The following is a 49,994-nucleotide window of genomic DNA, read 5'->3' as shown; positions in this document are numbered from 1 at the left end:
AGTACGTCCAGTACGAGGGCTTCCGGCCGGCACTCCCTCAAGCTCTTCGAGCAGGGGGGACCCCCAGAGCACGCTCCCCCACTCTCGGCTTCTCCCCCACTCTCGACTCCGCTCGAGCGGGGGGACCCCCAGAGCGGGAGGTGCCCCCACGACGCCGCTCCTTAACGGGCAAACGTTGCCTGCCGCTAGTGCTCCACCGTCACAGCCAGCCGTTGCGCTTCAGCGTGCGGTGGATGCCCAGACAGATGGCCGCCGTGATGCCCAGGATCACCGGGTAGCCGTACGTCCACTGCAGCTCTGGCATGTGCTTGAAGTTCATGCCGTACACCCCGCACACCATCGTCGGCACGGCGATGATCGCCGCCCATGCCGTGATCTTGCGCATGTCCTCGTTCTGCGCGACGGACGCCTGCGCCAGGTTGGCCTGGAGGATCGAGTTCAGCAGCTCGTCGAAGCCCACCACCTGCTCGTGCACCCGGGCGACGTGGTCGGCGACATCGCGGAAGTACTTCTGGATGTCCGGGTCGATCAGCCGCATCGGCCGCTCGCTCAGCAGCTGCATCGGCCGCAGCAGCGGCGCCACCGCTCGCTTGAACTCCAGTACCTCGCGCTTGAGTTGGTAGATACGGCCGGCGTCCGTACCCCGGGGCGTCCCCTTCCGGCCGGGCGAGAACACCTCCGTCTCCACCTCGTCGATGTCGTCCTGCACCGCGTCCGCCACCGCGATGTACCCGTCGACGACGTGGTCGGCGATGGCGTGCAGCACGGCCGACGGGCCCTTGGCCAGCAGCTCGGGGTCGTCCTGCAGCCGGTGCCGCAGCGCGCGCAGCGAGCCCTGTCCGCCGTGCCGGACGGTGATGAAGAAGTTCCGTCCGGTGAAGCACATGACCTCGCCGGTCTCGACGAGCTCGCTGTTGGCGGTCAGCTCGTCGTGGTCGACGTAGTGGATGGTCTTGAAGACGGTGAAGAGCGACTCGTCGTACCGTTCCAGCTTCGGACGCTGGTGCGCCTGCACCGCGTCCTCGACCGCCAGCGGGTGCAGTCCGAACTCGCTTGCGATACCGGCGAATTCGGCCTCGGTCGGCTCGTGCAGGCCTATCCACACGAAGTCCCCGTCGCGGCGCACCTGTCGCATCGCCTCGTGCGGGGACAGCGGCTGGGGCGACTCGACGCGGACGCCGTCGCGGTAGACGGCGCAGTCGACGATGGCAGACACCGTCCCGGGGCCGCGCGTGGTCTCGTAGGTGTGGTCGTTGTTGCGCGGCGTGGGGCGGGACGGGCGGACCACGGCGGCGCGCAGGTCACGAATCATCGACATGGCGGGCTCCTTCGCAACGAGCAGCGAGAGGCGCCGAGGACGGTTGGAACTGACCGGAATGAGGACGTCCTGAACGCGGATGTTTGGCACGTCCACAAAGCGGGGAGCACCGCACCGTCGCGGTGGCGGGTTTCGCTGCTGAGTCAGATCAGGCAGAACGGAACGAAACGCTCTTCCGTGGTGGTGCGCATGCGAGAGGTGGCAGCCAGCTAGAGCCAGAGCAGCTACATCAGCGACCGGAAGAGCGGGTGGTACTGCACGGTCGACTTCGGTCCATCGCAGTCCCACCTCCTCCGGCCGGTCCCCTGTGGGGAGTCTCATCGGCGTCGGGACCCGAACGCGACGCTTCTGCGTGCTGCCCGAACACCCGGGCAAGAGTATCAGCCGACTGAAGTGTCAAGGTGCCGCTTTGCCTGGTGCTGACGAGTTCTATGCTCACCGCATGGCTGATGTTCTTCCTCTGGTCGAGGCCCGGTTGCGCACCGCACTGGGCGAGCCGGACGCGCGTGCCGCGGTCACCTTCCTGGGCACGGACCGTATCGAGGTGCTGCGCTTCCACGAGGGGGACGTCGTCCGTTACGCCACGCTCGGCATGTCCGCCCAGCCCATGACGGACCCCACGGCGATGCTCGCCGACCCGGTCAAGGGCCCGCGCGCCGAGCTGATCCTCTCCGTTCGCGGCGGTCTGGCCGACACCGACAAGGCACTTCGGCCGCTTGCCGTGCTCGCCGCCTTTCCGCAGGTCGAAGGCGTGGTCGTGGCTCCCGGCGCCTCGCTCGACGTCGGCGGCCCGCTGTGGCCCGGTGCCCCCTTCACCTCGGTCCTGGTCGCCGAGCCGGGCGGCTTGGTGGAAGACCTCGAACTCGACGGGCCCCTCGACCCCGTACGGTTCCTGCCGCTGCTTCCCATGACCCCCAACGAGTCCGCCTGGAAACGGGTGCACGGTGCGCAGGCCCTCCAGGAGCGCTGGCTCACGAACGGCACGGACCTACGGGATCCGTCCCGCAGGTCCGTCCCTCTGGAGTGACCGATCTCACCGTCGGCGGATGTCAGCCGGCGAAGGCCGAGACTCCGTCCTCCGTGGCGTGCCGCGCCCGAAGCTCTTCCGCCTCCCCGTTCAGCGCCTTGCGCCGTACGGCGACCACGACCGCGCCGGCCAGCGCCGTGAACGCCGCGACCACGAACGGCATATGGATGTCGCTCCACTCCGCGAGCTTCGGGGCGAGGTAGGGCGCCGCCGCGGCGGCGAACCAGCGCACGAAGTTGTAGCCCGCGCTCGCCACCGGGCGCGGCGCGTCCGAGACCCCCAGCGCCAGTTCGGTGTACACGGTGTTGTTCACGCCGATGAAGACGCCGGACAGGATCGTGCAGACGACGGCGGTGGAGTGGTCGCCGTAGCCGAGCACGAGGACGTCGGCTGCGAGCAGCACCAGCGAGCCACCCAGCACCTTCAGCGAGCCGAATCGTTCCTGCATGCGTGGCGCCACGAGCACCGAGGAGATGGCGAGCAGCACACCCCAGGCGAAGAACACGGCCCCCGACTTGTACGGGGTCATGTTCAGCACGAACGGGGTGAAGGCCAGCACGGTGAAGAACGTGTAGTTGTAGAAGAACGCCGAGGCCGCCGCGGAGGCCAGTCCGCCGTGGCCGAGCGCCTTGATCGGGTCCAGCAGTGACGTCTTGCGTGCGGGCTTGGGCTGCTCCTTCAGGAACGCCGTGATGCACAGGAATCCGACCGCCATCAGGAACGCGGTGCCGAAGAACGGGTAGCGCCAGCTTGCGTTGCCGAGCAGCGCACCCAGCAGCGGACCACACGCCATACCGAGGCCGAGCGCCGACTCGTACAGCAGGATCGCCGCGGCACTGCCCCCGGCCGCCGCTCCGACGATGACGGCGAGGGCCGTGGAGACGAACAGCGCATTGCCGAGTCCCCAGCCGGCCCGGAAGCCGACGAGCTGGTCGACCGAGTTCGAGGTGCCCGCGAGACCGGCGAAGACCACGACGAACGCGAGGCCGAGTAGAAGCGTCTTGCGGCCGCCGATGCGGCTGGAGACGAAGCCGGTGACCAGCATCGCGACGGCGGTGATGAGGAAGTACGAGGTGAAGAGCAGGGAGACCTGGCTGGGCGTGGCGTTCAGGCCCTTGGCGATGGAGGGCAGGATCGGGTCGACGAGCCCGATGCCCATGAAGGCGACGACGGACGCTCCCGCGGTCGCCCAGACGGCCTTCGGCTGACGCAGAATGCCGCCGCCTCCAGCGTCGAACGCGTCCGTCCGGCCTGTCTCGGCCGCTGAACCTGTGGCGGCTCCCCCTGTACTGCTGCTCATGTGTGTCCTTGCATCTTTCCGACGAGATCGTTGACTTATACACATATTAAGTTAGGAGACCTAATGGATGCAACATGCATCTAATTTTGGCTGGTGAGACGGCCGTGGGGCGCCTACGTCGGACGGGTGATCGTCCTTGACGCGGCGCTGGACGGGGAGGACCGTGGGGCCCTATGAGGGGCGAACCCAGTTGCCCGAAGTGCGGTGGCCGGGTCAGGGCTCCCGGACTCTTTTCCGACTCCTGGCAGTGCGATGTGCACGGGACCGTGTATCCGCTGCAGCCTGTGATCCCGCCCAGCGTCGAGGCCCTCGGTGTGGTGGTGCACCGCGCCAAGGTGCCGGTCTGGATGCCGTGGCCGCTGCCGGTCGGCTGGCTGTTCACGGGTGTGGCCTGTGCGGGCGACGACCGCAGCGGGGGCCGTGCCACGGCCGTGGCGTGCTCCGGTCCCGGCCCGCTGGGCGGTGTGGGAGAGCTGATCCTCGTCGCCGAGGAACTGGGGGTCGGCCTCGGCGCCAGATACGCGGGCATCGACGGCCCGGACCCCGGCCCGTACCTCGATGTCGAGAAACCGCCCCAGGCGAAGGTGCTGGCCGCGGGTCGTCCCACTCCGCTGTGGCACCTCTCGGGCACCCCTGACGACCGCGCGGTCTTCGCGGGCGAGGCGCGTGGGCTGTGGCTGTGGGCGGTGGTCTGGCCGGAGCAGACGGGGATGCTGATGTACGACGAGCTGGTGCTGACGGATCTGCGGGACGCGGGGGCCGAGATGGACCTGCTGCCGTGCGGGGCGCTGTCACCGCGCCTGCTGGAGCCGTGACCGGGCGTGGCCGGGGTTGCGGCGGCGCCCTCTCCCGGGCGGCCTCCTGGGCGGAACACGCTCCTGCGTGTGTAGGGGGCGTATCCGCACTGCGGGTGTAACAAGAGGGCTGGAACTCCCGTTATCCTTGAGCGTCCCCCTTTTGTCCCGTCACCGCTTGGAGTCTGTGTCGTGCGCATCGATCTGCACACCCACTCCACCGCCTCCGACGGTACGGACACCCCGGCCGAGCTGGTGCAGGGCGCCGCGGCCGCCGGACTGGACATCGTCGCCCTCACCGATCACGACACCACCCGCGGCCACGAGGAAGCGATCGTCGCGCTGCCCGTGGGGCTGACCCTCGTCACCGGTGCCGAACTTTCCTGCCGGCTGAACGGCGTCAGCGTGCACATGCTGGCCTATCTCTTCGATCCCGAGGAGCCCGGGCTGCTCGCCGAGCGCGAGCTGGTGCGCGACGACCGGGTGCCGCGGGCCCACGCCATGATCGCCAAGCTGCGGGAGCTGGGCGTGCCGATCACCTGGGAGCAGGTGGCACGCATCGCCGGTGGCGGCTCCGTCGGGCGGCCGCACATCGCCTCCGCGCTGGTCGGCCTCGGTGTCGTGGACAGCGTCTCGGACGCGTTCACGCCCGAGTGGCTGGCCGACGGCGGACGCGCGTACGTCGAGAAGCACGAGAGTGACCCCTTCGAGGTGATCCGGCTGGTCAAGGCCGCGGGCGGGGTCACCGTCTTCGCGCACCCGGCCGCCGCGAAGCGCGGGCGGACGGTGCCGGAGTCCGCCATCGCGGACCTCGCCGCAGCCGGACTCGACGGCATCGAGGTCGACCACATGGACCACGACCCGGCGACCCGTGCGCGGCTGCACGGCCTTGCGGACGAGCTGGGGCTCCTCGCCACCGGCTCCTCCGACTATCACGGCAGTCACAAGACGTGCGCGCTCGGGGAGTTCACCACCGACCCCGAGGTGTACGGGGAGATCATCCGCCGAGCCACCGGGGCGTTCCCGGTGCCGGGCGCCGGTGGACGCCGGGGCGCCTGACCCTGGCGTAGTCCGTTCCCTCCGCTTTCGAGGCACCGGCTCCCGCCGCGGTGCCCCACCGTCGCGCGCCTTCGGCCGCGATCACTGTCCCAGTCCCAGCGGCAGTGGCCTGCCCGCCGCCGCATGCTCGTCCGTATCTCTTCATCTCTTCGCAAGGCCTCCATGTTCGACGTCGCAGTCTTCGGTTCCCTCTTCTTCACTCTCTTTGTGATCATGGATCCCCCGGGGATCATCCCGATCTTTCTCGCGCTCACCGCCGGGCGCGCCACCAAGGTGCAGAAGCGGATGGCCTTCCAGGCCGTCTGCGTGGCCGGCGGTGTCATCACCGTGTTCGGCGTGCTCGGCCATCAGATCCTCAACTACCTGCATGTCTCCGTGCCCGCGCTGATGATCGCCGGCGGGCTGCTGCTCCTGCTGATCGCCCTCGACCTGCTGACCGGCAAGACCGACGAGCCGCAGCAGACCAAGGACGTCAATGTCGCTCTCGTGCCCCTTGGCATGCCGCTGCTGGCCGGGCCGGGTGCGATCGTGTCCGTGATCCTGGCTGTGCAGAAGGCCGACACCGTGGGGAGCCAGGTGTCCGTGTGGACGGCCATCCTCGCGATCCACATCGTGCTGTGGCTGGTCATGCGCTACTCGCTGCTGATCATTCGCGTGATCAAGGACGGCGGCGTGGTCCTGGTGACCCGGCTGGCGGGCATGATGCTCTCCGCGATCGCCGTGCAGCAGATCATCAACGGGATCACCCAGATCATCCGCGGAGGCTGACGCCGCCTGCGCCCCCTCAGTACACGAAGCCCCGTACGGCATCTGCCGTACGGGGCTTCGAAGTCTGACGTCGCCGGGCGAGCGATTACGAGGCGGACGTGTCGGCCGGGCGGATCCACAGTCGCTGCCCGATGGCCGCGGCATGCTGAACGATCTGCTTGACGGAGGCGGCGTCCACGACGGTGGTGTCCACGGGCGTACCGTCGACGTCGTCGAGTCGCATGATTTCGAAGCGCATAGGGGCTTCTCCCTTCGTCTGGTCATCCTCCTGAGGAGAACTACTGGTGAGCGGGCCCAGGGCGGCGTTGCCCCCGTCCCAGTACGAGTCAACGAGACACCCGCTCAAAAGATTCCCTACGCTAAGGAAATTTTTCGAATCCCTAATCATCGGCCGGTGAGGAGCCGAAGCGGACGTCTATGGCGTCGGTGGTGATCCACTCATCGGGGCCGGTTGTGTTCGCAGCGTGACCGCCGGGACAATGGAGGCATATGAACGACGACCTGGCGGCGCTCGGCGCCCGCATCGACCGTACGAACGAGTTGCTCCAGCGCATGCTCGCCGAGGTGGCGAAGACACCCTCGACCCATGCGATCTTCGTCGACGCCGGCTATCTGTATGCGGCCGCGGGACGACTCGTCGCCGGTACCGAGGACCGCCGGGCCTTCGACGTCGACGCCGAGGGGTTGATCGAGGCGCTCATCGACATGGCGCGCACGATCTTCGCGGACAGCCGACTCCTGCGCGTGTACTGGTACGACGGTGCGCGACGCCGCATCCACACGGCGGAACAGCAGTCCATCGCCGAACTCCCGGACGTGAAGGTACGGCTCGGCAACCTCAACGCCAACAACCAGCAGAAGGGCGTCGACTCCCTCATCCGGTCCGACCTGGAGTCACTGGCCCGGCATCGCGCCATCAGCGACGCGGCGCTCATCGGGGGCGACGAGGACCTGGTGTCGGCGGTCGAGGCGGCACAGGGGTACGGCGCGCGGGTGCACCTGTGGGGCATCGAGGCGCCCGAGGGCCGCAACCAGGCGGACCCGCTGCTGTGGGAGGTCGACAGCCAGCGCACCCTCGAACTCGATTTCTTCAAGCCGTACGTGGCGCGGCGGACGGCCGTGACGTACGACGTGCCGACGGTGGCCCGCCCCACGCGCGAGGACGTCCGTTTCGTGGGCGCCCGGATCGCGGCGAAGTGGCTGGCCGAGCGGGGCCGGGAGGCGCTGGCGGAGCTGCTGCCCGGACATCCGTATCTGCCTGGATCCGTCGACCAGGACCTGCTGGTGGAGGCGGAGGGCCTGCTGCAGTACTCGCTGCGCGGCCAGTCGGATCTGCGACGCACGCTGCGGGACGGCTTCTGGGAGCATCTGCAGGCGCAGTACTGATGCCCCAACACGCGCGGCGCTCAAGGCACTCGGCGGGACCAGGGGCTGACAGGAGCTGGGACTAACGGGAGAGCCGGTCCCAGAAGGCGGCGAGGGCGCCGGCCGTCTGGTCGGGCCGGTCGGTGTTGGGAGAGTGCTCCGCACGCGGTACGACGGTGCGGCGGGCTCCGAGCCGGGTGGCCATGTCGTCCAGGAGCGGGAGGGACCAGGCGTCGTCGCGGTCCCCGGACAGCACGTGTACGGGCAGGCCGGCGGCGGCCAGTTCGGCCACCCGGTCGGGTTCCTCGCACAGCTGCCGGCCCGTGGCCAGGAGCTGTGCGGGGCTGTTGCGGAGCCAGCGGCGGCGCAGGTCGTCACCGTCGGAGAGCCCCTCGTCGACGTCGCCGGCGTCGGCCTGCTGTGCCGGCTCCATGGCCTGAATGGCCTCCCAGACCTCGGCCATGCCCATGACGGCAAGGGCGTCGCGCAGCAGCTTGACTCGCTGCTGTTGGGGGACGGAGATCTGGGCAGGGCCGGAGGACATGAGGGTGAGCGAGGCGAACGGGGAGGCGTCGAGGAGGACGGCGGCACGGGCGATCTGACCGCCCAGCGAGTGCCCGAGGAGATGCACGGGCGCCCCGACGGCGTGTACCTGCGCGATGACGTCCCGTGCCAACTCGCCTTGAGCGTACGGTGCTTCGTCGTCCCGGGGGCCGGGGGACTCGTACTGCCCCCGCCCGTCGACGGCGATGGTCCGGTACCCGGCCGTCGCGAGCAGCGGCTGCAGGAGGATGAAGTCCTCCTTGCTCCCGGTGAACCCCGGCAGCAGGAGAGCGGTCCCCTTGACCCGTGTCGTCGCCGCGCCGGCCTCCAGCACGGCGAACTCCCCCCGCTCCGTGGCCAGCTGGTACGCCCGGACACCGGGCGGCGGGGTGAAAGTCGGGGGACGGCTCATGGGGCTGAGGTTACCGGGCGGTTGGGGCGTGGCGGGGCGGGGTGACACGCGCTGTATGCGGCCACCGCAACGCCGATGGCCCGCCCCCACAAGGTGTGGGAACGGGCCATCGGGCAGCTGTCGCGTCAGCTCTCCGCGGGCTCCGCGGCCTTGCGGGTACGCCGGCGCGGCTTCGCGGGAACCTCGTCTGCCTGCGCCGGAATCTCCGCCTCGGCGGCCACCGCCTTGCGTGTACGGCGCCGCGGCTTCGCCGGAACCTCGTCCGCCTGCGCGGGGATCACCGTCTCGGCTTCAGCGGCCGCGGTCTTGCGGGTGCGTCGCGGCTTGGCCGGGGTTTCCGTTTCCGCCGTGGTGCCTTCTGCCGTGTCGGCGGTGGTTTCCGCGGCCGTGGCCTTGCGGGTGCGTCGGCGCGGCTTGGCGGGGGTTTCGGCTTCGGTGGTCGCCTCGGTTTCGGCGGCGGCCGCGGTCTTGCGGGTGCGTCGCGGCTTGGCCGGGGTTTCCGTTTCCGCCGTGGTGCCTTCTGCCGTGTCGGCGGTGGCTTCCGCGGCCGTGGCCTTGCGGGTGCGTCGGCGCGGCTTGGCGGGGGTCTCGGCTTCGGTGGTCGCCTCGGCCTCGGCGGCGGCCGCGGTCTTGCGGGTGCGTCGCGGCTTGGTCTCCACCACCTCGACGGTGGCCACCGCGTCCTCGGCGGCAGCGGGGGCCGTCTCCGCGGCCTTGCGGGTACGCCGTCGGGGCTTGGCTTCTGCGGCCTCTGCGGTGTCCGCGATGGCCTCGGCCACAGCCGGAGCCGCCTCCGGGGCAGCGGCCACAGCCGTCTCCACCGTCTTGCGGGTCCGACGACGGCGCGGCTTCGCAGGCTCGGCACCCTCCGCCGTCTCGACGGCCGTCTGCGCCGCCTCCGGCTGGGCCGCCTCCGGCTGGGCCGCCTCCGGCTGGGCCGCCTCCGGCTGGGCCGCCTCCGGCTGGGCCGCCTCCGGCTGGGCCGCCTCCGTCTCCGCCTGCGTCACCGTCGCGGCGGAGACCAGCTCCGCCGACACCCCACCGCGCGTACGGCGGCGTCGGCGCGGCATGTGCGGCTCCACGGCCTCGGCCGTCTCCGCGGTGTCCGTGGGGGTGGCGGCCGGAGTCTCCACCGGCGCCCCGCCCCGCGTACGACGCCGGCGCCGCGGCGTACGCGCCGGACGCTCGCGTTCGGCGGGCTCAGCGGAGGAACGGCGCCCGCGCGGCCCCCGGCCGCCCGTCTCGCCCAGGTCCTCCAGTTCCTCCGCCGCGAGCCCGGCGCGCGTGCGCTCCGAGCGCGGCAGGACACCCTTCGTGCCCTCGGGGATGCTGAGGTCGGCGAAGAGGTGCGGGGAAGTGGAGTACGTCTCCACGGGGTCGTTGAAGTCCAGCTCCAGCGCCTTGTTGATCAGCTGCCAGCGCGGGATGTCGTCCCAGTCGACGAACGTGATCGCCGTACCCGACGCGCCCGCGCGACCCGTACGGCCGATGCGGTGCAGGTACGTCTTCTCGTCCTCGGGGGACTGGTAGTTGATGACGTGTGTCACGCCCTCGACGTCGATGCCGCGCGCGGCCACGTCGGTGCAGACGAGCACGTCCACCTTGCCGTTGCGGAAGGCGCGCAGAGCCTGCTCGCGCGCGCCCTGGCCCAGGTCGCCGTGGACCGCGCCCGACGCGAAGCCGCGCCGCTGGAGCTGCTCGGCGATGTCGGCCGCCGTCCGCTTCGTACGGCAGAAGATCATCGCCAGCCCGCGGCCCTCGGCCTGCAGTATGCGCGCGACCATCTCCGGCTTGTCCATGGAGTGCGCGCGGTAGACGAACTGCGCGATGTTCGCGACGGTCGCGCCCTCGTCGTCCGGCGCGGTGGCGCGGATGTGCGTGGGCTGCGACATGTAGCGGCGGGCCAGGCCGATGACCGCACCCGGCATGGTCGCCGAGAACAGCATGGTCTGGCGCTTCGTCGGCAGCATGTCGATGATCTTCTCGACGTCGGGCAGGAAGCCCAGGTCGAGCATCTCGTCGGCCTCGTCGAGGACCAGGCACTTGACGTGCTTCAGGTTCAGCTTCTTCTGACCGGCGAGGTCCAGCAGACGGCCCGGGGTGCCGACGACCACGTCGACGCCGTTCTTCAGGGCCTCCACCTGGGGTTCGTAGGCCCGGCCGCCGTAGATCGCGAGGACGCGTACGTTGCGCACCTTGCCCGCGGTCAGCAGGTCGTTGGTGACCTGCGTGCACAGCTCGCGTGTGGGGACGACGACGAGCGCCTGCGGGGTGTCGGTGAGGGCCTCGGGCTTCGCGCGGCCCGCCTCGACGTCGGCGGGGACGGTGACGCGCTCGAGGAGCGGGAGGCCGAAGCCCAGCGTCTTGCCCGTGCCGGTCTTGGCCTGGCCGATGATGTCGGTGCCGGAGAGCGCTACGGGGAGCGTCATCTCCTGGATGGGGAAGGGGTGGGTGATGCCGACGGCTTCCAGGGCCTCGGCCGTCTCGGGAAGGATTCCGAGTTCTCGAAAGGTGGTAGTCAGGGTGCTGCCTCTTCTGTGAGCGCGGTGCGAGGCGAGCGCGGGGGTCGTGACCGTGCCGGATGGCGTCGGCCTGCTTGGGGGACGGGCCTGTGGCACGGGACCACGCCGACGCTCCAGCGCTCGTACCGCTGAGGGTCCCTCCGGATGCTGTACGCACGGTGCCTACTGGCAGGGAGGGCTGTCGGGTCGGAGCCGATCGGGCCACCGACCGGGCATCCTCATACGTGCGGCCCGTCGAATACTCGGCAGGCGCATTACCACCATACCCCGGAATCGCGCACATACGGTGGCCGGTTCCGTCACGTAGCCGTCGTCACACTGACTGACCAGGAACTTCCATGGGGCGGTAGGGCGGCTATTGTGCGCTTCATGACGACGCCTGACAACGCTCCCGACGCATCCGCCGAACCCACCTCGGTCGCAGCCCAGGACTGGGCGAAGGCCTCCGTCGACCCCCAGTACCGTGCCGCTGTCGTGGACCTGCTCGGCGCGCTCGCGTACGGGGAGCTGGCGGCGTTCGAGCGGCTCGCGGAGGACGCGAAGCTCGCGCCGACGCTCACGGACAAGGCGGAGCTGGCGAAGATGGCGTCCGCCGAGTTCCACCACTTCGAGCGGCTCAGGGACAGGCTCGCCGAGATCGGCACGGAGCCGACGGAGGCGATGGAGCCGTTCGTCGCGGCGTACGACAGCTTCCACCGGCAGACCGCGCCCTCGGACTGGCTGGAGGGGCTGGTCAAGGCGTACGTGGGCGACTCCATCGCCAGCGACTTCTACCGCGAGGTCGCATCCCGGCTTGACGCCGACACGCGCGGGCTCGTGCTCGCCGTGCTCGACGACACGGGGCACGCCAGCTTCGCCGTCGAGAAGGTGCGCGCCGCGATCGACGCCGACCCGCGCGTGGGCGGGCGGCTCGCGCTGTGGGCGCGGCGGCTGATGGGCGAGGCCCTCTCGCAGTCGCAGCGCGTGGTCGCCGAGCGGGACGCGCTCTCGACGATGCTCGTCGGCGGCGTCGCTGACGGTTTCGATCTCGCCGAGGTCGGCAAGATGTTCACGCGGATCACCGAGGCGCACACCAAGCGGATGGCGGCACTGGGCCTGGCCGCCTGATCATCATGGCCTGATGTGAGTCACGGGGGTGCTCGCCCGACTCCGCTCGGGCGGGCCGCCGCGGCCGCGTGTGGTGCCCGCGGCGGTCGCGCGGCAGCGTCACCGTGCGCGTCACTGCGGCCGACGCCCAAGCCATCCTGTCGGTCGTCCGGGCCGCCATCGCCGCCGGGCCCGGCGGACGGCCTCAGGCCGTCGCCGACCGGCGGCGAAATCTTTCCGCGGGCCGCAGCAGCAGCGACAGTGAGGCCGCGGAGAGGGCCAGTGCCCCGACGAGGATCACCAGAAGACGGGCCGAGCCCAGCGCGCTGTGGGTGACGAACGCACCGAACAGAGCACCCGCCACACCGGTCGACAGCACCAGTGCACGGGCCGGCAGCCGGTGCGGCAGCCGGTGCGCGGCCGCCCAGGCCAGGGCGAGTCCGAGGACGGCGGAGCCGAGCGTTTCCAAGAGCATGACGAACTTCCCTCCCACACGGCTGCTGCCAGGGCACAACGGTCGTAGCCGGTCTTACCCGTGGCGTTCGGGACGCAATCCTCTGTGCGGATCATGTGCTCCATCGGTGTAAGCCACCTCGCGGGCCATGCCGGGACAGGGCAGGCAAAGCAGAAGGGGCCCGGTGGCACAAGCCACCGGGCCCCTCGCGCTCTGTCGGGAACTACAGCGCGCCGAAGCCCACCTTGCGCGGGGCCTGCTCGCCGATCTCGACGTACGCGAGACGGTCGGCCGGCACCAGGAGCTTGCGGCCGTGCTCGTCCACGAGGCTCAGCAGCTGCGACTTGCCGGCAAGCGCGTCGGCCACGACGCGCTCGACCTCTTCGGCGCTCTGACCGCTCTCCAGAACGATCTCGCGGGGCGCGTGCTGCACGCCGATCTTGACCTCCACGGCTTTGTCCCTCCGACGGTCAGTGATGTGCGCGGCCGTCCGCGCCGTACCCGCACACATTAGCCCGGTGAGGGGACGCGCACGCTCCGCCCCGGCACGCCAGGAGCGAACAGCCGACGGGAACAAAACCGCCGTACGGTCCACAGGGCGTTCGCTCAGTGGTGCTGGTCGGTGCCGTGCAGCGGGAATCCCGCGATACCCCGCCAGGCCAGCGAGGCGAGCAGCTGGACCGCCTGGTCACGCGGCACGCTGCGGTCGCTGTGCAGCCAGGAGCGTGCCACGACCTGGGCGAGGCCGCCCAGACCCGAGGCCAGCAGCATCGACTCGGCCCGCGAGAGGCCGGTGTCCTCGGCGATGACGTCGCAGATCGCTTCCGCGCACTCGGTCGTCACCTTGTCGACGCGCTCGCGCACGGCGGGCTCGTTCGTCAGGTCGGACTCGAACACCAGGCGGAAGGCACCGCCGTCGTCCTCCACGTACGCGAAGTACGCGTCCATCGTGGCCCGTACGCGCTGCTTGTTGTCGGTCGTCGACGCGAGCGCGGTCCGTACGGCCTGCAGCAGGGCTTCACAGTGCTGGTCCAGCAGGGCCAGGTACAGATCGAGCTTGCCCGGGAAGTGCTGGTAGAGCACCGGCTTGCTGACGCCGGCGCGCTCGGCGATGTCGTCCATGGCGGCCGCGTGGTAGCCCTGCGCCACGAAGACTTCCTGCGCGGCGCCCAGCAACTGGTTCCGTCGGGCACGGCGCGGCAGGCGCGTGCCTCGCGGGCGTGCCGCCTCTGTCTGCTCGATGGCTGTCACGCCGCCTCCCAAAATCGTCCACATGCGGTGTGCGCCGCCCGGCCATCGTACTTTTCGGTAACCGTGGTGTGCGCGGTGCGGGCGCAGAATTTCACGGACCGGACAGCGGCGAAAGCCGCGCGGAGCCCTTCAAACAGGGGCAGGGCGGGCGGACAGGCGCACGCGGCCTTGGATTGCGCGGTCGCCCTCTTGCCTGACGTGATCGTCCTCGTACCTCACCGATCCTCACCGGTAGTCGTCCTCGTCGAGTTTGATGACGCGTTTCTGCTCCACGAGGTCCGCCTCGTTGGCGCGCAGGGTCTCCTCTTCGGTCAGGGGTTCGTCCTGCTCCGCGGTGATCTCCGCGAACCGCTCCGCGGCAGTGTGCTCCGGGGCCTCCACGCCGAGTTCGACGGTGTCGGTCCCCTGTTCCTCGAAGATCTCGGGATCAGTGGGGTCAACGGCCATGGTGGGCTCCCTTCCCTGAACTACTGGAACGTTCCTGAAAGAGGCGGGGGCCACATGCGGGTACCCAGCTACGAGCCTAGGAGACACCCGATCGGGACGCTATGTATCAGGACGCTATGTGTGGGGCGGGGGTGCTGTGCGGGGTCGCTCGGGCGACGGTGGGTGCCGAGCCGGCTGCGTGTGATAGCGAACACACGATCCACTGTGTGATCGTCTCGTAACATTGCCGCATGTCTTCGACCGAGCTGCCGCCCGTCCCGGCCACCAACGTGCTCCCGAAGGTGTCGCCCGTCAGGGGCGAGGACGGCGAGCGGCTCAGGTCGGTGAGGCTCTCGGGGGTCACACTGGCGGTGCGGTCCAGGCCGTCGGGGCGCGAGGGTCTGCCGCCCGCGCTGTACGTGCACGGACTCGGCGGTTCCTCCCAGAACTGGTCGGCGCTGATGCCGCTGCTCGACGGGCTCGTCGACGGTGAGGCGGTCGACCTGCCGGGCTTCGGTGACTCGCCGCCTCCGGACGACGGCGACTACTCGGTCACCGGGCACGCGCGCGCGGTCATTCGTTATCTCGACGCGGCCGAGCGCGGCCCCGTGCACCTGTTCGGCAATTCGCTGGGTGGCGCCGTCGCTACGCGTGTGGCGGCCGTACGTCCCGATCTCGTCCGTACGCTCTCCCTTGTCTCGCCCGCGCTCCCGGAGGTCTTCGTCCAGCGTGGCGCGATCCCGACGGGGCTGCTCGCGGTGCCCGGGGTCGCCTCCCTGTTCACCCGGTACACCAAGGACTGGACGGCCGAGCAGCGCGTCCGCGGGGTCATGGCGCTGTGCTACGGCGACCCCGGTCGTGTCACTCCGGAGGGATTCCGCAACGCGGTCGAGGAGATGGAGCGGCGGCTGCGGCTGCCGTACTTCTGGGATGCGATGGCGCGTTCGGCGCGCGGGATCGTGAACGCGTACACGCTCGGCGGGCAGCACGGGCTGTGGCGTCAGGCGGAGCGGGTGCTCGCGCCGACGCTGCTCGTGTACGGCGGCCGGGACCAGCTGGTGTCGTTCCGCACGGCCCGGCGAGCGGCGCGCTCCTTCCGGGACTCCCGGTTGCTGACCCTGCCGGACGCGGGGCACGTCGCGATGATGGAGTACCCGGACCAGGTGGCGGCCGCGTTTCGCCAACTCCTCGAGGCCACGGGCGAGTCAGGTATCGCCGACACGGGGAGCTGAGGCGCGGCGTGGGACGGCACAGCCGCAAGAGCAGGGACAACGGGACGCGTGCGGACACGGGCGCGGTGCCGGGTATATCGGCGACGGAGTCGTCGGCCTGGGACGCGCAGGCGTCCACGACCGCGGAGCCGGGGGCGGCCGTCGGGCGACAGGAGTCGATGAGCGCTACGCCGCTCCGGGGGGTTCCGTACCGGACCGACGGGACGCCCGCGCGAGGCGTCCCGCGGTTCACGCAGGGGGCGCCGACCGGGGGTGCTCCGCATTCTGCGGACGGTACGCCGGCCCGCGGTGTCCCGCGTTACCCGGACGACACGCCCGCGCGTGGCAGGCCGCGCGCGGCGGACGGTATGCCGGCCTATGGCCAGGTCCTCCGTGGTCATCCCCAGCAGCGTGAACCCGGCGGCGGATGGGGCGAGTTCGGGGGAGGGGCCGTGCCCGCGGGGGCTCGGCAGGCGGCGCCGCCCAGGCGCCCCGGGCCCCGCATACCGTCCCAGCGGTCGCAGTCCGGCCCGCGCCAGGAGTACCTCGACGCCTTCGACGAGGACGACGATGTCTTCACGCCTCGTCGCCCCGGTGGCGCCCCTCACGCCCCCCTCACCGGCAACGGCGACACCGAGAAGGAGACCGCGGCCGACGACCTGCCGGTGAGTGAGACCGGCGGGGCGGCGACCAAGGAGAGCGGCAAGGGGCGTACGTTCACCGGGATCGCCGCCGCGGCCGTCACCACGGTGCTGGCGGTCGTCGTGGCGGGTCAGGTCGCCGACGGGCACAGCGGCACCGCCGGGCGGTCGCAGCCCGCCACCGACCGGGAACGCGACACCCATGACTCCACCGCCTCCGGCGACGCAACTTCTCCCGGCGCGCCGAGCGTGGCCCCGCTGACGTATGAGCAGGCGATGGGGCGCACGTACCCGCTCGCCGCCACGTTGAAGGGGCCGGGCGCGTTCGACGTGGTCCCCGGCGTCGACAAGGTGCCAGGCCAGGGGGAGGCGAAGTACACCTACCGCGTGGACGTGGAGAAGGGGCTCGGCCTGGACGGCGAACTCTTCGCGCGGGCCGTGCAGAGGACCCTCAACGACAAGCGCAGCTGGGCCCACAAGGAGTCACGCGTCTTCGAGCGCATCTCCTCCGGCAAGCCCGACTTCGTGATCACCCTGGCCAGCCCCGGCACCACCGCCGCCTGGTGCGCCAGGTCGGGCCTGGACACCACGCAGGACAACGTCTCCTGCGACTCGGCCTCCACCGAGCGCGTGATGATCAACGCGTATCGCTGGGCGCAGGGCTCGACGACGTACGGTGACAAGATCCACGCCTACCGCCAGATGCTGATCAATCACGAGGTCGGCCACCGCCTCGGCTACGGCCACGTCACCTGCGACAAGAACGGCGAGTTGGCCCCGGTCATGCAGCAGCAGACCAAGTTCCTCGACCACGACGGAATCCACTGCCTGCCCAACCCCTGGCCGTATCCCCGCAGTTGACGGGTGCCGTTCTCTTCGCGGTCATCACATGGACAAGCGTCGAAAGTTCTGCCGTCGCCCCGGACGAAACGTGACTGCTTGATCTCCTAGCGCGGTCAAACGCGGACCGCGCAGGAAAGTTACGGTCGTTCACCCCTTCTGGTGGCGCGATGGACAACCGTCCGTCGCGCCACCGCCCTGTCCGCATACGTTCGTCCCGCTGCGAGCCGCCGGCGCAACGGCGGCTCCTCACACGGGAGATCGGGGGTGCGTTCGTGCGCGTCGGACTGCTTACGGAGGGTGGTTATCCGTATGTGGACGGTGACGCCAGGCTCTGGTGCGACCGCCTCGTACAGGGGCTCGGGCAGCACGAGTTCGACGTCTACGCGTTCAGCCACAGTGAGCGGCAGGAGGCCGAGGGCTGGGTCCCGCTGCCGCCGCAGGTCAGCCGGGTACGGACGGCACCTCTGTGGACCGCGGACGATGACGGGGTCGTCTACGGGCGCCGTACGCGACGGCGGTTCGCCGAGGCGTACGGGGAATTGGCCGCTGCGCTGTGCACGGCCCCGGAGGCGGCAGCAGCACGGAGCGTGTCCGTACCGGTCGACCCCGAGGCGGACCGTTTCGGCAACGCCCTCTACGCACTCGCCGAACTCGCCCGCGACGAGGGCGGACTGATCGGCGCACTGCGTTCCGAGACCGCTGTGCGCGCCCTGGAGAGCGCCAGTCGTGCGCCGGGCGCCGTGCGCGCGGCACGCACGGCCCGCGTCCCCGATCTGCTCGATGTGGCAGCGCACATCGAACGCGCGCTGCGCCCCCTCTCGCTCGACTGGTACGAGGACGACGGGCTCGGCGCGGTCGACCTCTGCCATGCCACGACGGGTGGCGCCGCGGCCCTGCCCGGGCTCCTCGCCGGGCATTTCGCCGGCGTTCCGCTGCTCGTCACCGAGTACGGCGTCCGGCTGCGGGCGTACTACCTGGGGGTGCCGGGCGAAGCGTCCTCCGCGGTGCGCACCTTGCGCGCCGCCTTCCATCGCGGGCTGGCCGCCGAGGTGTACCGGCGGGCCGCGTGCATCACGCCCGGCAACACCCACGCTCGCCGGTGGCAGGAACGGTGCGGCGCCGACCGCGCCAAGCTGCGCACGGTCTATCCCGGCCTGGAGACGTCCCGCTTCGCGGAGGTCGGCGAGTCACCCGACGGCGCGGACCCGTACACGCTGGTCTGGGTCGGGCGCATCGAACCCGCCAAGGACCTGGTCTCCCTGCTCCACGCCTTCGCACGGATCCGCACGCACGAGCCGACCGCGCGGCTGCGGATCGTCGGGGCCGCCTCCGGCGCCGAGGACACCGCCTACCTCGGGCACTGCAGAGCACTGGCCGCGCAGCTCTTCCCCGACGAGGCCGAAGGCATGCACGCCGTCGGCGACAACCCTGTGTCCTTCGAGGACATCGGCGGCCCGGCGGTGCCCGACCCGGCGGAGGCCTATGGGGCCGGGGCGGTCGTCGTCCTCTCGAGTGTCGTCGAAGGCTTTCCGATCAGCCTGGTGGAGGCCATGCTCTGCGGGCGGGCCACGGTGTCCACGGACGTCGGCGCGGTGGTCGAGGTCATCGGGGGTACGGGGCTCGTGGTCCCACCGCGCAACCCGCGGGCGCTCGCGGAGGCGTGCCTGGCGCTGCTGCGCGACCCCGAGCGCCGTGAGCGCCTCGGCGCGGCCGCCCGCGCGCGAGCCCTCGAACTGTTCACCGTCGAGCAGAACGTCGCGGCGTTTCACGGCATTTACCTGGAGGTCGTCTCCCACACACCGGTACGGCGGATGCCCGTCGACGACTCGGGGGAACCGCTGCCCTTCGGCGTGCCGGCGGAGGCGCACCTGCCCGGCCGCTGGACCGGGCCGCACCATCCGACCGGGAGACCACGCTGGGCGGAGGAGCCGGAGCACGCCACGGCACCCGCACGCACCACCGGGTCACATCAGTCACATCACGAACCCGTCCCGGCGGCGGAGGGCGCGCGATGAGCGACGTGGGAGAACTGGACCGCCCCGGCACCCCGGGCAGCCCCGGTGCCTGGGACGCACGCTCGGAGGAATGGCTCATGGGGATGGGCGAGACGAGCACGCGGGCAGAGCATGCGACGACGGGCGCAGATACGGACGAGGCGCCGGAGGATGTGCAGGTCGCGCAGGGGGACGCGCTCGGTGAGCCGCTCTGGGAGGCGGGCGCGGACTCCACGACGCCCGCGCCCCGTAGCGTCGCCGCCGCGAGGTACGCGTCCACCGACCACCCCGACGACGGTGCCCGCAGGACGCCGGCCCGCCGCGGCGCCGCCGACCCGGTCAAGGCGCTCATGCACCGGCACCACGAACTGTGCGAGCGGGCCGTCGACCCGCTGGAGATCGCGGTCGGCCTGGAGGCCCACGGCCTGACCGACCGGGCCGCCGCACGCTTTCGCCACCGGGACGTGTTTTCGCTCGCCGAGGAGATGTACGCGCGCGTACCGCGTGCCGGGGACCAGTCCCCACCGCGGCCCGCCCCCGCGGACGCCCCGCGCGAGCACTGGGCGTGGGCCGTCCTCGTCCTGCTGCCGGGCGCGCTGTGCACGGCCACCGTCGTTGCGCTGCGGCTCACCGAGGGCCGGGTACGCCTCGCTGTCGCTGTGCTCGGCGCCCTTGCCGTCGTGCTCGGTCTGCGCACGGCACTCGGCCGCGGACCACTGCGCGTCCCCTCCCACGTCACGCCGGCCGCCACCCGCGCGACGACGTGCTGGCTGCTCGCCTACGCCCTCCTCGGCGACGGTCTGCTGCGCGCCGCGCTCGAAGGCGGCCCCGACGGACTCTGGCCCCCGGCCACCACATCCGTGCTGGCCCTCGCCCTGGCCTGCGGCCCGGCCGCCTGGTGCGCCCGCCTCCTCGCCGTACGCGCCCGCCGCCGACTCGCCGCCAGCCGCGGCCTGGAGGAGTTCGCGTCCTCGGTCACACCGCTGCTGCTGGGCGCGTTCGGGCTCTTCCTGTGCGCTTTGGGCGCGCTGCTCGTGCTGTGTGGGGCAGTGCTCGGCGAGCCCGCCGCGTACGCCGGAACCGGCGCCCTCGGCGCGCTCCTGCTGCTCGCCCGGCTGCTCACCGTGCATGGCTTCGGGCGCGCTCCGGCTGCCGTCCTCGGGGCCGCGGCCGCCATCGAGGCGACCGCCCTGGCCACGGTCTTCGCCGGCCGCCTCCCCGGCTGCTCGTTCCTGGCCACCCCGGTCGAGACCCTGGCCGATGCCTGGGGCGCTGACGCCGTCCCCACGGCCGTCTGCGCCCTGGCCGCCCTGACCCTGCTGATCCATGCGACCCGCACCCTGACCCGTGCCTCGGCCCATGCCCTGCCGCCCGGATCACCCTGAGCCGCGGACCATGCCCCACCTCCGGCGCCATGAGCCGCAACCGCTGCCCGGGCCGGGTCCACGTCCCGAGCGCACCGCTCCCGCGAACCAACACCGCGGGTCCCTCTCATCCCACGGCACCACCCTTGAAGGAGAACGCCAGATGATCACCTCCCGAACCGGAGACGCCGCCCCGGGAGCCGCCCGATGAGGGTCCTGCTGATCGGAGCCAACGGATACCTCGGCCGTTTCGTCGCCGACCGCCTGCTCGCCGACCCGGCCGTGCAGCTCACCGCGCTCGGCCGCGGCGACGACGCCGACGTACGCTTCGACCTCGCGTCCGGCAGCCCCGGTGCGCTCACCCGCTTCCTGGACGCCGTGCACCCCGGGGTCGTCATCAACTGCGCCGGAGCCATCCGTGGCGGCGCCCGCGAACTCACCCGGCACAACACCGTCGCCGTCGCCACCGTCTGCGAGGCCCTGCGGCGCAGCGGCTGCGGGGCCCGCCTGGTGCAGATCGGCTGCAGCGCCGAGTACGGCCCCAGCCAGCCCGGCTCCTCCACGGCCGAGGACGCGGTCCCACGCCCCGGAGGCCCCTACGGCGTCAGCAAGCTCGCCGCCACCGAGCTGGTCCTCGGCTCGGGGCTCGACGCGGTCGTGCTCCGGGTGTTCTCGCCCGCCGGGCCCGGCACCCCCGCCGGATCCCCGCTCGGCCGCCTGGCCGAGGCCATGCGCCGCGCCATGCAGTCCGGCGACAGCGAACTCAAACTCGGCGGCCTCGGCGTCCAACGCGACTTCGTCGACGTACGCGATGTCGCCCGTGCCGTCCACGCGGCCGCCCTCTCCGCCGCCCAGGGCGTGATCAACATCGGCTCGGGCCGCGCCGTACGCCTGCGTGACGCGGCCGTCGTTCTCGCCCGCGTCGCCGGCTACGGCGGCACCGTGCACGAACTCGACGGACCTCCCGGCGCGGTGCGGCCCCCCATCGCCCACCCCCGCAGCGAACCGGACGCACCCCCGATCGCGTACCCCTACCCGGACGGCTGCGGGAGCTGGCAGCAGGCCGACGTGCGCACCGCACGCGACCGGCTCGGCTGGAGGCCCCGGATCAATCTGGAGGAGTCCCTCGCCGACATCTGGATGGAGGCGGCATGCCGCATCTGACCGCTACCACGGCGGGCACCGCCAGCACCGGTCTGAGCCCGGGGCTCGGCATCCCCGGCCTCGCACACCCTCTCGTCGCCCCTCAGGAATGGGACACTCTCGCCCGCCCGGGCACCCCACTCCACTGGGTCGTCCTCAACGTGAGCGGAGGCCCCGGCACACGGTCCGACCCGCACTGCAGGCAGGCCGTGGGACAGCTGCACACCGCGGGCATACGCGTTCTCGGTCACCTCGACCTCGCCTACGGCGCGCGCACTTTCGGCGAGCTGATCTCCGAGGCGCACCGGTATCTCGACTGGTACCAGGTCGACGGCTTCCTCCTGGACCGATGCCCCGCGGAGCGCGTCGCGCTCCCCGAGGTCCGCCGCACGGTCACCACGCTGCGTGCACTTCTCGTTCCGGGGCATATCGTGCTGGGTCACGGCACCCACCCGTATCCCGGATACGCAGAGGACGCCGACCAACTGGTCACCTTCTCCGGCTCCTGGAGCGACTACCGCTGGTCGCAGGTGGCGGAGTGGACCGCCGATCACTCGCCCGAGCGGTTCTGCCACTTTGTGCACGGCGTACCCCGCGGCCATCTTGAAGAGGCGTTGCGCATCGCCCGCTGGCAGGGCGCCGCGACGATCTGGTTCACCGATCGCGCGGATCGCGGCGGCCGCGCCGACCCCTGGGCGGCCATGCCCGGCTACTGGGACGAAATCGTCTCGCGGATCGGAACGGGTGTCTCGGAATGAAGAAGGGCGTGGCAGTGTTACAGGAAGAACCACTGTAGTGATTGACCGACCAACGGAGTCCCCGTGTCGCTGCCACCCCTGGTCGAGCCCGCTACCGAGCTCACCGTAGACGAGGTCCGCAGGTACTCCCGCCACCTGATCATCCCGGATGTCGGGATGGACGGGCAGAAGCGGCTGAAGAACGCCAAGGTGCTGTGTGTGGGCGCCGGCGGTCTGGGCTCGCCGGCGCTGATGTACCTCGCCGCCGCCGGCGTGGGCACGCTTGGCGTCGTGGAGTTCGACGAGGTGGATGAGTCGAACCTGCAGCGGCAGATCATCCACAGCCAGTCCGACATCGGCCGCTCCAAGGCAGAGTCGGCGCGTGACACCGTCAAGGGCATCAACCCGTACGTGAACGTGATCCTTCACGAGGAGCGGCTCGAGGCCGACAACGTGATGGACATCTTCAGCCAGTACGACCTGATCGTCGACGGCACGGACAACTTCGCGACCCGCTACCTGGTCAACGACGCCTGCGTGCTGCTGAACAAGCCCTACGTGTGGGGTTCGATCTACCGCTTCGACGGCCAGGCATCCGTCTTCTGGTCCGAGCACGGCCCCTGCTACCGCTGCCTGTACCCGGAGCCCCCGCCGCCCGGCATGGTTCCGTCCTGCGCCGAGGGCGGTGTTCTCGGCGTGCTGTGCGCGTCCATCGGCTCCATCCAGGTCACCGAGGCGATCAAGGTCCTTACCGGCACCGGCGAGCCGCTGGTCGGCCGGCTGATGATCTACGACGCCCTGGAGATGCAGTACCGCCAGGTCAAGGTCCGCAAGGACCCGAACTGCGCGGTCTGCGGCGAGAGCCCGACCGTCACCGAGCTCATCGACTACGAGGCCTTCTGCGGCGTCGTCTCCGAGGAGGCTCAGGCGGCGGCCGCCGACTCGACCATCACTCCCAAGCAGCTCAAGGAGTGGATCGACGACGGCGAGAACATCGAGATCATCGACGTCCGCGAGCCGAACGAGTTCGAGATCGTCTCCATCCCGGGCGCCCGGCTGATCCCGAAGAACGAGTTCCTCATGGGTGCGGCCCTGGGGAGCCTCCCGCAGGACAAGAAGATCGTCTTGCACTGCAAGACGGGTGTCCGCAGTGCGGAAGTCCTCGCCGTCCTGAAGTCGGCGGGCTTCGCGGACGCGGTCCACGTGGGCGGCGGCGTGATCGGCTGGGTGAACCAGATCGAGCCGCACAAGCCGGTCTACTGATCGGTCGTTCCGCCGACCAGCGGGCCTGAAGAAGCCCACGGCTCTGACCAGCTCAGACGCCGTGGGCTTCTGTCGTTCTCCGTCGGCATTGGCCGGCGTCGGCTTGCCTCGTACGGCCCAGCAGATCGGTGTCGAACCGAACGGCTGGGGACGCGGTGTCGGCAGCCTGCTGCACGAGGCGTTCGTGCGGCAGTTGCACGCGGGCGGCCTCACCGACGGAGTGCGGGAGTGCTGGGAGGCCAACGCGCGGACGCAAGCCTTCTGCGCCTGGTGCCGGCGTCCTGATGACTCCCGCCGCCCCGGGCCACTCGGCCGCGACTGCATTCGGCTACCGAACATTTGCCCATTGCTCCACCCTTCAGGGTGGAGGTGAAGGCCCTTGTCCCTTGCGGCCCGGAGGGCCGCAGCGGCATGGCTACGATTGCGTCATCCGATGACGGAGTTGTCGGATCTACCGCCGGACGGGCGGAAAGTGACGCCTGTGCAGGCCCCTGTAAGACCGATCTCCCCGGAGAGCGGCAAGGGCCGGTGAAGCAGGAACCCGAGGTGGCACCGCGTAGCAGTGCGGACCGCAATCTCCTGCCCTCGGGCAGGAGAGGACGTCAAGGGTGACAGTCCCCCTTTGATCAACAGGGCGGGAGGATCCCCACGGCCCGAGCGGGGGCTTTGGACACCGCGGGTGCCGGAAGCCCCCGTCGGCGTCATGAGCACACCGTGCCGTCCTTCGGAACCGTGCCGTCCAACAGATACGCGTTCACCGTCGAGTCCACGCAGTCGCTTCCGCTCCCGTACGCCCCGTGGCCCTCGCCCTTCCAGGTGAGCTCCACACCGACGCCCTTGCCCAGTCCATCGGCCATCTTCCGGGCACCCTCGTACGGCGTCGCCGGATCCCCGGTGTTGCCCACCAGCAGGACCGGTGCGGCTCCCGGCGCACTGACCTCCGGGTGTTCGAACTGCCCGGCCACCGGCCAGTCGTGGCACCAGCCCGCCATGTCCCAGCCCAGGAAGCTGCCGAACACGGGTGAGATCTTCTCGAACTCCGGAAGCAGCTTCTTCGTCTCCTCGGGCGTCGGCCGCTGCTTGTCGTCCAGACACGATATGGCCCGTTGCGCATGCGTCGTTGTGCCGTAACGCCCCGAGTCGTCGCGCTCGTTGTACTGGTCGGCGAGCGCAAGCAGCTCGGAACCGTCCCCGGTCTCGGCCGCGTTGAGCGCGCTGGTGAGCATGGGCCAGCCCTCCTTGCTGTAGAGCGGCAGCACAATGCCGGTGAGGGCCAGGGTCTGGGAGAGCTCGCGGCCGGACGCCGTCGGCAGCGGCTTCGCGTCGATCCGCTTCAACAGATCCGCGATCTTTCGGGAGCCCTGCTTCGGGTCCTGACCCGTCGATGTGAGGTAGTCGTCCAGCGCCCGCTGGAAGCCTCGTGCCTGGTTCTTCGCCTGGTCCACGCTGTCGGCGGTCGGGTCGACGACGGCGTCCAGCACCAGGCGCCCCACATTCTTCGGGAACAGGTGGGCGTAGACACCGCCCAGTTCGGTGCCTACGAGATGCCGAAGTAGTGCATCGTCCGATCACCGAGGACCTGGCGCATCAGGTCCATGTCGCGGGCGGTGTCGGTCGTCGAGACGTGCGAGAGCAGCTTCGCGGCGGCCTTCGCGCAGCCCTTGCCGAAATCCGTGGCGTCGTCGAGGTAGGCCTTCTCCTCTGCCGCGTTGTCCGGTGTCGCATCGATCGTCTCCGCGGCCTGGATCGCCTTGTCGCTGCGGCAGCGGATCCCCTCGCTCGCGCCGACGCCGCGCGGATCCCAGCTCACCAGGTCGTACCGCTTAAGGAGCTTGGCGACCGTGCTCGTATACGACGGCATCATCTCGATGCCGGAGCCGCCGGGACCACCGAAGTTGAACAGGAGCGAGCCGATACGGCTGCCTCCGGTCGCCCTGGACCGGATCAGTGCCAGGCCGATCGTCTCGCCGTCCGGCTTCGTCCAGTCCAGCGGCACCTTCATCGTGGCGCATTGCCAGTCGCCCCCCGGCGCCGACCTGCCCTTGCAGCGGCCCCAGTCGAGCTTCTGCGAGGTGAGCGAAGCGGGCTGCCCCGAGGACGCGGCGGGCGGTGACACCGCCGATGAGCGGGACCCGCCCTTTCCCTCGTCCTGGTCCCCGCCGGACGAACCGCTGCTGCAGCCGACCGCCAGCAGCATGGCGGCGACTCCCGCGGCCGTCCATTTCACGCAAGGCCACATGCGCACCCCCCTCATTTGCTCTCCGCACGGAGCCGCGGAGAGCGGTGAGGCCATAGTAGGCGGATCGGATCAAGCCCATGATGGCCTGTGGATAACCGTCTGACCTGTGCCTTTTGCTGCGCCTGTCGCGTCGTCGGGATCCGGGTCGCCCGGGGTCAGGAGCAGACGGTGCCGGCCGCCGGGGCGTTTCCCTCCAGCAGATAGCGGTTCACCGCGCTCTGCACGCACTTGTTCTTGCTGTTGTACGCACCGTGCCCCTGGCCCTTGTACGTCAGCTTGACGCCGACCCCCTTGCCCAGCGCGTTCACCATCCGTTCCGCGCCTTTGTACGGGGTGGCAGGGTCACCGGTGTTGCCGATCACGAGGACCGGCCCGGCACCGGGCGCGTGCACGTCCGGGTGGTAGACGGCTCCCCTCACCGGCCAGTTGGTGCAGCTGATCAGACCCCAGGCCAGGAGGTCGCCGAACAGCGGGGAGACGGCCCGGAACTGCGGCAGCTTCGCCTTCACGTCGGCGGCGGTGTACCGCGGCTTGTCGTCCGCGCAGCTGATGGCGACGTTCGCGGCGGTGAGGTTGCTGTAATGGCCTTTCTCGTTGCGCTCGTTCAACGAGTCCGACAGCAGCATCAGCAGCCTGCCGTCGCCTGCGTACGCCAACTGCAGACCCTCGGTGAGGTAGGGCCAGAAGTCCTTGGAGTACAGGGCCTCCAGGACGCCATTGGTCGCTGCGGTCCGGGTCAGCCGACGGGGGAAGATGCCGGGAATCGGCTTGCGGTCGAGGTCGTTCAGCAGTTTGGCGATCCGGTTCTCGACGTCCTTCGGGGTGCTGCCGACCGGGCATCCCGCGCTCTTCGCGGTGCAGTCCCGGGCGTAGTTGCCGAGCGCCAGTTGGAAGCCTCCGGCTTGTGCGAGCGAGGCCTGTTCCGGCGTCAGCGTCGGGTCGACAACCGCGTCGAGCACCGCCCGTCCGACGTTCTTGGGGAACAAGTGCGCGTAGACGCCACCGAGTTCGGTGCCGTACGAGATACCGAAGTAGTACAGCTTCCGGTCGCCGAGAAGTTCGCGCATCAGGTCCATGTCGCGGGCCGTGTCGGTGGTGCGCAGGTAGGGCAGCAACCTGCCGGAGTGCAGCTGGCAGGCCTTGTTGAACTGCTCGGTGCTGTTCAGGAACGCCTGCCGCGCGGTTGCTGTCCTGGGCATCGCGTCCTGCTGGAAGAACGCGTCGAGCTGCTGATCGTCCTTGCACTTCACACCCGCGCTGCGGCCGACCCCGCGCGGGTCGAAGCTCACCAGGTCGTAGCGGGTGCGCAGGGCCGCGTAGGCCGGTGCGAAGGCGGGCAGCGCGGTGACGCCGGAGCCGCCGGGGCCACCGAAGTTGAACACGAGGGAGCCGATCCGCCGACTCGGGGCCCCGCTGGCCTTCACCCGGATCAGAGCGATGTCGATGGTGCCGCTCTTGGGGTCGTCCCAGTTCAGGGGTGCCTTCATGGTCGCGCACTGCCACCGGCTGCCGTTCGGCAGCGGAGAGGGGGCGTTGCCGCCGCCCTCGGACTGGGAAGGCACCGGACAGTCCTTCCAGTTCAGCATCTGCCCCAGCAGACCCCCTTGCACGAGGCCAGGGTCACGGGCGCAGCCGGTGATGAGTGCGGGCAGAAGGACGGCGGCGGCGGTCAGAGCGGTGGCGCGGATCCGGGGAGGGTTCGGCATGGTCCCATCGTGTGGCCACACAGGGCGGGACGCTCGGGGCGCGAGCCCGTGCGGGTGAGTTCCGTTCCCGGGGCGCACACACGCCCGTACGCGTGAGGGCGCGCCAGCTCGGTACCCCGTGCAGGGCCTAGTGCTGTGAACGGAAGGGTTCACCGGCTCGCGACGCCCGGCACGGCTCCCCCACGCTCGGCTTCTCCCCCACGCTCGGCTTCTCCCCCACGCTCGGCTTCTCCCCCACTCTCGGCTCCGCTCGAGCGGGGGGACCCCCAGCGCGGGAGGGGCCCCCACCGCCGCGTTGTCGCATCACCCGAGTACATCCAGTACGCGGGTGATGTGCTCCGCCTTGCGATGCTCCCCCACTGCCTGAAGGGCGAGGGAGGTGCCCCCAGCACCGGACGCCGCGAGCTGGCTAGAGCGCGCCCTTGCGTGTCAGGTGATTGAAGAACAGCCATCCCGGCAGCACCGGCAGCCACAGCGTCAGGAGCCGGTACAGCAGCACCGCGGGCGCCGCGACCTCCTTGGGCAGGCCGACGGCGATGAGGCCGACCGTCAGCGTCGCCTCGACCGCGCCCACGCCACCCGGGGTCGGGGCCGCCGAGCCGAGCGCGTTGCCCGCGAGGAAGACGACCGCGACGCTGGCCAGGCTCAGCGTCGCCTTCTCCTCGTATCCGAACGCCCGGATGGAGGCGTCCAGGCACATGACGAAGGACGCGGTCAGCAGCAGCATGCCGCCGATGCCGGTGACCAGCTTCTGCGGGCGCTGCAGTACGTCGAGCATGCGCGGCACGACACCCGCGAACAGCGACCTCACGCGCGTGACGACGAATTTCCGCAAGAACGGCACGGACGTGACCACCAGGACGAGCACCGCGGCCGTCAGCAGGCCGGCGATGACCGTGCGGGACGGCGACAGGGACGGTGTCTTCTCGGTGCCCGTGAGATAGCCGAACGACAGCAGCATCAGGATGTGGCAGCCGAGCCCGAACAGCTGCGACGCGCCAACGCTCGCCACCGCGAGCCCCGGCCGCACGCCGGCCCGCTGCAGGAAGCGTGTGTTCAGGGCGACACCACCGACCGCCGGGGGCGCCACGATCTTCACGAACGATCCGGCGACCTGCGCGGCCACGGTGCGCGGGAACGGCACCCGCTCGGGCACGAACCCCAGCAGCGCCATCGCCGCCGCGACGTAGCTGAGCGCGGAGAAGAACACGGCCGCCGCCACCCAGCCCCACTTGGCGTTGGCGAACAGTGTGCCGAACTCGATGTGGGTGAGCTGCGTCAACAGGAAGTACGCGCCGATGGCACCGGCGATGAAGCTGATCAGTGTGCGTGGCCGTACCCGTTCAAGGCGGGCCGGCTGGACGGGCGCCTGCGGCCGGATCCGGAGCACCTGGTGGCGGATCTGGGTGAGTAGATCCTCCTCGCGCGCTTCGTCGATCGCCTCGTCGATCGCCCGCTTCTCGGCCCGCTGCTCGGCGCGTACCGCCTTCTTGTCGGGCTTGTCGGGGGCGACCCTGCTGCTGGTCTCACGGGCCTCGTCCAGACGGGCCGGCTTGGCCTGCCGGGATGCCTCCAGGACCGCTTCCCGTTCGCGGTGGGCCCGCTCCCGGGCCAGTTTCCTGAGCGTTGCGCGCGTGGAGCGCGTCAGCGCGATCGGCTGCAGCAGGGGCAGACAGTCGGCGACCGCGTCCGGGCCGAGCACGCCGACCGCGGCCGCCACCGCCCGTTCGGCACCGACCCGCAGCCCGAGCGTGGTCAGCAGCTGCGCGATGTCCATCCGCAGCACCAGGTCGCCGGCCGCGATCTCGCCGCTGCGCAGATCCGTCAGGACGACGGTGCCAGAACGGTCCACCACGATGGCGTCGCCGGCGAGTCGACGGTGCGCGATGCGCCGCGACTGCAGCGAACGCACCTGGTGCCAGGTGTCATGCAGCAGCTCGTCGGTGATCTCCTCGTCGGCCAGCTGGTCGAGGGTGCGGCCGCCGGTGTGCTCGTAGATGAGCATCACGGCGTCCGGGCCCAGCTCGGAGGTCGCGATCAGCCGGGGTGCGTGGGCGCCCGCCGCGATGGCCGCGTACGCGAGGAGCGCCTCCTGTTCCAGCGCCTGGCGCAGCGACTGCAGGCTGCGGCGGGTGGTGATCCCGCGCAGCGTCAGCCGCTGCCACAGCCGGTAGAAGAAGCCCTGGGCCTGCTGCTCACGGTCGACGACCGTGACGTCGAGGGGCGGGCCGTCCTCCAGCGTGACGAAGTAGCGCCGTCCGCGGTCGCCGTTGTCCGCCGTGTCGTACGCGTCCCTGCGGGCCGCGCTCACGGGGCGGAATCCCACGGTGCGCAGGCCCGCCATCAAGGTCCGCCCGGTGGGCCGCACGTTCGGTGAGCCGACCGCGTACAGCGTCCCCGCCGCGACGCTCCAGCCGATCAGCACCGTCAAGATGATCGAGAACGGCGTGGTGTAGCCGGTGACCAGCATCGAGAAGGCGTCGAGCAGCAGCACCACCCACAGCACGGCGCGCCAGCGCGGTCTGCGTGACATGCCCACGGCTGTCATATAGGCGATGACAGGTGCGAGGTAGCCGTGCACCGGGTCGGTCAGGACGTGGATGTCGCTGGGGGAGGGCTGGGTGAGCGCCTCCTGGATGGAGAGCGGGGCGGCCCTGGCGACCCACAGGTCTGTGGTGAGAGTTACACCGTGCGCGAGGACCGCCGCGAGGACGCCGTCGGCGATGCGCAGCCCGTCCCGCTTGATCAGCCGCTCGATCGCGAAGGCGACCGGCACCAGGAGGATCGCGATGCTCGACGCCAGACCCGCAAACTTGATCAGCTGATCGGGCGCCTGCCCCGTGCCCTTGTTGATGTCCTGTTCGAGCCCCGAGGTGGTGCCGTGAGCGAAGGCGGCGACGGCGAGCAGCACGATGATCGCGAGTACGCCCACCAGGAGGCGCATCAGATCGGAAGGGCGGTGCACGCGCGCGGGGAGCAGTGGTTCGTCGCCCTCGACCTCGTCGTTGCCGATGTCGCCACAGCCCTCGTCCGGCGCGGTCCGCCGCTCGGCGTCCGTCGCCCGGGGAGGCTTGCTCTCGTGCGCCCCCTTGTCCGGGTGGTGCTCGCTGTCGCGCGTCTTCTTGTGCGCGTCTTGTGCGCGGGACGTCTTCTCGGCGGTGTCGTTGTCGGCGCTGCGGTCCGCGGCAGCGGTGGCCGGGCGCGACGAGACCTCAGAGGTGCCCTCCGCGTCATCGGGGTGCACGCCCTGCTGATTCATCGTCTCTTCTTGATCTCGTATCACCAGTCTCCGCCCGCACGATGGTGGCATGCCCACCCGACGCACAGGGGCATCAGGGCGCAAATGCGGGGGCGCACAGTCTGCCCGAAGCGCTGCGCCGAGGCGAGGACTGTGTTCGGCCGCTGTCCGTTCCATTGTCGGTGGGGTGGGGCAGGATGGGGCGGGTGAGCGAGGAAAGCCTTCCGGCGGACGCCCTGCCGGACTACGCGGAACGGGTCCTTGACGTCACCGAACGCATCCCGCCGGGACGCGTCATGACGTACGGGGACGTGGCCGAGTGGCTCGAGCAAGAGGAGGGCGAGCGCGAAGCGCTCTCCGGCAAGGGCGTTGGTGGGAGACGGGTGGGCGGTCCGCGCCAGGTGGGCCGCGTGATGGCCCTCTACGGTGGGGCGGTCCCCTGGTGGCGGGTCATCCGCGCGGACGGAGTGCTCCTCCCGGGCCATGAGCTGGACGCGCTGGGCCACTACCGCGAGGAGGGCACCCCGCTGCGCGCAGCCGGCCGCGCCTCCGACGGGCATCTGCCGCGCGTCGACATGAAGCGGGCGCGCTGGCAGGGCGACGAACGCGCGGAAGGTCACATCTGACAGCTTCCGGCATCGGACGGGCCGGAAGGGAATCCGTGCCCCGTACGAGGGAAGCAGGGCACCCCCGTGACATGCCTTATGTTCGTGCAAGGGGAGACGCGAGTGACTCGACGGGCACGCCGGAACGGGGGGAAGCCCTGCTTCCGCAGCGCGCCCGGGCGTAGCGTCGATGGCGCGCTCCCGCCTCACCCAGCGGTCACCGCCCGTCACGCGCGATGACCCTTCCACCCTCCCCCAGCTACCGCTGGGAGGCGCCCCCAGCCCGACAACCACCCCTCGACGACGGCGCTCCGCGCCGGCAGTGACCAATGGCACGACCACCAGGACCGGCGAACCACGTGAGCTCCTCTTCCTTGACCAGGCGCCTGCCGCACCCCGTGCAGCAGGGGAACCGTGGCGCTTACCGACTGGTGCGTACCCTGCCGGACCGGGTTGACCCCCCTCGACTGGACGCAGGACAACGCGCGGTGGTTGACCACGAGGCCGGTCCGCTGCTCGTTCTCGCCGGCCCGGGCACCGGCAAGACGACCACGCTCGTCGAGTCCGTGGCCGCCCGGATCGCCCGCGGAGACGACCCGGAACGCATTCTGGTGCTGACGTTCAGCCGCAGGGCCGCCGTCGACCTGCGCGACCGGATGGCGCTGCGCACAGGGGCGGCACATGCCCCGCAGGCCACCACGTTCCACTCGTTCTGCTACGCCCTGGTCCGCGCCCACCAGGACAGCGATCTCTTCGTCGAGCCCCTGCGGCTGCTGTCCGGCCCCGAACAGGACGTGGCCGTGCGCGAGCTGCTCGCCGGCCAGCCCGAGTTGGAGCGCCTGGGCCTGGCCCACGTGCGCTGGCCGGGCGAACTGCGCGCCTGCCTGACCACGCGCGGCTTCGCCGACGAGGTCCGCGCCGTGCTGGCCCGCAGCCGTGAGCTCGGACTCGGCCCGGAGGCCCTGCGCCGCTTCGCCGAGCGCATCGGCCGCCCCGACTGGCAGGCCGCGGCCGCCTTCCTCGCCGAGTACCTGGACGTCCTGGACCTCCAGGGAGTGATCGACTACGCGGAACTCGTCCACCGCGCGGTGCTGCTCGCTCGCCGCCCCCGGGTCGCCGAGCGGCTGGCCGCCCGGTACGACGCGGTCTACGTGGACGAGTACCAGGACACCGATCCGGCTCAGGTGCGCCTCCTGCACGCCTTGGCGGGCAGCGGCCGGACCCTGGTGGCCTTCGGCGACCCCGACCAGTCGATCTACGCGTTCCGAGGCGCGGACGTGGGCGGCATCCTGGAATTCCCCTATGCCTTCCCGCGCGCGGACGGCGCACCGGCGCCCGTGGAGGTCCTCGGGACGTCCCGCCGTTCCGGCGCCGCCCTCCTGGCTGCCACGCGGCTGTTGACCCAGCGCATGCCGCTGACCCGCCTTCCGGCTCAGAAGGTGCGCGCGCACCGGGAGCTCGCCGCGGTGCGGGACGGGGGCCGCGTCGAGGTCTACACGTATCCGACGCCTGGTACGGAGATGGACAACATCGCCGACATCCTGCGCCGCGCCCACCTGGAGGACGGCGTTCCGTGGGGCGATATGGCCGTGCTGGTGCGTGCCGGAGCCCGCGCGATCCCGATGGTCCGCCGTGCCCTGACGGCAGCCGGGGTTCCGCTGGACATCGACGGCGACGACCTGCCGTTGCGCCACGAACCGGCGGTGACCCCGCTGCTGACGGCGCTGCGGGCGGTGGCGAGGGCGGCAGCGGGCGGCACGGACACCGAGCAGGCGGCACAGGAGGAGACGGAACCGGAAGTCTGGCTCGACACCGAGACCGCGCTCACTCTCCTGGCCTCCCCACTCGCGGGTATGGACGCCGCTGACGTGCGCCGCCTGGGCCGCGCCCTGCGCGAGGAGGAGCGGGCCGCAGGCAACCCCGTACCGCCGCCCTCCGGCGAGTTGCTCGCGCGTGCGCTGGCCGAGCCGGAACGCCTGGTGGCACACGACCCGGCGTACACGCGGGGGGCGCAGCGCCTCGGCGAGCTGCTCAGGAAGGCCCGCGAGCGGCTCGCGGGCGGCGGTACGGCCGAGGAGGCGCTGTGGGACCTGTGGGACGGCACACCCTGGGCCAGGCGCCTGGAGGGTGCCTCTCGACGCGGTGGTGCGGCCGGCCGTAACGCCGACCGCGACCTCGACGCCGTGTGCGCCCTGTTCGCGACCGCCGCGCGCGCGGAGGAGCGCACCGGCGGGCGGGGCGCCCTCAACTTCCTGGAGGAGATCGAGGCCCAGGACATCGCCGCGGACACGCTCACCCGGCGGGCGGTGCGCCCCGACGCCGTGCGTCTGATGACCGCGCACCGCTCCAAGGGCCTGCAGTGGCGTCTGGTCGTCGTCGCGGGCGTCCAGGAGGGCCTGTGGCCCGACCTGCGCCGCCGCGGCTCCCTGCTGGAGGCCGACCGCATCGGAGGTGACGGGCTTGCCGAACCACTCACCCCCGGCGCACTGCTGGCCGAGGAACGACGGCTGTTCTACGTGGCCTGCACACGCGCGCGTGAACGCCTGATCGTCACCGCGGTGAAGGCCCCCGCCGACGACGGCGACCAGCCCTCCCGCTTCCTCGCCGAACTCGGTGTCGAACCCATGGACGTCGCCGGCCGCCCGCGCCGCCCGCTGTCCGTCGCCGCGCTCGTCGCCGAGCTGCGTGCCACGACCGTCGACCCGAGCGCGTCCGACATCCTCAGAAAGGCCGCGGCCCTCCGGCTCGCCCGGCTCGCCGCACTCGCCGACGAGGACGGGCGGCCCCTGGTGCCGTCCGCGCACCCCTACCGCTGGTGGGGCATGTGGGACCCGACCGAGAGCCAGGTGCCGCTGCGCGACCGCGACCGGCCCGTCGTGCTCTCCGGGAGCGCCCTGGACCAGCTCGCCGGCACCTGCGCTCTGCAGTGGTTCCTGGGCCGCGAGGTGAAAGCCGACGCGCCCGCGACCGCCGCCCAGGGCTTCGGCAACGTGGTGCACGTCCTCGCCGACGAGGTCGCCTCCGGACACACTCCCGCCGACCTGGCCGTCCTCATGGAGCGCCTCGACTCCGTGTGGAACGCGCTCGCCTTCGACGCGCCGTGGAAGTCCGCGCAGGAGAAGGACAACGCGCGCGTGGCGCTCGAACGCTTCCTGAAGTGGCATGTGATGGACCGCGCCGGGCGCACGCCGCTGGTGAGCGAGCATGACTTCGACGTCACCCTTGAAGCGGGCGACTACGCAGTGCGTATCCGCGGCTCCATGGACCGCGTCGAGGCGGACGGCGAGGGCCGCGCCTACGTGGTCGACTTCAAGACCGGCAAACAGGCGCCCAGCGCCGCCGAGGTCTCCCGGCATCCGCAGCTCGCCGTCTACCAGCTCGCGGTGCGCGAGGGCGCCGTCGACGAGGCCTTCGACGGCCTGCGCCCCGAGCCGGGCGGCGCCGAACTCGTCCAGTTGCGCCAGGGGGCCGCCAAGAAGGACGGCGGCGAGAGCCTGCCCAAGGTGCAGGCCCAGGAGCCCCTGGAAGGCGAGTGGATCGGCGAGCTGCTGGCCACCGCCGCGGGCAAGGTCCTCGACGAACGCTTTTCGCCGACCACGGGGCAGCACTGCACTCACTGCGCGTTCCGGGCCTCGTGCAGCGCGCGGCCGGAAGGCCGTCACGTGGTGGAGTGAGAACGCCCGTGTGATGTACCACACCATCTGTTCTGACCAGCACTTCTTCGAGTCCGACGGGGGATCCGGACCCCGCTGTCGGTGGCCGCCGCTAGCCTCTCCGATGTGCCCGCCCGTATCACCGACCCCGAGCAGCTCAAGGAGCTCCTCGGCATTCCGTTCACCCCGGAGCAGACGGCCTGCATCACCGCACCGCCCGCCCCGCAGGTGATCGTGGCCGGAGCCGGGTCGGGCAAGACCACGGTGATGGCGGCCCGCGTGGTGTGGCTGGTGGGCACCGGTCAGGTCGCTCCCGAGCAGGTCCTCGGCCTGACGTTCACCAACAAGGCGGCCGGTGAACTCGCCGAGCGCGTCCGCAAGGCGCTCGTCAAGGCGGGAGTCACCGATCCGGACGTGATCGACCCGGACAACCCGCCGGGCGAGCCGGTGATCTCCACGTACCACGCCTTCGCGGGCCGCCTGCTGACCGACCACGGCCTGCGTGTCGGGCTCGAACCGACCTCCCGCCTGCTCGCCGACGCCACGCGCTACCAGCTCGCCGCGCGCGTGCTGCGCGAGGCCCCCGGCCCCTACCCGGCGCTGACCCGTTCCTTCCCGGACCTCGTCAGCGACCTGCTCGCCCTCGACTCCGAGCTGGCCGAGCACCTCGTACGACCGGAGGACCTGCGCGCCCACGACGCCGAACTGCTGCGCACCCTGGACGGCGTCAAGCTCACCAACGCCGACCTGCGCAAGGTCCCCGAGACCGCCGCCGCCCGTCGTGAACTGGCCGAGCTGGTCGACCGCTACCGCGCGGCGAAACGGGAGCGGGACCTCCTCGACTTCGGCGACCAGATCGCCCTGTCGGCGACCCTCGCCGGGCTTCCCGAGGTGGGCCGCGTCCTGCGTGACGAGTTCCGCGTGGTCCTGCTCGACGAGTACCAGGACACCTCGGTGGCGCAGCGCGTCCTGCTCGCCGGGCTGTTCGGCGACGGCACCGGCCATCCCGTGACCGCCGTGGGAGACCCGTGCCAGGCGATCTACGGCTGGCGCGGTGCCTCCGTCGCCAACCTCGACGACTTCCCCGAGCACTTCCCGCACGCCGACGGCCGCCCCGCCACACGGCAGGCGCTCAGTGAGAATCGCCGCAGCGGTGGCCGCCTCCTCGACCTCGCCAACGGCCTCGCCGAGCCACTGCGCGCGATGCACGCGGGCGTGGAGGCGCTGCGCCCCGCCCCCGGCGCCGAACGCGACGGACAGGTCCGCTGCGCGCTGCTGCGCACTCACGCCGAGGAGATCGGCTGGATCGCCGACTCCATCGCCCACCTCGTGGACACCGGCACGGCGCCCGGCGAGATCGCGGTCCTGTGCCGCACGGCGACCGACTTCGCGGAAATCCAGGGCGCCCTCGTCGCCCGCGACATCCCGGTGGAGGTCGTGGGCCTGTCCGGGCTGTTGCATCTGCCCGAGGTCGCCGACCTCGTCGCCGTCTGCGAGGTCCTCCAGGACCCTGGTGCCAACGCCTCCCTGGTCCGCCTCCTCACCGGCCCGCGCTGGCGCATCGGTCCCCGTGACCTTGCTCTCCTGGGACGGCGCGCCAGGCTGCTCGTGCCGCACGCGCGCGTGGGCGCCGACGACGACCCGGACCGGCGGCTCGCCGCGGCCGTCGAGGGCGTCGACCCGTCCGAGGTGATGTCGCTCGCGGACGCCCTCGACACATTCCTCGAACTGCCGATGGAGGCCGAGCGGGAGGACGACAGGCTGCCTTTCTCGCCCGACGCGCGTGTGCGCTTCGCCCGCCTCGCCGCCGAGCTGCGCGAGCTGCGCCGCTGTCTCGCCGACCCGCTGATGGACGTCCTGCACCGGGTGCTCGCCGTCACCGGCCTCGAGGTGGAGCTGTCCGCGTCACCGCACGCGCTGGCCGCCCGCCGCCGCGAGACCCTGTCGAACTTCCTCGACATCGCCGCCACCTTCGCCGCCAACGAACCGGGCACCACCCTCCTGGCGTTCCTCGGCTTCCTGCGCACCGCCGCCCAGTACGAGAAAGGCCTCGACAACGCCCTGCCCGGCGGCGAGAACACCGTCAAGGTGCTCACCGCGCACAAGTCCAAGGGTCTGGAGTGGGATGTCGTCGCCGTCCCCGGACTGGTCACCGGCACCTTCCCGAGCACCCAGGGCCGCGAGAAGTGGACCGCCCAGGGCAAGGTGCTGCCACACGCCCTGCGCGGCGACGCCGACACTCTGCCCGACGTCGAGACGTGGGACTCCCGGGGTCTGAAGTCCTTCCACGAGGCCATGAAGGAGCACCAGCTCACCGAGGAGCTGCGCCTCGGCTACGTCACCTTCACCCGCCCGCGCTCCCTGCTGCTCGGCTCCGGTCACTGGTGGGGCCCCGCCCAGAAGCGCCCCCGCGGCCCCTCGGACTTCCTTCAGGCCCTCCACGATCACTGCGCCGCCGGATACGGCGAGATCGAGGCCTGGGCCGAGCAGCCGGCCGAGGACGAGGAGAACCCGGCGCTGCGCGAGGACGCCACCGACCACGCCTGGCCGCTTCCGCTGGACGAGGCGGCCCTTGCCCGCCGCCGGGCCGCCGCCGAGACCGTACTGGCCCACCTGGAGCGGATGACGTCGCACGACGGCGCGCATCGCGCGGCCACCCACGACCCCTCCGCGTATGACGACCCGGAATGGCCTCCGCCACCGGAAGACGAAGACCTCTACGAGGAAGATCGTTACGAGGAGGAAGGCCCCTACGACGTCCTCCCCGGCGGGTCGCCCGAGGAGGACGCCTCCGACTGGGATTCCTGGACCGCCGACCGCCCGGCGGACCCGCCCCACGCGCGCGTACCGGGTGGTGACGACACCCCGGCCATCCCTCGCGCCAGGCGGCAGCACCTTGCCGAGGACGCCCCCGTGTTCACCCCGGAGGAGGCCCACGCCGTCGCCTCCTGGGACCGTGACCTGGACGCCCTCACCGGAGAGCTGCAGCGCGCCCGCGCGCGTGTCACCGACGTCCCTCTGCCGCCGTCGCTGACCGCGTCCCAGGTGTTGCGTCTGGCCGCCGACCCCGACGGGTTCGCGCAGGAACTCGCGCGCCCCATGCCACGTCCTCCGCAACCGGCCGCGCGCCGCGGCACCCGCTTCCACGCATGGGTCGAGGCACGCTTCGAGGAACTGATGCTGCCCATGCTGGAGCCGGAGGAGCTGCCCGGAACCGACGCCGAGATCGCCGACGAGCGTGACCTGGAGACCCTCAAGGACGCCTTTGAGCGAACCCCCTACGCGCACCGCACCCCCTACCGGGTCGAGGCCCCCTTCCAACTCGCTCTCGCCGGACGTGTCGTACGCGGCCGTATCGACGCCGTCTACCGCGTGGACGACGGCGACGGGACGGTGTACGAGATCGTCGACTGGAAAACCGGCCGCACTCGCACCGGAGACCCGCTCCAGCTCGCCCTGTACCGGCTTGCCTGGGCGGAACAGCAGGGCGTGCCCCTGGAGGCCGTCAGGGCCGCGTTCCTGTACGTCCGCACCGGCGAGGTCGTACACCCCGAAGGGCTTTTGGACCGGGCCGCACTGGAGCGGCTGCTGCAGGAGGGGCCTTCCGGCAGGGAACCGGCGGACCAAGGCGTGGGCGCGGGCCGATAGGCTCGTGGCCATGAGCGAGACCCCGGACAGTGCCGTCCGTACCTACATCGACGACCACCGCGCCGCCTTCCTCGACGACCTCATGGAGTGGCTGCGCATCCCGTCGGTGTCCGCGCAGCCCGAGCACGCGGCGGACGTGTGCCACAGTGCGGACTGGCTCGCCGCCAAGCTCAGCGAGACCGGCTTCCCCACCGTCGAGGTGTGGCCGACGGACGGCGCCCCCGCCGTCTTCGCCGAATGGCCCTCCGAGGACGCCCAGGCGCCCACCGTCCTCGTCTACGGCCACCACGATGTACAGCCCGCCGCCCGCGAGGACGGCTGGGCCGGCGACCCCTTCGAGCCCGTGATCCGCGAGGGACGCCTCTACGCGCGCGGGGCCGCCGACGACAAGGGCCAGGTGTACTTCCACACACTCGGCGTCCGCGCCCACCTCGCCGCCACCGGCCGCAGCGCCCCCGCGGTCCATCTGAAGCTGCTGATCGAGGGCGAGGAGGAGTCCGGCTCCCCGCACTTCCGCGCCCTCGTCGAGAAGCACGCGGACCGGCTCGCCGCCGACACGGTGATCATCTCCGACACCGGCATGTGGTCCGCGGACACCCCCACGGTGTGCACGGGCATGCGCGGCCTCGCCGAGTGCGAGATCACCCTGCACGGGCCCGAGCAGGACATCCACTCCGGCTCCTTCGGCGGTGCCGTACCCAACCCCGCCACCGCGGCCGCACGCCTGGTCGCCGCCCTGCACGACGAGCACGCGCGCGTGGCGATCCCCGGCTTCTACGACGGCGTCACCGCACTCACCGACCGCGAACGGGAACTCTTCGCCGAACTGCCCTTCGAGGAGGCGCAGTGGCTGCGGACCGCCAAGTCGGCCGCCACGCACGGTGAGGCGGGACACACCACCCTGGAGCGCATCTGGGCCCGCCCCACCGCCGAGGTCAACGGCATCGGTGGCGGCTATCAAGGCCCCGGCAGCAAGACGATCATCCCGTCCTCGGCCATGGTCAAACTCTCCTTCCGGCTCGTCGCCGGCCAGGATCCCGACCACATCGAAGAGGCCGTCCGCGCCTGGGCCGCCGACCGGCTGCCCGCCGGGATCCGGCACGAGGTCACGTTCGGCGCGGCCACCCGCCCCTGCCTGACGCCCCTCGACCACCCCGCGCTGCAGTCGGTCGTCCGCGCCATGGGCCGCGCCTTCGAGCAGCCGGTGCGCTTCACCCGCGAAGGCGGCTCCGGACCCGCCGCAGACCTCCAGGAAGTCCTCGGCGCCCCCGTCCTCTTCCTCGGCATCTCCATCCCGTCCGACGGCTGGCACGCCCCGAACGAGAAGGTCGAACTCGACCTGCTCCTCAAGGGCGTCGAGACCGCCGCCTACCTGTGGGGCGACCTGGGGGAGAACTGGCGCCATGCGGACTGACGAACTCACGGGGCGCACGGCCGCCCGGGCGGGCCGCGGGGCGGGGCACACTGGAAGGACCGCCCCGCACGGCCAAGGCCCGCCGACCCCCGTCCTCTCCAGCCGTATGTCCCGCTGAACCGCCCGCCGAACCAACCGCTGCACCGGGGGAGTTGGAAGCACTCGTGACCACCTGGACCGACCACACCGCCGACCGGCCCATCTCGCTCACCGCACCGAGCGACATTGACCGGGCCGCCCACCACCGGCTCGACGAGGCCTGGCTCGCCGCGGCGTGGAGCCACCCCACGACCCGCTGCTTCGTGGTCTCCGGTGGCCAGGTCCTCATCGACGAGACACCCGACGGCCGGACCGAACTCGTCATGACTCCCTCCTTCGAGGCACCCCTCACGGAGGCCCACCGGTACTTCCTGGGCACGGACGAGGCCGGTGTGAGCTACTTCGCACTCCAGAAGGACGCGCTCCCGGGCCGCATGGACCAGTCCGCGCGCCCGGCCGGTCTGCGCGAGGCCGGACTACTGCTGTCCCCGCGCGACGCGGGCCTGATGGTGCACGCGGTCGCCCTGGAGAACTGGCAGCGTATGCACCGCTTCTGCTCGCGCTGCGGCGAACGGACGGTCATCGCGGCCGCCGGTCACATCCGCCGTTGCCCGGCCTGCGGTGCCGAGCACTACCCGCGCACCGACCCCGCGGTGATCATGGCCGTCATCGACGAGAAGGACCGCATCCTGCTGGGCCGCCAGGTGCACTGGCCCGAAGGCCGCTTCTCGACCCTCGCCGGCTTCGTCGAGCCCGGCGAGTCCATCGAGCAGTCGGTGTGCCGTGAGGCCTTCGAGGAGGTGGGCATCACCGTCGGCGAGGTCGAGTACATCGCCAGCCAGCCTTGGCCCTTCCCTTCCAGCCTGATGCTCGGCTTCCTCGCCCGCGCCACCACCACCGACATCCACGTCGACGGCGACGAGATCCATGAGGCCCGCTGGTTCTCCCGCGAGGAATTGCGCGCCGCCTTCGAGTCCGGCGAGGTGCTGCCCCCGTACGGCATCTCCATCGCCGCCCGCCTGATCGAACTGTGGTACGGCAAGCCGCTGCCGGCGAGGAGTAGCTGACACCGGCACGCGCTCACGGCTTGGGGGCTCGGCAGCGCCCCCTTGGGCGTCGGACGAGGACACTGGCCGGAGCGGCGGACAGCACTCGACCACGCTCGCGTCGACGACAGCCTGTGTATGCGAGAAGCAGCCCCCGTCCGTGCAGGGACGAGGGCTGCCTCCCGGGAGACGAGTCAGGCGCCGAGCGCCTGCTTCACCTGGGCAAGGCTCGGGTTGGTCATGACGACCTCAGAGCCACCCTGGGTGGGGATCACCCGAACCGTGGGAACCGTCTGGTTTCCGCCGTTCGCCTTCTCCACGAAGGCCGCGGACTCCGGGTCCTGCTCGATGTTGATCTCGTTGTACGCGATGCCCTCGCGGTCCATCTGGCTCTTGAGCCGACGGCAGTAGCCACACCACGTAGTGCTGTACATCGTCACAGTGCCCGGCATGTCGGTTGCGCTCCTTTACGGCTTGGCGAGTGCGTGCTCGCTGAAAAGGCAAACGTACGTGAACCTTCCACCATTCCCGTTCCCGCCGGTGCGGGCGGGTGCGGCCCGTCACGGGCGACGCCTGCCGCATTGGTACGACTGCGCATGCCCCCCTGTGGACAACCGCCGCACCCGTCTCCGCCGACCTGGCAGCATGGCAGGGTGACAGCAGCAACGCACTCCACCCTCTTCCCGCAGGTTCCTGACTCGGCCGACGCGGTGCTCGAAGGGCTCGATCCCGAGCAGCGCGAGGTGGCGACCGCCCTGCACGGTCCGGTGTGCGTGCTGGCAGGCGCCGGCACGGGCAAGACGCGCGCCATCACCCACCGCATCGCCTACGGAGTCCGGGCCGGCATCCTTCAGCCCTCCAGTGTGCTCGCCGTCACCTTCACCAACCGCGCCGCGGGTGAGATGCGCGGCCGTCTCCGTCAGCTCGGCGCCGCCGGCGTCCAGGCCCGTACGTTCCACTCCGCCGCCCTGCGCCAACTTCAGTACTTCTGGCCGAAGGCCGTGGGCGGCGGCCTCCCCAGGATCATCGACCGCAAGATCCAGACCATTGCGGACGCCGCCGCGGCCTGTCGTATCCGCCTCGACCGCAACGAGCTGCGGGACGTCACCGCCGAAATCGAATGGTCCAAGGTCACCCGGACCGTCCCCGCCGACTACGCCGCCGCAGCCGCCAGAGCGGGCCGCGAAGCCCCCCGCGATGCCGCCGAGATCGCCCAGCTCTACGCGACCTACGAAGACCTCAAGCGTGACCGCGCCGTCATCGACTTCGAGGATGTCCTCCTCCTCACCGTCGGCATCCTTCAGGACCGGCATGACATCGCGGAGGAGGTCCGCGCCCAGTACCAGCACTTCGTCGTCGACGAGTACCAGGACGTCAGCCCTCTCCAGCAGCGCCTGCTGGAGTTGTGGCTCGGTGACCGGGACAGCCTGTGCGTCGTCGGCGACGCCAGCCAGACGATCTACTCCTTCACCGGTGCCACCCCCGACCACCTCCTCGACTTCCGCACCCGTCACCCCGGAGCCACCGTTGTCAAACTCGTCCGCGACTACCGCTCCTCACCCCAGGTCGTCCGCCTGGCCAACGGTCTCCTCTCCCAAGCCCGCGGCCGCGCCGCCGAACACCGTCTCGAACTGATCTCCCAGCGTGCCCCCGGCCCCGAGCCCGTCTTCGCCGAATACACAGACGAGCCCGCCGAAGCCGAAGGCGCCGCCCGCCGCATCCGTGACCTGATCGCCACCGGCGTGCCCGCGGCCGAGATCGCGATCCTGTTCCGCACCAACTCCCAGTCCGAGATCTACGAACAGGCCCTCGCGGATGTCGGAGTCCCCTACCAACTCCGTGGCGCTGAAAGGTTCTTCGACCGCCCCGAGGTGCGCAAGGCAGGTATCGCCCTGCGTGGCGCGGCCCGCTTCGGAGCCAATGACTCCCTCCTCGACGACGCCGTGGACCTCCCCTCCCAGGTGCGCGCCGTGCTCTCGGGCGAAGGCTGGACCCCCACCCCGCCGGCGGGCTCCGGAGCCGTCAGAGAGCGCTGGGAGTCCTTGGCCGCGCTGGTGAACCTCGCCCAGGACTTCGCCGCGACCAAACCCGGCGCCACCCTCGCCGACCTCGTGGCGGAGCTCGACGAGCGGGCGAACGCCCAGCACGCCCCGACGGTGCAGGGCGTCACCCTCGCCTCTCTGCACTCGGCCAAGGGCTTGGAATGGGACGTCGTCTTCCTCGTCGGTGTCGCCGAGGGCATGATGCCGATCGCCTACGCAAAGACCGACGAGCAGATCGAGGAAGAACGCCGTCTCCTCTATGTAGGCATCACCCGCGCGAGGGAACACCTCCATGTCTCCTGGGCCCTGTCCCGCTCACCCGGCGGTCGCCCCGGTAGACGGCCCAGCCGCTTCCTCGACGGACTGCGCCCCGGCTCCACCGCCGCGACGGGCCGCACGGCCGCGCCCGGTGCCGGAGGCGTCGTTCGCGGCTTCAGCACCGCCGCCCCGGCCGTCCTGTCACGCCGTACCAGCAGGACCCCGGCCCGTTGCCGAGTCTGCGGGCGCACGCTGTCCGACCCCGGTGAGATGAAGTTGATGCGCTGCGACGACTGCCCCTCCGACATGGACGAGGGCCTCTACGAGCGGCTGCGCGAGTGGCGGGCAGTGCAGGCGAACCGCAGCGGGCAGCCCGCGTTCTGCGTCTTCACCGACAGAACGCTGATCGCGATCGCCGAAGCGGTTCCCGGCGACGCGGGCGAGCTGGCACGCATCTCAGGGGTAGGAGTCCGCAAGCTCAACCGCTACGGCACCGACGTACTGGCCATCTGCGCAGGCCGGGACGGTGCAGGAGAAGACGAAGACGGCTGATACGAACTCGTCGAAAAAATAGTTTGCGCATGCCCCAGCAATCCCCATAGGTTCTTAGCCACGGGAGCAGAGGCCTTCTCGAAGGCCCTGTTTTCGTGCTGTACTTACCTATCCGCCGGACTGGCTCACCCCAGTCCCCCCAAGGCGCCGAGAGGAGGCGATTCCAGTGATCAGCATCAACACCAGCTCCACCTGCACCGTCAAAATGACCGATCGCTCGGTCGTCTCCACGTGCATGCTCGGCGTCTCGAACCTGGGCACTGGTCTGTCCGGCATTCGTGCCGTGCGTCCGGCGTCCTCTCTGTCTCTCGCGGGTCTTCCCATCCGTGAGCGCAATGAGCGACCGACCAAGGCACTGGAAGCAGTAGCGGCACAGGCGCAGGCCTATGCCTTTGCGGCAGCCGGTGCCGGATTCCGGAAGCAGGCAACGCAGCACCACCTGATGTGGGCCTTCCGTGGGCCAGAACCCTGGAGTGATCCAGCCTGATCGCCGATCAGGCCGGCGCCTTCAGGGCCGCGGAACCCCATCCGGGATCCGCGGCCCTTCTGTTTTCCCTGAACGGGGACGGCAGAACGAAGGGGCCTCGGGACAAGAAAAGAACCCGGTACCAAAGCCGCCACCCGGTCCCACCGGACCGGAACGACCAGACGAGGAAGACGAACCGTGCAACTCGAAGCGCACGCCCCGTCCGTACCGCCTTCCGAAACGATCTCCCCGCCCGGCCTCACGGAGGACTCCACCTTGACTCCGCTCACCACGCTCACCGCGCTCGACGACGCCATCGAGAACCTGGGCGTACCCGTCCCCTGCCGCTCCTACGACCCGGAGGTCTTCTTCGCCGAGTCGCCGGCCGACGTCGAGTACGCCAAGTCCCTCTGCCGTACCTGCCCGCTGATCGAGGCCTGCCTCGCCGGCGCCAAGGAACGGCGTGAGCCCTGGGGCGTCTGGGGTGGCGAACTCTTCGTCCAGGGTGTCGTTGTCGCCCGGAAGCGGCCGCGTGGTCGCCCGCGCAAGAACCCGGTCACGGCATGAACACCGCAGGAACGATCGACCGCCCCCTCACGCACGACCCCGAGAAGCAGGCCCCGATGAAGCCGTCCACCAGCGAGCCCACAGGCTCCGCGACCCCAGACTTCACCACCTCCGGCGCGAACGCCTCGCGTCAGAACAGGACTCGTGAGATGCAACTCATCCCAGAAGCCTTGGCTCGCGCGCATATGCGCGAGCGGCTGCATGAGGCCGATCGGGAGCGCCAGGCCGTGCGCCTGGTGGTGGCCCGCCGGATGCAGCGCCGGGCCGAGCGCGCGTCGCTGCGCGCCCGCCGTGCGCTCGCCATGGCCGTTATGCAGTAGCTGGTGGCCATCACCAGCACGAACCCTTCGCGGGGGCCGGTCCGCTCGGACCGGCCCCCGCGGTGCGTTGCGATAGCCGAACCGCGCCCGCGGGGTATATCGCCACCGGGGTGACGAGTCTTCCCGGCGACGGTGACGACCGTGGCTCCGTGCGCTCGCGCGGCACCGCAGAGGCCCATTACCTCGTGTGCGCTCGCGGCGGCGCCCCGGCCGACGACACCCCGTTCCCCGGACCTGCCCCAGGGAGAACCGCGCCTGGCACTCCTTATGCGACGACTGAGCCCGCGCCCGCATCAGGGTGATCGAGCGGCGGCCGGATTCGGTCTGGTGGTAGTCCGCTCAGGCCTCCGCCGCAGGTTCCTCCTCCAGCAGGAAGCCCGGCAGCCACTCCTCCAGTTCGTCGCGCAGGCGGACCGTGGCGCCCAGTTGGCACAGCACGCCGATTGTGCTCAAGGTCACGCGATGTATGAGGAGGTAGGCCGGCGGCAGGTTCAGCCGTTTGCCCAGCTGGTACGCGGGGGAGCGCGGGTCGGAGATACGGGCCGCCTGGCTGCGCATCCAGCCGCGAGTGAAGGTGAACTCGCCGGCCCGGGCCGGTTCGATGATCGGGAGGAGATAGTCGAGGACCGCATCCGGGTCGAGTTCGATGGATTCCTTGACGAAGCCCTCCTCGCAAAGGAGTTCGTAGACCGACTGGGCGTCGCCCTCCAGGGTCATGCGCAAGGAGTGGCCGATCGGGGTCGGCAGGCCTCCTGGCAGGCGATCGACCGTGCCGAAATCCAGGACGCCCAGGCGCCAGCTGTCCTTCTGGGTCGCACCGTCCGGGCCGGGCAGGAGGCGGAAGTTGCCCGGGTGCGGGTCGGCGTGAAGAAGGCCCGTACGGGCCGGGCCTGAGAAAAGGAAACGAGCCAGCAGTTGGCCGGCGCGGTCCCGTTGTTCCGGGGACCCCTCGGCGATCACCTCCGACAGCGGTATGCCGTCGATCCACTCGGTCACCAGGATCTGCTCGCACTGGTGCACCACCGCCGGCACCATGACGTCCGGGTCGTTCGCGAACTCCTCCGCGTGCGCCTGCTGCGCCTGCGCCTCCAGGCCGTAGTCCAGCTCCTCGGAGACCCGGTCGCGCAGCTCCGCGATCAGCGGCTTGATGTCCATACCCGGGATCAGGGGGCCCAGCAGACGGGCGAAACGGCTGAGTTGGTTCAGGTCGGAGAGCAGTGCCTCGCCCGCGCCCGGGTACTGCACCTTGACCGCCACCTCGCGGCCGTCGTGCCATACCCCGCGGTGCACTTGGCCGATCGAGGCGGCCGCCGACGGCTTGTCCTCGAACTCCAGGAACAGTTCCCGCCAGTTCGCGCCGAGGCGCTCCTCCAGTACCGCGTGCACCGTGCGCGTAGGCATCGGCGGGGCCGCCTCCTGGAGCTTCGTCAGAGCGGCACGGTACGGCCCGGCGACCTCCTCCGGGAGTGCCGATTCGAAGACGGACAGGGCCTGCCCGAACTTCATCGCGCCGCCCTTGAGCTCGCCGAGCACCTTGAACAGCTGCTCCGCCGTGCGCTGTTGGAGTTCGCGGCCGACGATCTCCGCGGACTCGCCGACGATCCGTTTGCCTAGCCCCCAGGTCGCCCGCCCGGCGAAGCCGAGCGGGAGTGCGGCGAGCTTGGCGGTTCGGGTGACCGCCTTCCGGGGAAGATCAGACATGCGCCCTCCAAGTCGCAGACTGCCGTGCCGCGTGTGCCTTGCGGGACAAGTTCCTCAATGGCTGTTGCTCCACCATTGTCTCGTGTGCGCCCCCGTCCTTTGAGGTGTGTTCTCCCTTACTTTTCTCCGCGGCGCCGCACCCGCATGCGGGATGCGCCCACACCAGTCGCGCGTGCCAGTCGAGCCGGGGCACGGAGGCTTCCCAGCGTGCGCCCGCGCTGGAGGGCACCTCGCCGTCGAGGAAGGCGAGTGCGTGCCCGGCGGCGACACCTGCTACGGCGGTCGACAGAGCGAGATCGCACGCCTGGACTGGCTGCGGGCGCCCGGAGCGCCACTGGGTGACCAGCCGCGCCCAAGTCTCGTCCCGGTCGGCGCGCCCCCGGTCGAGGCAGCCCGCGCAGCCTGTGTCGCCCGGCAGGACGAAGGGGCCCACGACTCCCGTGCCCTCCACGACACCGGCGTACAGATGAGGCGTACCGGAGACGATCAGCGGTGCGGCGGCCAGGGGGTCGGGCGCGTGGACGTGGAGGCCGTCGCGCGAGGCGAGGATCACCAGGGAGTAGCCGAGTTCGGCGTCACCGCGGGAGGAGCGCCGCGAGGCGCGCTCGCGGCGCGGTGGCCGGCCGGATGCGGCCGCTCGCACCGTACGGCGGGCCGCCTCCTCTCTGCGCTCGCCGATAGAGTCGGCCGGCAGACCGCCCGGTGCCACGTCCCACGGCTCGACGCGGCCAGTGTCGCGCACATCGACCTCGCCGACGCCCGCGCCCGCCAACAGCGAGGCGAGGACGACCCCCACCCGGCCCGCCCCCCGGACCTGGACCCGAAGGGAGCGTCGGGCGGCCAGGCGTCGGGCGGGCTCACCCGGCGCGCGGGCGACCAGGGACAGCGACGCGAGGTCGGGGCGAAGGCGGTCCAGGACGGCCGCATCGGCACGGAGGGCATCGGCCTGGGGGCCACCGCCCGTCGCATCGTCCAGCAGACCCGAGCCGGACAGGTTGTCCACCAGTGCGTCAACGTGGCCGTCTGGCAGCCCCATGCCGCGGGCCTCCTCGCGCAGCAGCGGCATCCCGCGGGTGCCGTCGAGCAGCGCGAGGAAGCTGCCCGTCGCCGTGTCCACAGGACCCAGCACCATCGCGTGTGCGGGTGCCATGCCGAACTGCACGGTGTTCAGATCCCGCCAGCCGCGCCGCAGCGCGGGCTTCACCATCGGATGCATGACCGGCTCCCCGTAGTGCGAAGTATGTTCCTGTCGGTCAGCGGATCTTCCGGTCCGTCGACGCTTGCCAGCATGCCGGGGTCTGGTGGGAGCGTGCCGAGAGTTGTCCACAGGCGCGGGTGTTCGTCGTACGAATCCAGCGCTCGGGGTGCCGATCGGCAGGGAAGTGTCCCAGAGGCAGGACTTCTTCCGAGCGCAGCGGGTAACGTCGGGGCGTGCCCGCCGACCCACTGCACCGCGCCGGAAAGACACAGCGCAGCACGACGAGCCAGCCGCCGAGCGGCTCGGAGGCGAGCCCGATCGAGGTGCGCAGGAGCACGCGACGCCGCAGAACGGTCTCCGCATACCGCGAGGGTGATCGCACCATTGTGCTCATCCCGGCTCGGATGTCCGAGGCGGAGGAGCAGCGCTGGGTGACCGTCATGCTCGACAAGCTGGCCGCCCAGGAGAGCAAGCGGTCCATCGGCGACGCCGAGTTGGCCGAGCGGGCCGAGCGGCTGTCGGCGCAGTACTTCGGCGGGCGGGCGCGGCCCGTCTCGGTCCGCTGGGTCACCAACCAGAACACGCGCTGGGGCTCGTGCACCCCGGCCGAGGGCAGCATCCGTCTGTCGCACCGATTGCAGGGCATGCCCGAGTACGTCGTCGACTACGTCCTCCTGCACGAGCTCGCGCATCTGCTCGTACCGGGGCACGGGCCGCGCTTCTGGCGGCTGCTGGAGGCGTATCCACGCACGGAACGCGCCCGTGGCTATCTCGAAGGGGTGGTCGCGGCCGGCCGGCTGCCCCATCAGCCCGCGCAGCGCGCTGAGTAGAGGCGGCCGCAGCGCACCGGCCCTGCCGCGCGCGGACCGTTCGCAACCGCTCGCACCGGCGCGCACCGCGCGCCGGGCGGACGCCACCGGAGCGTGCAGAGGCGGTTGTGTACCGGGTTTGTACCGGCTCCGTCCCCTTCGGGATTTTGCCGTTAGCCTGGCGCGACGCACTCGCATTCGGGATGGGGGACGGTCGTTACGCATGGCCAGGGAATTCCAGCGCGGCCACAAGGCCAGGATCAGTGACCTCACCGCGGGTACGGATCTGTACGTGGGCGTGCAGATCTCCGCGCCCGGACTGACCTTCGACATCAGCTGCTTCGGTCTGGACGCCGACGAACGACTCTCGGATGACCGGTACTTCGTCTTCTTCAACCAGCCGAAGACGCCCGAGGAGGCTGTTCAGCTGCTCGGTCCGCAGGCGGGTGACACGGAGTCCTTCCGGGTCACGCTCACCAGGATCCCGCCGCAGATCCAGAAACTGTCGTTCACGGCGACGATCGACGGCGCCGGGCAGATGTCGCAGGTCGGTTTCGGATATCTGCGCATCGTCGCGGGCGGCGAGGAAGTGGCCCGCTATCCGTTCAACGGCGCGGAGTTCACCACCGAACGCGCCGTCATGCTGGGCGACTTCTACCTGAAGGACGTCTGGCGGTTCGCCGCGGTCGGCCAGGGCTTCGACGGCGGACTCGAAGCGCTGCTGAAGAACTTCGGCGGTCAGGTCCTCGAGGAGGAGGCCCCCGCTCCGCAGCAGCCGCCGACCGCCGCCCCGGGGTTCGCCCCGCCGACCCAGGCCGCCGCGCCGCCCGCGTTCGCCGCCCCGGCCGCGCCTGCGCCCGCCCCGGCCGAGCCCGCTCCAGTTCCGCAGCTCGCTCCCGCTCCGGCCACGCCCGTCCCGCAGCAGCCGCAGCCCGCCCCGCCCCCGGTCGCCACGCCCCCCACCCCGGCGCC

38 protein-coding genes and 1 pseudogene are annotated in these 49,994 nt (G+C 71.0%); 24 read left to right on the top strand and 15 right to left on the bottom strand.

What is annotated here, in order from left to right; translation table 11 throughout:
• Positions 1–199: 199 nt before the first annotated feature.
• Positions 200–1,318: a magnesium and cobalt transport protein CorA gene (locus BIV24_RS12595; protein WP_071366349.1), complete on the bottom strand. Its 1,119-nt coding sequence runs from the start codon at positions 1,316–1,318 to the stop codon at positions 200–202.
• A gap of 442 nt (positions 1,319–1,760) precedes the next feature.
• Here BIV24_RS12595 and BIV24_RS12590 point away from each other — a divergent pair, with 442 nt between their 5' ends.
• Positions 1,761–2,345: a suppressor of fused domain protein gene (locus BIV24_RS12590; protein ID WP_071366348.1), complete on the top strand. Its 585-nt coding sequence runs from the start codon at positions 1,761–1,763 to the stop codon at positions 2,343–2,345.
• Positions 2,346–2,367: 22 nt separating this feature from the next.
• On the opposite strand, the gene BIV24_RS12585 is transcribed toward BIV24_RS12590, so the two are convergent.
• Positions 2,368–3,645 (bottom strand): MFS transporter, encoded by a 1,278-nt coding sequence (locus BIV24_RS12585; protein WP_071366347.1) that lies wholly within the window; start codon positions 3,643–3,645, stop codon positions 2,368–2,370.
• 173 nt (positions 3,646–3,818) lie between these two features.
• On the opposite strand from BIV24_RS12585, the gene BIV24_RS12580 reads away from it, so the two are divergent.
• The 3 genes from BIV24_RS12580 to BIV24_RS12570 all read left to right on the top strand — a co-directional run bounded on the left by BIV24_RS12580 (position 3,819) and on the right by BIV24_RS12570 (position 6,266).
• Positions 3,819–4,460, top strand: a complete 642-nt coding sequence (locus tag BIV24_RS12580; RefSeq protein WP_071366346.1) for a DUF6758 family protein — start codon at positions 3,819–3,821, stop codon at positions 4,458–4,460.
• A 171-nt stretch (positions 4,461–4,631) separates the two neighbouring features.
• The gene (locus BIV24_RS12575; protein ID WP_071366345.1) at positions 4,632–5,498 is read left to right on the top strand and encodes a PHP domain-containing protein; all 867 of its coding nucleotides are present in this window, start codon (positions 4,632–4,634) and stop codon (positions 5,496–5,498) included.
• Positions 5,499–5,660: 162 nt separating this feature from the next.
• On the top strand, positions 5,661–6,266 hold the full coding sequence (locus tag BIV24_RS12570; RefSeq protein WP_071366344.1) for a MarC family protein: 606 nt from the start codon (positions 5,661–5,663) through the stop codon (positions 6,264–6,266).
• An 85-nt stretch (positions 6,267–6,351) separates the two neighbouring features.
• Here BIV24_RS12570 and BIV24_RS33240 read toward each other — a convergent pair whose 3' ends face one another.
• Complete coding sequence (locus BIV24_RS33240) at positions 6,352–6,504, bottom strand: hypothetical protein (protein WP_107459391.1); 153 nt, start codon at positions 6,502–6,504, stop codon at positions 6,352–6,354.
• 251 nt (positions 6,505–6,755) lie between these two features.
• On the opposite strand from BIV24_RS33240, the gene BIV24_RS12565 reads away from it, so the two are divergent.
• The gene (locus tag BIV24_RS12565) at positions 6,756–7,652 is read left to right on the top strand and encodes an NYN domain-containing protein (protein WP_071366343.1); all 897 of its coding nucleotides are present in this window, start codon (positions 6,756–6,758) and stop codon (positions 7,650–7,652) included.
• Positions 7,653–7,713: 61 nt separating this feature from the next.
• On the opposite strand, the gene BIV24_RS12560 is transcribed toward BIV24_RS12565, so the two are convergent.
• Together BIV24_RS12560 and BIV24_RS12555 are read right to left on the bottom strand one after the other, a co-directional pair.
• On the bottom strand, positions 7,714–8,586 hold the full coding sequence (locus tag BIV24_RS12560) for an alpha/beta fold hydrolase (RefSeq protein WP_071366342.1): 873 nt from the start codon (positions 8,584–8,586) through the stop codon (positions 7,714–7,716).
• 125 nt (positions 8,587–8,711) lie between these two features.
• Positions 8,712–11,015 carry a DEAD/DEAH box helicase gene (locus BIV24_RS12555; RefSeq protein ID WP_071366341.1) on the bottom strand — a complete coding sequence of 768 codons (2,304 nt, stop codon included), beginning with the start codon at positions 11,013–11,015 and terminating at the stop codon, positions 8,712–8,714.
• Between the two features lie 462 nt (positions 11,016–11,477).
• Between BIV24_RS12555 and BIV24_RS12550 the strand changes: the two genes are divergently transcribed.
• On the top strand, positions 11,478–12,215 hold the full coding sequence (locus tag BIV24_RS12550; RefSeq protein ID WP_177198701.1) for a ferritin-like fold-containing protein: 738 nt from the start codon (positions 11,478–11,480) through the stop codon (positions 12,213–12,215).
• A 184-nt stretch (positions 12,216–12,399) separates the two neighbouring features.
• On the opposite strand, the gene BIV24_RS12545 is transcribed toward BIV24_RS12550, so the two are convergent.
• The 4 genes from BIV24_RS12545 to BIV24_RS12530 all read right to left on the bottom strand — a co-directional run bounded on the left by BIV24_RS12545 (position 12,400) and on the right by BIV24_RS12530 (position 14,346).
• The gene (locus BIV24_RS12545; RefSeq protein WP_071366339.1) at positions 12,400–12,669 is read right to left on the bottom strand and encodes a hypothetical protein; all 270 of its coding nucleotides are present in this window, start codon (positions 12,667–12,669) and stop codon (positions 12,400–12,402) included.
• Positions 12,670–12,871: 202 nt separating this feature from the next.
• A complete protein-coding gene (locus BIV24_RS12540; protein ID WP_071366338.1) occupies positions 12,872–13,099 on the bottom strand; it encodes a DUF3107 domain-containing protein in 228 nt (75 codons plus the stop codon).
• Positions 13,100–13,254: 155 nt separating this feature from the next.
• A complete protein-coding gene (locus tag BIV24_RS12535; protein ID WP_071366337.1) occupies positions 13,255–13,899 on the bottom strand; it encodes a TetR/AcrR family transcriptional regulator in 645 nt (214 codons plus the stop codon).
• A 225-nt stretch (positions 13,900–14,124) separates the two neighbouring features.
• Positions 14,125–14,346 carry a hypothetical protein gene (locus BIV24_RS12530; protein ID WP_071366336.1) on the bottom strand — a complete coding sequence of 74 codons (222 nt, stop codon included), beginning with the start codon at positions 14,344–14,346 and terminating at the stop codon, positions 14,125–14,127.
• A 230-nt stretch (positions 14,347–14,576) separates the two neighbouring features.
• Between BIV24_RS12530 and BIV24_RS12525 the strand changes: the two genes are divergently transcribed.
• The 7 genes from BIV24_RS12525 to moeZ all read left to right on the top strand — a co-directional run bounded on the left by BIV24_RS12525 (position 14,577) and on the right by moeZ (position 23,521).
• Positions 14,577–15,557, top strand: a complete 981-nt coding sequence (locus tag BIV24_RS12525; protein ID WP_071366335.1) for an alpha/beta hydrolase — start codon at positions 14,577–14,579, stop codon at positions 15,555–15,557.
• Between the two features lie 431 nt (positions 15,558–15,988).
• Positions 15,989–17,038 (top strand): DUF3152 domain-containing protein, encoded by a 1,050-nt coding sequence (locus BIV24_RS12520; protein WP_071366334.1) that lies wholly within the window; start codon positions 15,989–15,991, stop codon positions 17,036–17,038.
• 254 nt (positions 17,039–17,292) lie between these two features.
• Positions 17,293–19,035: a DUF3492 domain-containing protein gene (locus tag BIV24_RS12515; protein WP_079168226.1), complete on the top strand. Its 1,743-nt coding sequence runs from the start codon at positions 17,293–17,295 to the stop codon at positions 19,033–19,035.
• Positions 19,032–20,399, top strand: a complete 1,368-nt coding sequence (locus BIV24_RS12510) for a hypothetical protein (RefSeq protein WP_071366333.1) — start codon at positions 19,032–19,034, stop codon at positions 20,397–20,399. The genes BIV24_RS12515 and BIV24_RS12510 overlap by 4 nt, the downstream gene beginning before the upstream one ends.
• Before the next feature lie 186 nt (positions 20,400–20,585).
• Positions 20,586–21,542, top strand: coding sequence for an NAD-dependent epimerase/dehydratase family protein (locus tag BIV24_RS12505; protein ID WP_071366332.1), 957 nt, complete (start codon positions 20,586–20,588; stop codon positions 21,540–21,542).
• Positions 21,530–22,279: a spherulation-specific family 4 protein gene (locus tag BIV24_RS12500; protein WP_071366331.1), complete on the top strand. Its 750-nt coding sequence runs from the start codon at positions 21,530–21,532 to the stop codon at positions 22,277–22,279. The genes BIV24_RS12505 and BIV24_RS12500 overlap by 13 nt, the downstream gene beginning before the upstream one ends.
• A gap of 63 nt (positions 22,280–22,342) precedes the next feature.
• Positions 22,343–23,521 carry an adenylyltransferase/sulfurtransferase MoeZ gene (gene moeZ / locus BIV24_RS12495; RefSeq protein WP_071366330.1) on the top strand — a complete coding sequence of 393 codons (1,179 nt, stop codon included), beginning with the start codon at positions 22,343–22,345 and terminating at the stop codon, positions 23,519–23,521.
• Between the two features lie 701 nt (positions 23,522–24,222).
• Here the strand turns inward: moeZ and BIV24_RS12490 are convergent.
• From BIV24_RS12490 to BIV24_RS12480, 3 genes and pseudogenes are all read right to left on the bottom strand, one after another.
• Positions 24,223–25,760: pseudogene (locus BIV24_RS12490) on the bottom strand (alpha/beta hydrolase).
• A gap of 155 nt (positions 25,761–25,915) precedes the next feature.
• Complete coding sequence (locus BIV24_RS12485) at positions 25,916–27,466, bottom strand: alpha/beta hydrolase (RefSeq protein ID WP_071366329.1); 1,551 nt, start codon at positions 27,464–27,466, stop codon at positions 25,916–25,918.
• 409 nt (positions 27,467–27,875) lie between these two features.
• Complete coding sequence (locus BIV24_RS12480; protein ID WP_071366328.1) at positions 27,876–30,725, bottom strand: lysylphosphatidylglycerol synthase domain-containing protein; 2,850 nt, start codon at positions 30,723–30,725, stop codon at positions 27,876–27,878.
• Between the two features lie 185 nt (positions 30,726–30,910).
• Here BIV24_RS12480 and BIV24_RS12475 point away from each other — a divergent pair, with 185 nt between their 5' ends.
• From BIV24_RS12475 to nudC, 5 genes are all read left to right on the top strand, one after another.
• The gene (locus BIV24_RS12475; protein ID WP_071366327.1) at positions 30,911–31,330 is read left to right on the top strand and encodes an MGMT family protein; all 420 of its coding nucleotides are present in this window, start codon (positions 30,911–30,913) and stop codon (positions 31,328–31,330) included.
• Positions 31,331–31,668: 338 nt separating this feature from the next.
• Positions 31,669–34,983, top strand: a complete 3,315-nt coding sequence (locus BIV24_RS12470) for an ATP-dependent helicase (RefSeq protein WP_079168222.1) — start codon at positions 31,669–31,671, stop codon at positions 34,981–34,983.
• Between the two features lie 105 nt (positions 34,984–35,088).
• Positions 35,089–38,610, top strand: coding sequence for an ATP-dependent helicase (locus BIV24_RS12465; RefSeq protein ID WP_071366325.1), 3,522 nt, complete (start codon positions 35,089–35,091; stop codon positions 38,608–38,610).
• A 10-nt stretch (positions 38,611–38,620) separates the two neighbouring features.
• Entirely contained in the window at positions 38,621–40,024 is a 1,404-nt protein-coding gene (locus tag BIV24_RS12460; RefSeq protein ID WP_071366324.1) for a dipeptidase, read from the top strand.
• 164 nt (positions 40,025–40,188) lie between these two features.
• Entirely contained in the window at positions 40,189–41,130 is a 942-nt protein-coding gene (nudC, locus tag BIV24_RS12455; protein ID WP_071366323.1) for an NAD(+) diphosphatase, read from the top strand.
• A 173-nt stretch (positions 41,131–41,303) separates the two neighbouring features.
• On the opposite strand, the gene BIV24_RS12450 is transcribed toward nudC, so the two are convergent.
• Positions 41,304–41,561 carry a mycoredoxin gene (locus BIV24_RS12450; RefSeq protein ID WP_071366322.1) on the bottom strand — a complete coding sequence of 86 codons (258 nt, stop codon included), beginning with the start codon at positions 41,559–41,561 and terminating at the stop codon, positions 41,304–41,306.
• A gap of 144 nt (positions 41,562–41,705) precedes the next feature.
• On the opposite strand from BIV24_RS12450, the gene BIV24_RS12445 reads away from it, so the two are divergent.
• From BIV24_RS12445 to BIV24_RS12430, 4 genes are all read left to right on the top strand, one after another.
• Positions 41,706–43,961 (top strand): ATP-dependent DNA helicase UvrD2, encoded by a 2,256-nt coding sequence (locus tag BIV24_RS12445; RefSeq protein WP_079168221.1) that lies wholly within the window; start codon positions 41,706–41,708, stop codon positions 43,959–43,961.
• Between the two features lie 166 nt (positions 43,962–44,127).
• Positions 44,128–44,448 carry a hypothetical protein gene (locus tag BIV24_RS31755; protein ID WP_079168220.1) on the top strand — a complete coding sequence of 107 codons (321 nt, stop codon included), beginning with the start codon at positions 44,128–44,130 and terminating at the stop codon, positions 44,446–44,448.
• Between the two features lie 177 nt (positions 44,449–44,625).
• Positions 44,626–44,994 carry a WhiB family transcriptional regulator gene (locus BIV24_RS12435; RefSeq protein ID WP_071366319.1) on the top strand — a complete coding sequence of 123 codons (369 nt, stop codon included), beginning with the start codon at positions 44,626–44,628 and terminating at the stop codon, positions 44,992–44,994.
• Positions 44,991–45,314: a hypothetical protein gene (locus tag BIV24_RS12430; protein WP_071366318.1), complete on the top strand. Its 324-nt coding sequence runs from the start codon at positions 44,991–44,993 to the stop codon at positions 45,312–45,314. Before BIV24_RS12435 ends, BIV24_RS12430 begins: the two co-directional genes overlap by 4 nt.
• 339 nt (positions 45,315–45,653) lie before the next feature.
• Here BIV24_RS12430 and BIV24_RS12425 read toward each other — a convergent pair whose 3' ends face one another.
• Both BIV24_RS12425 and BIV24_RS12420 read right to left on the bottom strand, forming a co-directional pair.
• On the bottom strand, positions 45,654–47,015 hold the full coding sequence (locus tag BIV24_RS12425) for an ABC1 kinase family protein (protein WP_071366317.1): 1,362 nt from the start codon (positions 47,013–47,015) through the stop codon (positions 45,654–45,656).
• On the bottom strand, positions 47,008–48,231 hold the full coding sequence (locus tag BIV24_RS12420; protein WP_071366316.1) for a ThiF family adenylyltransferase: 1,224 nt from the start codon (positions 48,229–48,231) through the stop codon (positions 47,008–47,010). Before BIV24_RS12420 ends, BIV24_RS12425 begins: the two co-directional genes overlap by 8 nt.
• Positions 48,232–48,446: 215 nt before the next feature.
• Here BIV24_RS12420 and BIV24_RS12415 point away from each other — a divergent pair, with 215 nt between their 5' ends.
• Positions 48,447–49,043, top strand: coding sequence for a M48 metallopeptidase family protein (locus BIV24_RS12415; RefSeq protein ID WP_071366315.1), 597 nt, complete (start codon positions 48,447–48,449; stop codon positions 49,041–49,043).
• A gap of 202 nt (positions 49,044–49,245) precedes the next feature.
• The coding region (locus BIV24_RS12410) for a TerD family protein (RefSeq protein ID WP_143064602.1) at positions 49,246–49,994 on the top strand (749 nt) is incomplete at its 3' end.

It is taken from the genome of Streptomyces colonosanans, from assembly GCF_001866645.1.
GTDB classification, from domain to species: domain Bacteria; phylum Actinomycetota; class Actinomycetes; order Streptomycetales; family Streptomycetaceae; genus Streptomyces; species Streptomyces colonosanans.
Note: the sequence above shows the minus strand (reverse complement) of the source record. Positions and strands in the feature narration are given on the sequence as shown.

Bases quoted from the DNA above. Each gene is read 5' to 3' on its own strand.
- BIV24_RS12510 (WP_071366333.1), top strand. From the start codon at position 19,032: ATGAGCGACGTGGGAGAACTGGACCGCCCCGGCACCCCGGGCAGCCCC.
- BIV24_RS12485 (WP_071366329.1), bottom strand. From the start codon at position 27,466: ATGCCGAACCCTCCCCGGATCCGCGCCACCGCTCTGACCGCCGCCGCC.
- BIV24_RS12570 (WP_071366344.1), top strand. From the start codon at position 5,661: ATGTTCGACGTCGCAGTCTTCGGTTCCCTCTTCTTCACTCTCTTTGTG.
- BIV24_RS12445 (WP_079168221.1), top strand. From the start codon at position 41,706: ATGCCCCCCTGTGGACAACCGCCGCACCCGTCTCCGCCGACCTGGCAG.
- BIV24_RS12480 (WP_071366328.1), bottom strand. From the start codon at position 30,725: ATGAATCAGCAGGGCGTGCACCCCGATGACGCGGAGGGCACCTCTGAG.
- BIV24_RS12525 (WP_071366335.1), top strand. From the start codon at position 14,577: ATGTCTTCGACCGAGCTGCCGCCCGTCCCGGCCACCAACGTGCTCCCG.
- BIV24_RS12565 (WP_071366343.1), top strand. From the start codon at position 6,756: ATGAACGACGACCTGGCGGCGCTCGGCGCCCGCATCGACCGTACGAAC.
- BIV24_RS12580 (WP_071366346.1), top strand. From the start codon at position 3,819: ATGAGGGGCGAACCCAGTTGCCCGAAGTGCGGTGGCCGGGTCAGGGCT.
- BIV24_RS12595 (WP_071366349.1), bottom strand. From the start codon at position 1,318: ATGTCGATGATTCGTGACCTGCGCGCCGCCGTGGTCCGCCCGTCCCGC.
- BIV24_RS12545 (WP_071366339.1), bottom strand. From the start codon at position 12,669: ATGCTCTTGGAAACGCTCGGCTCCGCCGTCCTCGGACTCGCCCTGGCC.
- BIV24_RS12500 (WP_071366331.1), top strand. From the start codon at position 21,530: ATGCCGCATCTGACCGCTACCACGGCGGGCACCGCCAGCACCGGTCTG.
- BIV24_RS12450 (WP_071366322.1), bottom strand. From the start codon at position 41,561: ATGCCGGGCACTGTGACGATGTACAGCACTACGTGGTGTGGCTACTGC.
- BIV24_RS12430 (WP_071366318.1), top strand. From the start codon at position 44,991: ATGAACACCGCAGGAACGATCGACCGCCCCCTCACGCACGACCCCGAG.
- BIV24_RS12505 (WP_071366332.1), top strand. From the start codon at position 20,586: ATGAGGGTCCTGCTGATCGGAGCCAACGGATACCTCGGCCGTTTCGTC.
- BIV24_RS12530 (WP_071366336.1), bottom strand. From the start codon at position 14,346: ATGGCCGTTGACCCCACTGATCCCGAGATCTTCGAGGAACAGGGGACC.
- BIV24_RS12560 (WP_071366342.1), bottom strand. From the start codon at position 8,586: ATGAGCCGTCCCCCGACTTTCACCCCGCCGCCCGGTGTCCGGGCGTAC.
- BIV24_RS33240 (WP_107459391.1), bottom strand. From the start codon at position 6,504: ATGCGCTTCGAAATCATGCGACTCGACGACGTCGACGGTACGCCCGTG.
- BIV24_RS12425 (WP_071366317.1), bottom strand. From the start codon at position 47,015: ATGTCTGATCTTCCCCGGAAGGCGGTCACCCGAACCGCCAAGCTCGCC.
- BIV24_RS12585 (WP_071366347.1), bottom strand. From the start codon at position 3,645: ATGAGCAGCAGTACAGGGGGAGCCGCCACAGGTTCAGCGGCCGAGACA.
- BIV24_RS12460 (WP_071366324.1), top strand. From the start codon at position 38,621: ATGAGCGAGACCCCGGACAGTGCCGTCCGTACCTACATCGACGACCAC.
- BIV24_RS12590 (WP_071366348.1), top strand. From the start codon at position 1,761: ATGGCTGATGTTCTTCCTCTGGTCGAGGCCCGGTTGCGCACCGCACTG.
- BIV24_RS12550 (WP_177198701.1), top strand. From the start codon at position 11,478: ATGACGACGCCTGACAACGCTCCCGACGCATCCGCCGAACCCACCTCG.
- BIV24_RS12555 (WP_071366341.1), bottom strand. From the start codon at position 11,015: ATGACGCTCCCCGTAGCGCTCTCCGGCACCGACATCATCGGCCAGGCC.
- BIV24_RS12420 (WP_071366316.1), bottom strand. From the start codon at position 48,231: ATGCATCCGATGGTGAAGCCCGCGCTGCGGCGCGGCTGGCGGGATCTG.